The sequence below is a fragment of the Paraburkholderia rhynchosiae genome (assembly GCF_002879865.1).
In the GTDB taxonomy this organism is placed as follows: domain Bacteria; phylum Pseudomonadota; class Gammaproteobacteria; order Burkholderiales; family Burkholderiaceae; genus Paraburkholderia; species Paraburkholderia rhynchosiae.
Map to the genome: position 1 here is coordinate 1 of NZ_PNXY01000033.1, position 57,671 is coordinate 57,671.

Consider the following 57,671-nt stretch of genomic DNA (forward strand, 5'->3'; position numbering starts at 1 on the left):
CGGCTCGTCAGACGGGCATCGCCCAGATTTGCCGCGCCGAATTCGATGTCGGCCCAGTCGTCCTGGTCATCCTGATTGTCGGTCGAAGGCAATTACGTGTAGTTCCTGTGGCGGTGCCTCAAGTTAACACCGCCTCAAGCTGTTTACAAGCGCTATCCCCGCGCAGATGTGGGTAATCCTGAGACTTAAGACAGGGGTGAGCGTGGCGCGGCGTACGGCTGTGGCGCGCCTATTCGATGTAGCCGTGTTCGCGGGCCCACACCATCGCGTCGTAACGCGTCGAAACGCCGAGCTTGTTCAGGATATTGCGCACGTTCCATTTTGTTGTGCCGACAGAGATGTTCAACGTCAGCGCGATGCGCTTGTTCGACATGGCCTGCGAGATCAACAGGAGAATCTCGCGCTCGCGCGGCGTAAGGTTCACGCTTTCGTTCTGCAACGATTGCACGGTGGATGATTTACCGAACCGCACGGGCGACGCGTGCCGGTCATTCGACACGTCGAGTTTCTCGAGCACCGTTTCAAGCAGCGACGCTGCGGACGAAGTCAGCGACGGGTCACCGCGCAGTGTGGCGAGATGCACGGCGACGGGCTCGCCGTCGTCGATGAACGTGCGCACGAGTCCCAGATCGGCGCTTGCATTGAGCGCTTCGATCAGGCTCTGACGAGCAGCGTCCGTTTGCTCCAGCGAATCCCACGCCGCGGCGGCGAGCAGGTTCACCTGCACGAGGATTCTTGCGCGGCCGGCCGCGCGCGCGAATGCCCGTACCTCGTCGAGCGCCGCCAGCGCTTCTTTTGCGTTGCAGTCCACGAGCGCCAACCGCGCGCACGTCAGCATGGCGACCGCGCGGATTTCGGCGCCCGTGTCAGCGGCGCCTCGCGGTGTATTGGCGAGCATCTTCAACCTGGCCACGACGCCCTGCGCTCGCACGTGATCGCCGTCGCCGAGCAGAATGCGTGTCTGCTCCGCCAGCATGACGGCGGCTGGCCGCGGCAGGTTCATGTCGTGGAAATGCTCGGCCTGCTTCTGCAGGAAAGCAAGGGCCGCCTCCGATCCCTGGTCGAGGCGATCGAGCCGCGCATGGCACAGCGACGCCTCGATCATCACCTCCGGCCACGATGCGCCGAGCAGGCCGGTGCGGTTGGCGAGCACGTCGCGTGCGTCGCCAATGAGGTCGAGCTCGTAATATGCGTCGCTTAGCATCGCCGCGCACAGGCCGGCGGGCACCGAGTGCCGTCCGTGCGCCGCCTCGGCCTGTTCGAGCAGCGCCGACGCGAGGCGCGCCGTCTCGCGGACATGACCGTGTACGAGATGCGCGGCAGGCAGTGTGGCTTCGAACATCAGCGCGATTTCGCTACCCTGGTCGGCGCTCGGGACGGCATGCTCATCATGCAGGCTCAACGCTTCCCGCAGGCGGCCGACGTGCGCATACGCAGTGACGAGCGCGGCGATGTGGACATACCGGAGCGTGCGGTTCACAGGCCACGTCGCGGGCTCACGCGCGAGCAGTTCGATGACTCGCTCGCTCTGGTCGCGCTGTGTGGCGATAGTCGCCTCGGCGAGCGCAAGCTGCGCATGCATGCCCGGATGCAACGTCGACTCGCTGCGCCTTAACTGCTCCAGCCAGCGTTGCGCGTCTCCGGGGCGTGCGCTCAACGCGCAACTCAGGCAGGCAAGAAACGAGAGTTGCGGATGGGCGACGAGTGAATCCTGCGGCAGGTGGTCGAGTAGCTGAACCATCGCGCAGACCGCGCTGAAGCGCCAGTCGGGCGGCATGGACTGCTCGATGGTCTGCACCGCGAGTCCGAGATCGCCGCCGAGATTCGCATGGCGGACCGCATCGACCAGCATCTGATGGCTGGCGAACCATACGCTCGCGCGACGGTGCAGCGCCTGCACGACGTCGTCGCCGCGTTGCGCGAGCCGCTTGCAGAGAAATTCGCCAAGCAGAGGATGAAAGCGATACCACGGCGTGCGATCGTCGGTTTCGACGCGCTGGATCAGCAGGAATTCTTCTTCGGCGCGCCGCAGCAGATCGTCGGATCGAGCGTTCTGCGTCGCCTGCGCTGCCAGTGCGGCGTTGAAGCGCCGCAGCGGCGCGAGCGTTTCCAGGAACGCGATCATCTCGGGCGGCGCCGGCGCAATCACGTCTTCGGCAAGGTAACTCTGCAGAGCGCCTGAGCGGCGCAGCAGCACCGTCAACTGGCTGCGCGTGGCCGGACGGTTACGCAGCATGATTGCGACCAGTTGCAAGCTCGCGGGCCAGCCGCGCGTGACGTCCTGGATCAGTTGCAGTTCGTTGGCCGTGAGCTTCATCGTCGTGAGATTCTGCTCGAAGAACGCCTGCGTCTCGTCGAGGCTGAAGAGCAGGTCTTCGAAGCCCACCTCCGCGAGCTGCCCGGACACGCGCAAACGGCTCAGGCCGAGCGGCGGCGTGATGCGCGAGGCAATCACGATGTGCAGATTCGCGGGACTGTGGCTCACGAGCTTCTGCATCAGTTCGTGCACCCAGGCATCGTCGACATGCTGAAAGTCGTCGATGAACAGATAGAGGTCCTTCGCAACGCGCTGCACGCCGGCGATGATCGTCGCCGCCACGGGCTCGATGGGCCACGGGCTCTCGTTGCGGCCCACCGCAAGCGGGCCGTCCGCCTCGACGCCAAGACGTGCGAGCGCACCGAGCAGGTCGCGGCAGAACACCTCCCGGTAGCGATCGTCCGCCGTGAGCGCGAGCCAGGCGACTTCGGCGCCTGCCTTCATCAGTTCCTGACGCCATTGCACCAGCAGAATGGTTTTGCCGAAGCCCGCGCTGCCTGTCACGAGCGTGAGGGCGCAATGCTGAGCGTCTCGCAGACGCTCGAGCTGTTTCTTGCGGACGATATGGCGCGGGCTGATGCGAGGCGGCGCGAATTTCGCCGGTACGTTGGGTTCGTCGAGTGGCGGTGTCTGGAACGTCATGGTTTTGCTTCGTCGGTGACGGGATGCTAGCACGTCTGTCACGCGCGCAAACCCCGTCTTCTCCCTGGTCTCGTCCGTGCGTTTCCACTAACGCCCCCCCGCAAATGAAGGGGAATCCGCGCGGCTCGCGGCCTATCGTTGGAAGGCACAAACGGCGCTGCCGCGCCGCGCGAGATCACTCACAGAAAGCGAATTTTCATCAGGACTGGCACGGATCGATTGGGGAGCAAATTGATGAGCGTCACATTTGAACTGAAGGGCCCTGTGGCCTGGATCACCCTCGCGCGTCCCGACGCGATGAACGCGCTGTCGCGCGACATGGTGGAAGGCATCACGGCAAAGCTGGTGGAATGGCGGAACGACCCACGCGTGCGGGTCGTCGCCGTGACGGGCACGGGCCGCGCGTTCAGCGCCGGCGCCGACCTGAAGACGGCCGGAGCACCCGCGCAGCCGGGCGAAAAGGACTTTCTCGACAAGATCATCGATCTGTTCGACACGATGCGCGCGTTTCCACGTCCCGTGATTGCAGCAGTCAACGGCCTGGCGCTCGCGGGCGGCCTCGAAGCCGTCATGACGTGTGACTTTGTGATCGCCGCCCAGAGCGCGCGCTTCGGCGACGCCCATTCGAACTTCGGCGTGTTTCCGGGCGGTGGCGGCGCGGCCGTGCTGCCGCGCAAGATTCCAGTGAACATCGCGAAGTATCTGCTGTTCACGGGCGACTCCATCTCCGCACAGGAGATGAAGCAATACGGGCTCGTCGCCGAAGTTGTCGCGGATGCGGAACTGCTCGACCGGGTGCAGGCGATCGGCGAGAAGCTGGCGGCGAAAAGCCCGCTGGTGCTCGCAAAGATGAAGCGCGTCGCGGACGAATCGGCAGACAAGCCGGTCGCGGACGCGCTGCGTCACGAAGTGCTGGAACTGCGCAATCACCAGCGCTCGTACGACATTCAGGAAGGGCTGCGCGCGTTCGTCGAGAAGCGCAAGCCGGAATTCAAGGGCTACTGATCGTTGCACGGTAGCGCATGAGCGGGTGACCGACACGCATCTCAGTAGCGCGCGTGGGACCGCTTATGAGACGAACAGAATCATTCGAACTGGAGAAGACATGGAAGACATCTATATCGTCGGCGTGAGCATGACGCCGTTTGGCCGCCACATGGACAAAAGCGTCAAGCAGCTCACCGCGTGGGCGGTCGAGGACGCCCTGACGGACGCGGCCTGCGACCGCAAATGGATCAGGGCTGCGTTCTTCGGCAACACGGCGCAAGGCCATTTCGACGGCCAGCACATGATTCGCGGCCAGGTGGCGCTGCTGCCGCTCGGGCTGGGCGGCATTCCGATTTACAACGTGGAGGGCGCGTGCGCGTCGTCGAGCGCGGCGTTCAATCTGGCCGTGACGCAGTTGCGCGCGGGTGCGGCGGACGTTGTGCTGGCAGTCGGCGCCGAGAAGATGTACTCGGACGACAAGGCGAAGATGTTCTCGTGCTTTGAATCGGCATGGGATATCGAGACCTTCGAGGAAAACAAAAGTTACCTCGCGGGCATGGGCAAGGAAATCGTGCCGCCACCCGGTTCGCAGTCCGACAAACCGTACAGCCCGTTCATGGACGTCTATGCCGCGCTCGGACGTGCGTTCATGTCGCGCTTTGACATCACGCAACGGCAGATCGCGGCTGTCGCGGCGAAGAATCACAACCATTCGGTGCACAACGAGCGCTCGCAATATCGCAAGCCGATGACGATCGACGAAGTGCTGGCCGCGCCGCCCATCACCTATCCGATGACGCTGCCGATGTGCTCGCCGATTTCCGATGGCGCGGCCGCCGCGATTCTTTGTACCGAAAGCGCGTTGAAAAAGTATGGTTTCGATCGCAAGCGCGCGATCAAGGTGATGGCGAGCGTGTTGCGCTCGGGTTCCGCACGCGCGGCGGACGACTACGCCAATGCCTGCACCCCGCAAGCCGCAAAGGATGCGTTCGAACAGGCAGGCATCAGCCCGTCGCAAATCAACGTCGCCGAGTTACACGACGCAACCGCGATCGGCGAGCTGATCACGTTCGAAGGTCTGGGTCTGCGCGAGCCGGGCGCGAGCGGTGTTCTCGCGGAACGCGGCGAGACATCGCTCGGCGGCTCGATCGTGGTCAATCCGTCGGGCGGCCTTGAGTCGAAGGGACATCCGATCGGCGCCACGGGTCTCGGTCAGATTTTCGAACTGGTCGAGCAGCTGCGCGGCAACTGCGGACCGCGTCAGGTCGAAGGCGCCCGCTTTGCGATCCAGGGCAACGGCGGTGGCCTTTGGCGCGTGGAAGAGGCACTGGAGCACATCGCCATTCTCGGTAAGGCGTAACGGCGGGAGGCGCGGCGCGCCGACGCGCTTGCGTGCATGCGCGATAAAGGACGCCAGCAGGTGCTGCGGCGTCCTGTTGTCGTTCGTTAGCTGGCCACGCGCTGCGTCGTTTGTCCACATCATTTGCTAGTCGGTAGTCCAGCGGGGGAGTCGTTCAATGGTTGAAATCAGTTGGGAACGGAGCGTAGCGATCCTCACGATGAGCGGGGCAACGCCTTGGAACGTGATGGATCGCGCAATGCTCGAGCAATTGGGCGCGGCGCTTCCTGAAGTCGTCGCGCGAGGGGCGCGGGCCATCGTATTGACCGGGGCGGGGCGTGTGTTCTCGGCGGGTGGGGACGTCAATGCATTCAACGCGCTTGCACAGGAAGGCGCCGACGCGCTGTCGAGCGGCATCGGCGTGCTCATGGAGGACCTCGGCAACCCGATCGCGCGCTTCATCGCCGAGTCGCCGGTGCCCGTGGTCAGCGCGGTCAACGGACCATGCGCAGGTGGCGCAATGGGCTATGCGCTTGCCGCCGACATCGTGCTCTGCGCGCGCTCCGCTTATTTTCTCGTTGCTCAGGTTGCGCAGCTCGGCGTGGTGCCGGATCTCGGCATCAATTGGGTGATTGCGCGCGCGCTCGGACGTCCGCGCGCGCTCGGCATGGCGTTGCTCGGCGATCGCATCAGCGGCGAGCAGGCGGAGCAGTGGGGCCTCGTATGGCGCTGCATCGACGACGCGGAACTGATGCCGCAAGCACTCGCGTTCGCGCAGAAACTTGCGGGGCTGCCGAAAGACGCGGTAGTCGAGTGCCGGCGTCTTGTCGACGGCGCGGGCCACGTCTCGATCGGGCAGTCGCTCGCCGCCGAGCGTGAAGTGCAGCGCGGCCTCGTTCGCTCGTCTTTCTTCCGCGACGCCTGTGCGATGTTCGCGGCGAAGTAACGCTGACGAGAAAAGAGGGAGAGGGCGCGTCTCGCGTTCGCGCCGGGCGTCGAGCGACAGCACGAAAAAGCCCCGGTATCTATGAACGGATACCTGGGCTTTGCTCTTGCACGTGCGCGAATAGCGACTAAAGCAGTGCTCAGAGATTGCGCGAGATGATGAGCTTCTGGATGTGGCTCGTGCCTTCGTAGATCTTCGTAACACGCACGTCGCGGTAAAAGCGCTCGACTGGGAAGTCGTTCAGATAGCCATAACCGCCATGAATCTGCAGCGCATCTGAACAGACCTTCTCCGCCATCTCGGTGGCAAACAGCTTCGCCATCGACGCTTCTTTCGTGCACGGCAAGTCCGCCGCACACAGCCGCGCCGCATGAATCACGAACTGATGCGCGATCTCGACCTGGGTCGCCATGTCGGCAAGGTCGAAGGCGACGCCTTGCAAGTTGATGATCGGAGCACCATAAGCTTCGCGCTCCTTGGCGTAGCGCACAGCGGCGTCGAGCGCGGCGCGCGCGGTCCCGACTGCGATAGCGGCGATCGCAATGCGCCCTTCGGACATGCCGCGCAGCATCTTCTTATACGCACCGCCTTCCTCGCCGATGATGTTGCCGGTGGGCACGCGGCAGTCGATCAACTGGATTTGCGCGAGATGCGCCGAACGCTGACCCAGCTTGTTCTCGACGCGCGCAACCTGATAGCCCGGCTCGGATGTGTCGATGATGAACATGCTCGTGCCTTTCTTGCCCGAGCCCTGATCGGTGACTGCAAGCGCCACGGCCACGCCGGCCTTGTTGCCGTTCGAGATGAACTGCTTCGTGCCGTTGAGCACGTAATGGTCGCCATCGCGCCGAGCGGACGTGCGGAACGCAGCGGTGTCGGAGCCTGCTTGCGGCTCCGAAAAGAGCCCCGCGGCATAGGTCTCGCCCATTACCAGGCGAGGTAGAAAGCGCCGCTTCTGTTCTTCCGTGCCCTGTGCCGCGATCAGGCCGGTGATCGTGTTGTGCACGTGGACGACCGTGGCAAAACCCGCGTCGGCGAACGCCAGTTCCTCAATGGCGAGGCAGTACTCGACGAAGGTGGCGCCCGAGCCGCCGTGTTCCTCCGGCGCGAGCATACCCAGGAAGCCGAGCTTCGCGACAGCGTCGAGTTCGTCTGCCGGCCACGCGTGGGTGCGGTCGCGTTCGGCGGCCGTCGAGGCGACGATTTCCGTTGCGACGGTGCGCGCCGAGTCGCGGATCATCACTTCCTGTTCGCTCAGGAATGCTGCTGATACGTCGGTCATTTTCTCTCTCTCGTGGTGTGCCTTGCGTTCAACTATGAACGCCGCGCCGGGCGCGCGCCCCTGTCCTCCTGGGGGGAGAGAGGCCGCGGAATGCGTGCCCCCCAAATCTGGACGGGGGCCGGGCTGCACCACGTCCTCTTATGCTGGCTCCGTAGCATGCAAAGAAAAACACGGCGTGACGCCTGTCGCGATGCGATCTCGCGCCGCGCCAGACGGGTTCATTCATCTATTCGAGACTTTGGAGAGACGTCCATGAGTATCCGCTTCGACGGAAAGGTTGCGCTGATCACAGGCGCGGGCGCAGGCCTCGGCCGCGCACATGCGCTCGCATTTGCCGCACGCGGCGCGAAGGTGGTGATCAACGATTTCGGCGGCAGCCGTGATGGCACGGGCAGTTCGACAACCGCGGCGCAGGCCGTGGTCGACGAGATCCGCAAGGCTGGCGGCACCGCGATCGCAAATGGCGCGAACGTCGCGGACCCGGCACAGGTTCAGGCGATGATCGAGCAGACGATGGCCGAGTTCGGCCGCATTGACATCCTCGTGAATAACGCCGGCATTCTGCGCGACAAGAGCTTTGCGAAGCTGCAGGCCGAGGACTTCAAGCTGGTGCTGGACGTGCACCTGAACGGCTCGATCAACTGCTCGAAAGCGGTGTGGGACATCATGCGCGCCCAGCAATATGGCCGCATTCTGATGACGACTTCGGCGGCGGGCATGTACGGCAACTTTGGCCAGGCGAACTATGGCGCTGCAAAGATGGCGCTGATCGGCCTGATGAACGTGTTGAGCGTGGAAGGCCGCAAGAACGACATCAAGGTGAATACGATTGCGCCTGTCGCGGCCACCCGTATGACGGAAGACGTGATGTCCCCCGAGGCGCTGCAACGCATACAGCCGGAGCGCGTGACGCCGGGCGTGCTGTATCTGTGCAGCGAGCAGGCGCCTACGAAGGTGATTCTCGGCGCTGGCGGCGGCACGTTCTCGACGGCAACGATCATGGAGACCGCACCCGTTCATCTGACCGACGCCGAACTGACGCCGGAAGGCGTGGCGGCGCGCTTTCCGCAGATCGCCGACTGGAGTACGGCGCGCGCCTATGCGGAAGTGCTGGAGCAGGTGCAGGTGTTTCTCGCGCCTGCCGCGTGATTGACTAATGAGTGCCGTCGCAAGTCGATGAAGTTTGAGCACCGCGTTCTGTCAGGACGCGGTGGAGCGCGCACATAGCGCGAAATTCATTGAGTACAAGGGTATCGCCGGACACGTATCGTAGATGACTCTCATGCGATACGTTTGCCGCCTCGACGGTCAAACCGTGAGGCGGCGTTTTTACGCGCGGCTTCTTTTATGCACGGCCGGACTCAGACGACTGTTTTGCGGCGCGATGCGCGGCGCAGCCGATAACACAGCGCCGCGCATCGTGAGACGAGATCGCTAATTGCACGCGCTTACCCCACGCGGCGCGACTCGCCTTTCCAGTACTTTTCGCGCACTTGACGTCGCAGTACCTTGCCGACCGCGCTCAACGGTAGCGTCTCGACGAAGCTGACACTCTTTGGCGCCTTGAAGCGCCCAACCGAGCGCTTGACGTGCTCGATCAGTTCCTCGGCGCTCACCTGCATGCCTTCCTTCAGCACGACTTCGGCATGCACGGTTTCGCCCCACTCGGCGTGCGGAATGCCGACCGCCGTCGACATGCTCACAGCCGGATGCGAATTCAGCGCGGCCTCGACCTCGATCGCGTAGACGTTGAAGCCACCGCTGATGATCACATCTTTCTTGCGATCGACGATGAACAGATAGCCCGCGTCGTCGAGATAGCCGAGGTCGCCGGACTTCCAGAAGCCGTCGACGAACTCAGCCGCGGTGCCTTGGGGATTGTTGAAGTATCCGCAGATCGTGCCCCGGCAGCGCACGCAGATTTCGCCGGTCTCGCCCAGGGGGACGTCGTTGCCTGCGTCGTCCATGATCCTGAGTTCAATGCCCGTGCCCACGCGGCCCGCGGACGCGAGGCGCCCCGTCTCGACAGCGGTCAGGTGATCGGCTTTCGACAGTATGCCGACGATCTGAAGGCACTCGGTCGCACCATAGATCTGCTGGAAGATATTGCCGAAACGTTCCTGCGCGAGGTTGAGCTTCGCCGGGCTCATCGGCGCGCCGCCATAGTAGATCGTGCTGAGCGACGAGAGGTCGTAGGCGGTCGTCTCCTTCACTTCGAGCAGCCGGTAGATCAGCGTCGGCACGAGCAGCGCGTTCGTGATCCGCTCTGTCTGCACGTTGATGCACCACTGCCGCAGGTCCGGGACATTCTGCGTGACATTGCAGCCGCCGCGAAAGTAGGTGGGCAGCACGCTGAAGCCGGAAGCATGGCTGATGGGCGCCATATGCAGATTGCGCGTCGTGTCGTGGAAGGTTTGCTCGTTCTCGAAGTATGAGGCGTCGCGCATGGCCATCCAGTTGTCGATGGTGTACTGCGCGCACTTGCTCTTGCCGGTCGTGCCGCCCGTGAAGCGATAGATGAGAATATCGTTCAGCGTGTCGCTTTCGACATTGGGATTGGCGTCGCTGCTACCTTCAACGAGATCCCAGAAATAGTGGAGCCCCTCGCGCGGCGTCTCGGGCGGGTCCATGCAGACCACCACGATGCCGCGCTCCGCCACGATGTCGAAGTAGCTCGCGAGCAGCGTATTTTCGATGAACACGACCTTCGGCTTGATGAAGTCCGCTTGCCAGCAGTGCTCCTCGAGGGAATCGCGGAAGTTCGTGTAGACCGCGCCGGCTTCCCCCTTGAGTGCCGTCCATGCGTGCAGCAGCGACATGTTGTCGTTGTCGAGCAGACACATGTATGCGTCGCCACGGCGCAGGTGCAGGCGATCGCGCATCATGTTGACGATCCTGTTGGTCACCAGATGCAACTCTTTGAACGTGTACCGTCGTTGCCGCTCGATATTGACGAGTGCCTCGTTGTCAGGGTACCGCATTGCGGTATAGCCGAACGTCCGTGCAAAGTTCATTTTCATCTTACGTCTCCAGATTTTTCTCGTCGGCTCAACCGGTTCGCGCCGCGCCTGCGCGGTCCAGCACTGCGCGGATTTTAGGCGCCTGCAATTCGTGTGGCCCCTTTCTTTTTGTGGGGTCCAGACGCGGCCGCCCGGCGCGGCCAGTGTACGCGCCAGGCGTCCTCGCGTGCCGCCTCGCCGGTCCCAAACCACGTAAACCCGCCCCCCCTCCTTTTTACAGGGGATGAAGCGGCTCGGGTGCTGGCAACTTATGTCATAGCTATCCGGCATTGGGCATGGACCGCGCGAGTCACTTGACTGCTGAAGCGGCGTGAAGTGGAGGGTGCCCGAGTACGGATCACGCAAGCATCACCGGGGAGGCTTGACTACACGGAATCCTTAGCAATGAAAACAAAAGGAGACAAACAGATGTTTTGCAGAAACGAGAAAGACCGCGGGGCCACGACCCTGCCGCGCCTCACCGTGCTGGCCGGCCTGATCGCCGCCGCCATCCCATTGCATGCGTACGCGTTCAGGATCGATGCGGGTTCATCGGACTGGGAGGTGAACTGGGACAACACCTTCAGCTACAACCTCGGCATGCGTGCGCGCGGCATCGACCCGATGATCGGCAACAATCCGAATTACGACGACGGCGACTATAAGTTTCGTCACACGGGCGACATCGTTACGAACCGCGTCTCTATCCTCTCCGAGTTTACCGCCGCCTACCAGGGATACGTGGGTATCCGTCTTTCGGGTTCGGCGTGGAAGGACTTTGCGTACGGCAGCGGCAATGTGACGAATCCTGGCGCCTACGCGCCCGGCGTCTCGTACCAGTCGTTGCGCGCATATCCGAATGGCACCTATGGTTCCTACACGAACCGCTACTACGTCCAAGGCGCGCAACTGCTCGACGGCTTTGCGTTCTACAACACGCAGATTGCAGGCCGTGCGGTCTATCTGAAGGCCGGCCAGTTCACCGAGTACTGGGGCAATTCGATGTTGTCCCCGACTCAGGGCATCTCGTACGCTCAAGGCGCGACGGACGGCATCAAGGCCTATAACTCGCCGGGCACGCAGACGAAAGAACTACTGCTGCCGCGTCCGCAGATCAGCCTGACGGCCCAGGTCACGCCCGAAGTGTCCGTCTCCGGCCAATATGAACTGGGGTGGACCTCCAACCGGCTACCCACGGGCGGTACGTATATCGAGGCGAACGACTCCGTGGCCCAAGGGCCGTCGGGGCTTTTCATCACGACATTGCCCGGAGCGGTGCGCCCCATCCTCGGGTTGCCGCCGGGCGGGCCGTTCGGCTACGTGATCCCGCAAGGTCCTTCGATCAAGCCGCCGCAAGTGGATAACAATTTCGGCATCAAGGTCGGCTGGACCCCGGAGTTCCTGCACGGCGGCATGGGCTTCTATTTCCGGCGCCTGGACGAAACGCAGCCGTGGGTGCTGGCAAACTGGAAGACCGTCCCCGCGCTGAACCGCGCGTTGCCGACCGACTACCACCTCGCCTATAACCGCGGCGTGCAGCTGTTCGGCTTCAGCCTGGATACGACGGTTGGCAGTACGGCCGTGGGCTTCGAAGCATCGTACCGTCACAACACCGCGCTCAATACCGCGCTCAGCCCGGCCATCGCGAACCAGACGACAGGCGCGAAGGGCGACATTCTCAACATCGTCACGAATGCGATCGTTCCGTTGCCGCGCACGCCGCTCTGGCAAACGGGCACCCTTACGGCGGAGCTGAACTATACGCGCCTGCTGTCCGTCACGCAGAACGCGGCGCTGTTCAACGGCGTGGGCTATGCGGGTTGCCCGAGCAACAACAAGTGGAACGGCTGCTCGACGAAAGACTATGTAGGCGCGGGCTTCGTATTCGCGCCGCAGTGGCTGCAGGTGTTTCCTGGCATCGACCTGAGCATGCCGACATCGTTCTCGGGCGGACTCTACGGCACCACGCCGATCAACCCTGGCTCTTCGGCGGGCGGCCAGGGCTTCTTCACCTATTCGATCGGCGTGCAGGCGCTGATTCGCCAGCGGGCCACGCTGACGCTTTCCTACATCGGCTACCACGCTCACGTGAACACCACCGCGGTCACGCCGAGCGGTCTGCCATACAACAGCACCGGCAACGGTCTGATCGACCTCAACGACCGTCCGTGGGTCTCGCTGACCTTCCAGTCGTCGTTCTAGGATTCATCGCAAACAGGAGAAAGACGTATGAAAACTCTGCTTCATGTGGCCGCGGCCGGCCTCGTGACATTGCACGCCGCCGGCGCATTGGCCGCCGTCTCGGCGGACGAAGCCCGCCAGCTCGGCACCACGCTCACGGCATTCGGCGCGGAGAAGGCGGCCAGCGCGGATGGCGTCATTCCCGAGTACAAAGGCGGGTTGACCTCGCCGCCCGCCGGTTATTCGGCCTCGAGCGGCAAATGGCCGGACCCGTTCAAGAGTGAGAAGCCGGTCGCGAGCATCACGGCCGCGAACATGGCGCAGCACGCCGACCGCCTCACGCCGGGCGTGCAGGCGCTGCTCAAACGCTTCCCGGAATATCGCGTGGACGTCTATCCGACGCATCGCTCGATGTCGTATCCGCAATGGGTGCTCGATAACACGCTGAAGAACGCGACCACTGCGAAGCTCGTCGGCAAGGTGGAAGGCGACGGCGTGGAAGGGGCGTTCGGCGGCGTGCCGTTCCCGATTCCGAAGAACGGCTATGAGGTGATGTGGAACGCGCTCCTGAGCTATCAGCGCACGCAGTTCTCGGTGACGAACTTCGGCGGCTGGCTCGTCGACACGTCGGGTGGCCGCACGCAATTGCCCGTGCTGAACTTCGTCGAATACCGCCCGTATTACGACCCGAAGAACGCGGACAGCAAACAGGGTTATCCGTACGACCGTCTGTGGGCGCAGATCCAGACGCCGCCGACTCTGGCGGGCCAGACCGCTCTGGTCAACTACTCGATGAACTATTCCGAGCGCGACCAGGAAAGTTGGGCGTACTTTCCGGCGCAGCGCCGCGTGCGCATGGCGCCCGACTACAAGTACGACACGCCGGCGGCGAGCTACGGCGGCGTCGAGTTCTGGGACGAAGCCGGTCTGTTCCGCGGCCGTATGGACCGCTTCGACTTCAAGCTGATTGGCAAGAAGGAGATGATCGTCCCCTACAACAACTACCGTCTCTCGCAGCTTTCCCCTGACGACGTGCTCGGCCAGAAGAACGTCAAGCCCGATGCGATGCGCTGGGAGCGTCATCGCGTGTGGGTGGTGGAAGCGACGCTGAAGGCGGGCGCACGCCACGCCTATGCCAAACGCGTGCTCTACATCGACGAGGACGGCTGGACCTTCCTCGAAACGGACGGCTATGGCCACGACGGCAAGCTGTGGCGCGTCGGCCTCACGCATACGTTCCCGTTCTATGAAGGCGGCGGCATGTATACCTTCCAGAACAACTTCTACGATCTCCAGAAGGGCAATTACTTCATCACCGGCACAACGGCCGAAAACGGTCAACCGCTCGTGCGCCCGTCGGACAAGTTCGACAAGGGCAATCTCTTCACGCCTGCGGGCATGGCGGGAACCGGCTTGCGCTAGAGCGTGAACCGTCGTTAATGAAGCGTTGGTGAGCCTCATTCGCCCTTTGCCGGCATGCGTCGGCGAAGGGCGGCTCCAGAGCGCAAGATCGAGGAAGACGATGCGGCAAATGAATCATCGAAGAACTCCGCGCGCGGCTTCGCTGCTGCTCGTGCTCGCCGCGTGCGTCCTTGACGCGCAAGCCGCTCCCCCTGCGGCCCCGGCACAGAAAGGTTCGTTCGTCGATCCGCTGGACGCCCCCGCGCTGATGCACGGCGACGTAGCGGCGCGGCCCGTCATGGCCGTGGCGCGAGCCGGCACGCGTCTCGTTGCGGCCGGCATGCGCGGCCTGATCATCGTGTCAGACGACGCAGGAAAGAGTTGGCGGCAGGCTGCTGTGCCGGTTCGCAGCGACCTCTTAGCGCTGAGTTTCCCGACTGCGCACGACGGCTGGGCGGTGGGCCACGACGGCGTGGTGCTGCACACTGCGGATGCGGGTAGCACGTGGACGCGCCAGTTCGACGGGCGCGTGGCCGCCGCTTCGCTGGCGGCCTCGTACAAGCTGGGAATCGCAGCGGGCGACACCGCGTTACAGCCTTACCTCGACCAGATCGTGCTGAACTACAGGCAGGGCCCCTCGCTGCCCCTGCTCAGCGTGTGGTTCGACGATGCACAGCATGGCATGGCGGTCGGGCCGTTTGGCTCGGCCATCGCGACGAGCGACGGCGGCAAGACCTGGCTGCCCATGCTCGAACGCATCGACAATCCGCAGTTTCTGCATCTGAACGCGATTCGCGGAATAGCGGGCGAGGTTTTCATCGCGGGCGAGAAGGGCACGGTGTTTCGCCTCGACAGATCGACCGGAAAGTTCGCGTCGCTCGAGACGGGCTACGCGGGGAGCTTCTTCGGCATTGCGGGCGACGAGCGCGCGCTGTTCGCCTACGGACTGCGCGGCACCATCTACCGCAGCACGGACCTCGGCACGAGCTGGGCCGCGTTGAAGAGTCCGCTGCATGGCGCCGTCACGAGCGCGGCGCCGATCGAATCGCGTCACGCGGTGGTGTTCGTCACGTCGAGCGGCGAAGCCACGCTCTACGACGAAGCCACCGATTCGTTCAGCCCATTGAAGACGCGTCATGCGGCGGCGTTGACAGGCGTCGTGCCGCTTGCCGCCGACACGCTCGCGCTCACGTCGCTGGCCGGCACGAGCGTCGCATCGGCACGCTAACGAGCCGCTGAACCAGCAAAGAGAATATCGCTATGAATCCCCAAACTCAACGTGGCGACGCCACGCCGGTCGTGCGCTCCCGAGCGGAATTCGAAGCGAAGTCGGGATCGCGGCTGGAATGCCTGATCTTCAATAACCGGCTGTGGATCGTGTCGGTATGTGTCGTGCTGACCGCGCTGCTGGGCTTCCAGGCCGCCCGGTCCAACGTGAGCGCGAGCTATGAACGGATGATGCCGCAATCGAGCCCGTTCATCCGCAACTACCTGGCGAACCTCGATTCGCTGCGCTCGCTCGGCAACTCCGTGCGCGTGGTCGTCGAGAATCGCAACGGCAGCATCTACGACCCCAAGTACCTCAAGGCGCTGCGTGACATCAACGACCGCGCGTATCTGTTGCCGGGCGTCGACCGGGCCTTCGTGAAGTCGCTTTGGATGCCGGTGGTGCGCTGGGCCGAAGTGACGGAGACGGGCTTCCGGGGCGGCCCTGTCATGCCAGACGACTACGACGGTTCGGCCCCGAGCATCGCGAAGCTGCGCCAGAACGTGGCGCGTGCGGGCATCGTGGGATCGCTCGTCGGCGACGATCTGCAATCGAGCACCATCTTCCTGCCGCTGCTCGACCACTACGCGGACACCGGCAAGCCACTCGATGCGCGCGCGCTGCACGACGCGCTCGAACAGATTCGCCACGACCACGCGCGCGACGGCATCGAGATTCATGTGACCGGCTTCGCGCAACTCGTGGGCGACCTCATAGAAGGGCTGCTGCAGGTGGCACTCTATTTCGCCGCAGCCGCTGCGCTCGCCACCGCTGTGATTTACGCGTACACGCGCTGCGCGCGCAGCACCGCCCTCGTGATCGGCTGCTCGCTTGCGGCCGTCGTGTGGCAGCTCGGCATTGTGCATCTGCTCGGCGTCGATCTGGATCCGTACTCGATCCTCGTGCCGTTCCTCATCTTTGCGATCGGCGTGTCGCACGGCGCACAGAAGATGAACGGCATCATGCAGGACATCGGCCGCGGCACCGACCGCTACGTTGCCGCGCGCTATACCTTTCCGGCGTCTCTTTCTCGCCGGCCTGACCGCGCTGCTGGCGGACGCGGTCGGCTTCGCCGTGCTCATGCTTATCGACATCCCCGTAATACGCGGGCTCGCAGTGGCCGCCAGCGCCGGCGTGGCGGTGCTGATCTTCACGAATCTGGTTTTCCTGCCCGTCATGCTTTCGTACACGGGCGTGAGCACCGCCGCTGCGTCGCGCAGTCTGCGGGCCGGCAAGCGGCATCCGCTGGCGACGCTGCTCGTGCCGTTCACGCGGCGCACGCCGGCTTGTATCGCCGTCTCGCTGGCTGCGGTGTTGCTCGCGGGCGGCCTGCTCGTGGCGCAACATCTGAAGATCGGCGACCTGGACCCGGGCGCGCCGGAATTGCGTGCGGATTCGCGCTACAACCGGGACAACGCGTATATCGCGAGCCATTACGGACTGTCGACCGACCAGTTCGCCGTGATCGTCAAGACGCGGCCTGGCGGCGTCAATGAGTATCGGACGCTGATGGAGATGGACAACCTCGAACAGGTGCTGCGCGACGTCGACGGAGTGCAGACCACGCAGTCGATCAGCGGTGTAAGCCGCCGCAATACGGCTGCGGGCTTCGAGGGCGATCCGCGCTGGATGACGATCAGCCGCGATCCGTTCATCTCCACCGACGCGGTCAACAACGCGTACGTGGCGAATCCCGAACTCGTGAACGGGGCTCGCTCCGTCGCGCCGGTGATTGCCTATCTGGCCGATCACAAGGCGAAAACGCTTCAGCAGGTCGTGAAAGCGGTCGAAGGATTTGCCGCGCAGCACGGCACGGCGACGCTCCAATTCCTGCCGGCCGCCGGCAACGCGGGCATCGAGGCGGCAACCAACATCGCCGTCGAGAAGGCGAACAGGATGATGCTCGTGCTCGTCTATGCAGCCGTGATCGCGCTGTGCTTCGTCACGTTCAGAAACTGGCGCGCCGTGGCGGTGGCGGTCGTGCCGCTCCTGATCACGTCGATTCTCTGCGAGGCGCTCATGGTCGCGCTCGGCATAGGCGTGAAGGTCGCGACGCTGCCCGTGACGGCGCTCGGCGTGGGCATCGGCGTGGACTACGCACTTTATCTGGTCAGCATCCAGTTGGCGCTGCAACGACAGGGCGCGACGCTGGAAGAGGCTTATCGCGAGGCACTGGGATTCACCGGCAAGGTAATCGCGCTGATCGGCGTGACGCTCGCGGTGTCCGTCGTAACGTGGGCCTGGTCGCCGATCAAATTCCAGGCCGACATGGGCGTGCTGCTGACTTTCATGTTCGTCTGGAACATGGTGGGAGCCCTCGTGCTGATTCCCGCGCTGTCGCACTTTCTGCTGCAACGTGCTCCGGCGGGGCGCGCGAATTGTGCACACGCGATGGCCGATTAACTGGCAGACGGCTAACGGTGCCGCGCACAGCAGCGAGCGCTCAGGCCCGCGCCAGGCGCGCAATAACATCAAGCAAAGGAGAAGGCGGTGAAAGTACTGGTGGCAGTCAAGCGCGTCGTGGATGCGAACGTGAAGGTCGGTGTGAAATCGGATGGTACGGGCGTCGACATTGCCAACCTGAAGATGTCGATGAATCCGTTCGACGAGATCGCAGTCGAGGAAGCCGTACGGTTGAGGGAAGCCGGTGTGGCAAGCGAAGTGATCGCTGTGTCGTGCGGCGTTGCGCAGGCTCAGGAGACGCTGCGCACGGCGCTGGCGATCGGCGCGGATCGCGCGGTGCTGGTTGAATCCGCAGCGGAGCTTCAGCCGCTGGCGGTTGCAAAGCTGTTGAAGGCGCTAGTCGACAAGGAGCGGCCTTCACTGGTGATTCTCGGCAAGCAGGCCATCGACGACGATTCGAACCAGACGGGCCAGATGCTCGCTGCGTTGGCCGGACTCCCGCAGGCCACGTTCGCTGCGAAGATTGTCGTCGCGCGCGGACGGGCCACGGTTGCACGTGAGGTGGATGGCGGCACGCAAACGCTGTCGTTGCAGCTGCCGGCAGTCGTGACGACCGACCTGCGCTTGAACGAACCGCGCTACGTGACGCTGCCTAACATCATGAAGGCAAAGAAGAAGCCGCTCGAAACGCTGAAGCCGGAAGAACTGGGCGTCGATGTCACGTCGCGCCTGAAAACCCTTAAGGTCAGCGAACCGCCGAAGCGGAGCGCCGGCGTGAAGGTGGCGGACGTGAAGGCGCTAGTCGAGAAACTGAAGACCGAGGCCAAGGTGCTTTGATACGGGCACGCGGAGACGAAAGACATGACGATTCTGGTAATTGCTGAACACGACGCGCCGAAGAACCTCCCCTCGGAGGGTAGCGCGTCTTTAAAAACTGCCACGCTGAATGCCGTGGCTGCTGCACAGAAAATCGGCGGCGATGTGCATGTGCTGATCGCGGGGCACCACGTTCGGTGCGTGGCGGAACAGGCCGCGAAGATCGCGGGCGTTTCGAAGGTGTTGCTGGTGGATGCGCCGCAACTCGAAGCGGGTCTCGCTGAAAATCTGGAGGCGACCGTCCTGTCGATTGCGAAGAATTACTCGCACATCCTCGCTCCAGCCACTGCGGCGGGCAAGAACATCGCGCCGCGTATTGCCGCGAAGCTCGACGTGGCGCAGATCAGCGACATCATCGCCGTAATCGCTCCGGATACGTTCGAACGTCCGATCTATGCGGGCAACGTGATCGCGACGGTACATTCTGCGGACCCCGTCAAGGTCATCACCGTGCGCACGACGGCGTTCGACGCCGTGGGAAGCGTCGGCGGCATCGCTACGGTCGAGCAGATCGAAGCGCCGGCGGATAGCGGCCTGTCGCAATTCGTGAGCCGCGAAGTGACGAAACTGGACCGGCCGGAGTTGACGAGCGCATCGGCGATCGTCTCGGGCGGCCGGGGTCTCGGCAGCGGCGAGAACTACACGAAGGTGCTCGAGCCGCTGGCCGACAAGCTTAATGCGGCCCTCGGCGCTTCCCGTGCGGCCGTCGACGCGGGCTACGTGCCGAACGACTACCAGGTGGGCCAAACAGGCAAGATCGTCGCGCCGCAGTTGTATATCGCGGTGGGCATCTCGGGCGCGATCCAGCATCTGGCCGGCATGAAGGACTCGAAGGTGATCGTCGCGATCAACAAGGACGAAGAGGCACCGATCTTCAGCGTGGCCGATTACGGCCTTGTCGGCGATCTGTTCTCCGTTGTCCCGGAACTCGTGAACGCTGTTTGAGAATCAGCGGCTCAGTCGATCAGCTTCTGGTTGCGCGCCCAGACCATTGCGTCATAGCGGCGCGAGACGCCGAGCTTGGAGAAGATGTTGCGCAGATTCCACTTCACCGTTTCAACAGTGATGTCGAGCGCAAGCGCGATGCGCTTGTTCGACATTGCTTGCGCCACGAGGGCAAGGACCTGTACCTCGCGTTGCGTGAGCGTGGCGTGGCCATTACGGGCGCTACTGCCGCTGCTGCTGTTGTTTTTTGCCGGCGACGGAGCGAGACGTCCCGTTGGCGTCCCAGCCGGGTAGGTAGCCAGTAGCTCTTGCGCAAACTGTAGCGCGGAACCCTGAAGCACCTGCGCCTGCACGACTAGCGCCAGTTCGTCGCGCGCGAGTGCGCCTTCGTCGAGGAACGTGCGCATGAGGCCGTAGCGGCAACCGGATTGCACGGCGCGGCTGCGTGATGCCATTGCCTCGTCGGCGCGGCCGAGGCTCGCTAGCACACGCGCGGAAAGCAGGTCGATCAGCGTAAGGAGACGGCCCCGTCCAATCGATAGCGCGTGCTGTCGCGCGGTCTCAAGTGCTTTCCGTGCGCGCAGCGGGTTGCTCGAAAGATCCACGCGGGCATGGGACAGCGCGGCGGCGATGCGGATCTCCACGAGGAACCCGTGGCTGTGCTCGTACTGGGCGGCGAGCGTGTCGAGCGTTTGCAAAAGCGCATCGGTCTCGGCACGATTGCCCCGGTTCACGTGGATGCGGACCTGCTCGGCCAGCATCAGCGCGAACGGCCGATCATATCCGAGGCCGCGAAAGCGCGTGGCCTGTTGGCGCAGGAACGTGAGCGCCGTACCCGCGCCCTCCTGCAGGAGATCGAGGCGCGCGCGGCACAGCGATGCGAGGAGAGTTACCTCGACGCCGGATGACTCCAGCAGGCCATGCCGATTGGCGAGCGTCTCCCGTGCGTCGTCGATCCTGTTCAACTCATAGTGCGCATCGGCGAGAAAGGCCGAGCAGACATTGGCGCAAACCGACCGCTCGCCGAACCGCTTGAGCGCCCGCGCGTGGAGCGTTGCCGCGAAGCGGGCCGCCTCGCGCGCGTCGCCTTCGAGCAGCAATGCCAGCGCATGTGTGCTCTCCGCGATGATCGTCATGTCGTTGTTGCGATCGGCGGCGGGGATGGGCTGGCTTTCGAGCAACGCCCGCACATCCGCGTACCGTCCCACTCCGGCGTAGGCCACCGACAACACCGACAGCATCAGATAGCGCAGGAACGGATCGCCGGCAGTGTCGAAACGATGCGATTCCAGCAGATCGATCGTCTGCTGCGTGTCGTCACGCTGCAGCGCGATAACTGCGCGCACGAGCGGCAGACTGCGCGCCGCACCCGGCCAACACGCGGCGTCGTTGACGCCTAGTCGCTCAAGCTGCGCCTCCGCGTGCGCCGGCAGTGCCGTCAGCGAAATAGCCAGACAGGTGAGTTCCGCGAGATGTGGGTGCGCAAGCAGCGTTTCCCGCGGCAGCCGTTCGAGCAGCATGAGCACGGGGCCGAAGTAGCCGAGCGTCCAGGTAGCTGGACCCGCCTGTTCGATGACCTGTGCAGCCAGTTCGACATCGCCGGCCAGATTCGCGTGACGCACGGCCTCGGTAACCAGCTTGTGCTCGGCGAACCAATGGCTGGCGCGCCGGTGCAGATGCGCGAGTGTCGCGGTGCCGCGCCGTTGGACGCGCGTGTCAAGGAACTCGCCGAACAGCCGATGGAAGCGGAACCACGGCAGTTCGTCATCCAGATCGACGCGCTGAAGCGGCAGGTTCTCGAGTTCCATTCGCGCGAGCAGATCGGCGGCGTGCGAATGACCCGTGACGAAGGCCGCGAGCGGTGCGTTAAAGCGCCGGAAAAGCGACATGTCCTCGCAAAACGCGACGAGATCTGCCGGTAGCGTGGCCATTACTTCTTCGCTGAGCCATATTTGCAGATCGTTCGAGCGCCAGACGAGATTGCTCAGCCGGTTGCGCGCGGCCGGCCGGTTGCGCAGCATGATGACGATCAGTTGCAGGCACGACGGCCAGCCGCCCGTCAGATCGTGAATCATGCCGGTGTCGTCGGTGCTGATCTTGCCGGGGCCGAGGTTGCCTTCGATAAAGCTGCGCGTTTCCGTGGACGAGAAGGGCAGCCTTGCGCTGTCGAGTTCGACCACCTGATCCATCACTCGAAGACGGCTCAGGCCGAGCGGAGGAACCGCACGCGACGCAATCAGCAGATGCAGATTCGCGGGGCACCGTTCGAGCAGCCGCTGTATTAACCGGTGAGCGCCGGCATCTTCGACGTGATGGTAATCGTCGAGGATCAGGTACAGCTCGCCCGTCAACGGTTGGATCGCGCTCAGTATGAACGACACCGTTTCATCGATCGAGACCGCACTCGCGCGATCGACAGGCAACGCCAGTTCCGCCGCGACGCCGAGTTTTTGCAACGCCGCGAAGAAGGCGAAGCAGAATTCGGCGAAGCCTTTGTCGTCGCTAGTCAGCGAGAGCCACGCGACGCGCGCGTTGTCTTGCATGCAGCGCTGGCGCCATTGCGCAAGCAACGTGGTCTTGCCGTAGCCTGCGCTTCCCGTGATCAGCGCTAACGTGCGTTGCTGGATCTGCGCGAGCTGGACCAGCAGATCGGCGCGCGCGACGTGTTGCGCGCCGATGCGCGGCGGTGCAAACCGTGTCTCAATCAGCAGTCTGTTCAATGGCATTGTCGAAACGTCGCCTGCGATGACTGGCGGTGTATGGCGGTGTATGGTGGTGAATGGCGGCGAATGGCGGCGAATGGCGGTGAATGGCGGTGAATGGCGATCAGGCGTGGGGTAGGCGGGATCGCGGGCCGTCCGGCTGGGCCGGCTACGTTCTGTGCGCCGCGCGTTATCACGGCAGCGCCCCGTCGGGATGCCGCGAGTGTACGACCGTGGGCAGTGTTGCCCGTCCCCCTCGTTTGGAGAGGGGATTCGCTATGTCGCGCATCGCGCCGGCGGGGGTATTCCCACACAAAAAGGAGGGGGCGGGGTGGACGCCGACGGATCTAGACTCCTGATCCTGCTGGCCCGATCAGGCAACCAGTGTCACGAGAGGAAAAGCCATGAACCCGCGTCTTAACCTGCTCTGTGCTGTCGCGCTGTGGACGATCGCGGGCGCCATTGTGCCTTCTGCGGTGCAGGCCAGCCCCGCCGTGCCGCGTACAGTCGCCGTCACCGTCGATAACTTCGAGCGCGCCGAGTCCGACATGTACTTCGGATCGCTCGCGAAGCGCGGCGCCTTTGGCAAGCTCTTCCACTATCGCGAACCGATGCCGGTGGAGCGGCAGGCGGTTGTGCGCGCGAACCGCGACACCCTTTATTCGGTAGGCGTTTTCGATCTCGATGCCGGCCCCGTGACGATCACGCTGCCGGACGCAGGGGAGCGCTTTCGCTCGGTTGCGGCCGTCAGCGAGGACAACTATGTGCCCATGGTGGCTTACGGCAACGGCCCCTACACATTCACGCGTGCGCAGATCGGCACGCGTTACCTGCTGATCGGCGTGCGCACACTAGCCGATGTGCGCCATCCCGGGGATATGCAGGCGGTACATGTTTTGCAGGACGACATCAAGGTGCAACAGGCCACGCCTGGCAAATTCGAGGTGCCGAACTGGGACGAAGCCAGCCAGAAGCGCGTCCGCGATGCGCTGGTCACGCTGGGGGAAACGCTGCCTGACCTCAACGGCGCGTTCGGCGTGCGAGGCGAGGTCTCGCCGGTGCGTCACCTGATCGGAACGGCTATCGCGATGGGCGGCAATCCGGACAAGGACGCGACCTACCTCAACGTCACGCCGTCACATAACGACGGGAATACGGTCTATCGGCTGAGAGTGACGGACGTTCCAGTCGACGGCTTCTGGTCGATCAGCGTTTACAACGACAAAGGCTTCTTCGAGCCGAACGGACAGAGCGCTTACACGGTCAATAACGTCGTGGCAAACAAGGAGGCTGACGGCGCGATATCCGTGCAGTTCGGCGGCTGTGACGGCAACGTGCCGAACTGCCTGCCCATTACGCGCAACTGGAATTACATGGTCCGCATGTACCGTCCGCGTGCCGAGGTGCTGGATGGCCGTTGGAAGTTTCCGGCGGCGCAAGCGCGCTGACAGGTAGTTCAGATAGCACACACGCGTCGACGGTTTGATGGCACTCCAGGTGTTCGAGACTGCATAGCGAGGAAATCGATGAATCAAACATTGCGGGCATGGCATCTATGCTGTGCGCTCGTCCTTGGCGGTTTGCCGCTTCAACCCGTCGTTGCGCAGACCGCAGATTCAACGGCTTCCACCGCGACGATCGCCCATGCGCCCGTCGGCGACTCCCATAATCGCGCGGCCTTCGAGGCCGCCGTCTGGGCCATGCCAATAGTGAGCGTCGACGCCATGCGCGACGCGTACTTCCGCGATGCCGGGGCGCGCTACAACGATATCGTCTACTGGTCGCGGCCGGCAGACTGGAAAAACCAGACAACCACGCCCAATTCGTCGTCGCTTTACGTCTACTTCAACTACAACCTGAAGGACGGCCCGGTGGTTCTGGACATTCCGGCTGCGGATGGCATCGGCGTGTTCGGGAGCGTGCTGAACAGCTGGCAAATACCGCTGGCCGATGTGGGACCGGAAGGAGAAGATCGGGGCAATGGCGCACGCTACCTTTTGCTGCCACCCGGCTTCAAGGGCGAGCTGCCGGCCGGTTATGTTCCTTTGCAGTCAGACACTTACAACGGCTACGCGCTGATTCGCGTGACACCGGGAACGTTGTTACAGGACGATCTCGGCAACGCCAACGCCTTTATCCGGAAAATGCATGTGTCGAGTCTCGCTAACGCATCCGGCGACGCGCCTCAGCGTTTCATCGAAATGGACGGGAAGCTGTTCGACGGCATTGTCCAGTTCGACGACACGTACTTTGCTCGTCTGGCGCGCATGGTAAGCGAGGAGCCGGCGTTGCCGCGCGACGCCGGCGCATATGTCAGGCTGCGTGCGCTCGGCATCGAGCCGGGCAAACCCTTCGCGCCGGACCCCGCCATGCGCGCACGTATGAACGTCGCCGCGCAAGAGGCGCGGGCCAGCTTTCGCCAAACTCTTCTATCCGGCGCACGTCCCTGGTGGCCGGGTTTGCAGTGGGGCACCGTCTCGCCGGTCCCATTGGCCGTCAAAACCCATTTCACTTTCGACGATGGCCAAGGCGTCGACACCGCACTGCGCGGCGCGCTCTATTTCCTTGCCTACGCACCGCCGCAAAAACTCGGCAAGGCGACTTTTTATCTGACGAGTTGGCGGGACCAGCAGGGCCAACTGCTCGACGGATCAGCTCACTATCGTCTGCGCGTGCCGCCGAATGTGCCGGCGCGGCAGTTCTGGGCTGTGAATGTCTACGATTGCGAGACAAGCGGATTCATACGTCAGGCGCCACGCATCGGCGTCGATTCCTACGACAAGGGTCTGCAACGCAACGCAGACGGATCGATCGACGTCTATTTCGGACCGGCGCCGCCAGCGGGCAAAACGGGCAACTGGATTTATACCGCGCCGGGCAAGCCGTGGTTTGCCGCCTTCCGGCTGTATGGACCCGAACCGGCGATTTTCGACAGGTCGTGGACGATGGCCGATATCGCGCGACAGTAGGCTCGATTCAAAGCAACGGGATCATGAGTGCTGCAGTAGCCGTCTTCACAGTGCGAACCGGGTCTGCCCAAACCCGGTAGAGCGCTTCTAACATGGGTCGCTTCTCGAAGTGCAATGACCGGACACCGCTATGTCGCTGATTCTTTCCCGCCGTGATCTGAATTTCCTTTTGTACGAATGGCTCGACGTCGAGCGGCTGACATCGATCGCTCGCTATGCGGATCATTCCCGCGAGACATTCGACGCAACACTTGCCACGTGCGAGAAGATCGCGACCGATCTGTTCGCCACGCACAACAAGAAAAACGATGCGCACGAGCCTCATTTCGACGGGGAGACGGTGCACATCATTCCCGAGGTCAAGACCGCGCTATCGGCCTTCGGCGCGGCTGGCCTGATGGCGGCAGGACAGGACTACGAGCTTGGCGGCATGCAACTGCCAATGGTGGTCGAGAAGGCGGGCTTTGCCTACTTCATCGGCGCGAACGTCGGCACCGCAGCGTATCCGTTTCTCACCATCGGCAACGCCAATCTGCTCCTGACTTACGGCACGCGCAAACAGATCGACGCGTTCGTGCGACCTGAAATGGAAGGACGCTTCTTCGGCACGATGTGCCTGTCGGAGCCGCAGGCGGGATCGTCGCTGTCGGACATCACGACGCGCGCGGAGTATGAAGAGGAGTCTGCCTTCGGCGCGCAGTACCGCTTGCGCGGCAACAAAATGTGGATATCAGGCGGCGAGCATGAACTGTCGGAGAACATCGTGCACCTCGTGCTCGCGAAGATTCCCGGGCCGGATGGCAAGTTGGTTCCCGGTGTAAAAGGCATTTCGCTTTTTGTCGTGCCGAAATACCTCGTCAACGAGGATGGCTCGATAGGTGAACACAACGACGTGGTGCTCGCCGGTCTGAATCACAAGATGGGTTATCGCGGCACTGCCAACTGCCTGTTGAACTTCGGGGAAGGTGTCAAGTACCGCCCCGACGGCAAGGCAGGCGCGCTCGGCTATCTCGTGGGCGAGCCGGGCCAAGGTCTCGCGTGCATGTTCCACATGATGAACGAGGCGCGTATCGGCGTCGGGCTCGGCGCATCGGCGCTCGGCTACACCGGCTACCTGCATGCGCTCGACTATGCGCGCAACCGTTCGCAGGGACGCTCAACGGGACCTGCCGGCAAAGACCCGGCGAGCCCGCAGGCCAAGCTCGTCGAGCATGCGGATATCCGGCGCATGCTGCTCGCGCAGAAAAGTTATGCGGAGGGCGGGCTTGCGTTGAATCTTTATTGCGCGAAGCTCGTCGACGAACACCACGCTGCGCATGCAGCGAGCGACACGCAGTGCGAGCAACGCCTGTCGCTGCTACTCGACATCCTGACGCCCATCGCCAAAAGCTGGCCATCGCAATGGTGCCTGGAAGCGAACAACCTCGCGATCCAGGTGCATGGGGGCTACGGCTACACGCGCGAATACAACGTGGAACAGTTTTACCGCGACAATCGCCTCAATCCGATTCATGAAGGTACGCATGGCATTCAGGGGCTGGACCTGCTCGGCCGCAAAGTCACGATGAAGGAAGGCGCGGCGTTGCGCATACTCGTCGACAGGATGCACGCTAGTACGGCGAGCGCCTCGGCCACGGGCGAACGCTCGCTTGCCGACCACGGCGCAATGCTGGACGACATGGTGACGCGGCTCCAGCATGTGACGCGGGTACTGTGGACCACGGGTGACTCTGCGCTGACGCTCGCCAACGCCTCGGTTTATCTGGAGGCGTTCGGCCACGTGGTGCTGGCGTGGATATGGCTTGAACAGGCGCTCGCTGCACAGGCCGCGCTCCCCACTGCAGGCGATGAGGAAGAGAACGCGTTTTATCGCGGCAAGCTCGCCGCCGCCGCATACTTCTACCGATGGGAACTGCCTCGTGTCGGACCGCAACTGGACCTGCTCGCGTCGCTCGATCGGACGACGCTCGACATGCAGGACGCGTGGTTTTAATCCAGCGAACGAGCACTTCAACGGAAGGTCGACATGCGCACCGTACAGCAACTTTTCGATCTCAAGGGCAAGACGGCTCTCGTCACGGGTGGTTCGCGCGGCCTCGGCTTGCAGATCGCCGAAGCGCTCGGCGAGCAGGGGGCGCGCGTCATGTTGTCGGCTCGCAAAGCCGATGAACTGGAACAGGCAGTGCGGCAACTGCGATCGGGCGGCATCGAAGCCGGATGGATTGCCGCGGACGGCGCACGTGAAGAACACATCGCGCGGCTCGCTGACGAGACGCTTGCCGCTTTCGGCCACGTCGACATCCTCGTGAACAATGCAGGCGCGACGTGGGGCGCGCCCGCCGAGGACTATCCGCTCGACGCCTGGGACAAGGTGATGAACCTGAATGTCCGGGGCCTGTTCCTGCTCACGCAGCGCATCGGCAAGGTGTCGATGATCCCGCGCCGCTATGGCCGCGTGATCAATGTCGCATCCATTGCGGGGCTATCCGGCAACGCGCCCGGCACGATCGAGACGATTGCATATAACACGTCCAAGGGCGCGGTCGTCAATTTCACGCGCACGTTAGCGGGCGAATGGGGCAAGCACGGCATCACGGTGAACGCGCTCGCGCCCGGCTTCTTCCCCTCGAAGATGACCCAAGGCTCGCTCGACCGGATCGGCGTCGAGAACCTGTGCGCCGGCGTGCCGCTCAATCGCCTTGGCGACGACGAAGACTTGAAGGGCGCCGCCATGCTCTTCGCAAGCGACGCGGGCAAGCACATCACCGGACAGATACTCGCTGTCGATGGCGGCGTGAGCGCGGTATGAGCGTTCATTGAATGCCATCTACGCGCAAGTCGGCGGCGTCCTCGACCCCCAGAAAAGGAAGGGGCGTTGACCGGCGCACGGCCCCTATCATCAATCGTCATCAGTTCGCCAATGTGGCGCAAACAATGCGAAAAGAAACAGGAGCAGATATGACGCGCAAAGTGGTTGTGGCCGGAGTGGGGATGGTTCCTTTCACCAAACCTGGCGCCAGCGAGACTTACGATCTGATGGGCGCCCGCGCAACACGGCTCGCGCTCGACGACGCAGGGGTCCAGTATGAGGCGATCCAGCAGGCGTATGCCGGTTTCGTCTATGGCGATTCGACCGCGGGCCAGCGGGCGCTGTATCACGTCGGCATGACGGGCCTGCCGATCATCAACGTCAACAACAACTGCTCGACGGGTTCCACCGGTCTCTATCTCGCTCGCCAGGCGATCGAGTCGGGCGCGCTCGACATTGCGCTCGTCGTCGGCTTCGAGCAAATGAATGCCGGCGCGCTCAATAGCTGCTTCAACGACCGGCCGTTGCCGCTCGACCTGTTTTTCGATCAGTGCGACCGTCTCGGAGTGCCGTCCGAAGTGCCGCCGGCGCTGCGCATTTTCGGCGGCGCGGGCATGGAGCATATGAAGCGCTTCGGCACGCCGCTCGAATCGTTCGCAAAGATCCGTGCGAAGGCGAGCCGCCATGCGTCCAACAATCCGCTGGCGGTGTTTCGTCAGGTTCTCAGTCCCGAGGATGTGCTTGCCGACAAGGTGATGTGGCCAGGCGTGATGACGCGCCTGATGGCATGTCCGCCGACCTGCGGCGCGGCTGCGGCCGTGCTATGCAGCGAAGAATATGCAAAGAAGCACAAGCTCGACTCGCGCGTGTGGATCGCGGCCCAGGCATTAACGACGGACCGCCCGATCGCACTCGAAGGCGACGATCTGCGCTACGTGGCAGGTTACGGTCTTGCGAAGGAGGCCGCAGCCAAGGTCTATGAAGCGGCGGGCGTCGGCGCGGAAGACGTCGACGTGGTCGAACTGCACGACTGTTTCGCGCACAACGAACTGATCATGTACGAAGCGCTGGGTCTGTGCCCCGAGGGGGAAGCCGCGAAATTCATCGACGACGGCGACAACACCTATGGTGGCCGTTATGTCGTCAATCCGTCGGGCGGTCTGTTGTCGAAAGGGCACCCGATCGGCGCGACAGGCCTCGCGCAATGTACGGAACTCGTCAAGCAACTGCGCGGCGACGCGGACAAGCGCCAAGTGGAAGGCGCGCGCGTCGCGTTGCAACATAACGTCGGACTCGGCGGCGCGTGCGTCGTAACGATGTACCGCATCTGATCCGGAGAGGCCGATGGACTTCCAACCGGATCCGGGGCAGGACGCGTTTCGCGAGGAAGTGCGGGCGTTCCTGCGTGAGCATCTGCCCGCCGAGCTTCGCGGCAACGCGATAGGCGAGGTGCGTTCCGCACGCGAACACATCAAGCGCTGGCAAGGCATCCTGAACGCGCGCGGATGGGGCGGCCCATATTGGGCGCGCGAACATGGCGGCACCGATTGGACGGTGTTGCAGCGCCTCGCATTCGACGAAGAATGCGCAGCTGCCGGCGCGCCGACGCAGGACTTCCTCGCGCAAAAACTGCTCGGCCCCGCACTCAACGCGTTCGCGTCGCAGGAGCAGAGGGACGAACACGTGACACGCATCCTGAGTGGCGAGCGTCTCTGGTGCTAGGGCTTCTCGGAGCCGGGAGCGGGTTCGGACCTCGCGTCGCTGCGTACGCGCGCGGAGCAAGGTAACGGTCACTACGTCGTGAACGGTCAGAAGATCTGGACGAGCTACGCGCACGAAGCGGACTGGATCTTTCTGCTCGTGCGCACCGACAGCACGGTCAAGAAGCAGGCGGGCATCAGCTTTCTGCTCGCCGACATGAAGACGCCAGGCATCACGGTGCGGCCGATTCGCAGCATCGACGGCTGTCATCATCTGAACGAGGTCTTTTTCGACAACGTGCATGTACCGCTGGGCAATCTCGTGGGCGCCGAGGGCGACGGCTGGAAGATCACCAAGTTCCTGCTGAACAATGAACATGCGGGAGCAGCGGACTTGCCGCTTTTACGGAAGTGCGTGGGCCGACTCAGAGCGCTTGCGTTGAGCCAGCGCGTCGAAGGGCGGCTTCTGATCAAGGATCGCGGCTTTGCGTTGAAGCTCGCGCGCCTCGAGGCGAAGCTGGACGCCATCGTCATGATGGTCCAGCGCGTTGCGGCAATGGAGCAGGACCACAGCCCCGCTGCGCACGCGCTGGGTTCGATGCTCAAGGTGCGCGGAACCGAATTGCAGCAGAAGATCACTGAGCACCTCGTGGAAGCGCTCGGCGACGACGGCGCGGTGGCTTACCCCGAGCCGCACGACGCCGCCGGCAGCGATCCGTTGCCGCGCGAAGACATCGGCCGCGGCATTGCCACGGAGATGTTCTTCCGCCGTGCGTCAACCATCTATGGTGGCGCGAGCGAGGTTCAGCGCGGCATCATCGCCAAAACGCTGTTTCAACTCTGAGAGCAGAACCGGTCATGAATTTTAATCTCGACTCAGAGCAGCAGATGCTGCAGGACAGCGTGCGCCGCTTCGTCGTGCGGGACTACAGCTTCGAGGCACGCAACGCCGCGCTTGCGGCCGGATGGACATGCAGCGAGCTGCACTGGCGTACGTTTGCCGACAACGGCTGGCTCGCAGCCGCGGTGCCGGAGGCCCTTGGCGGTCTTGGCGGAACGCTGATCGAGACGGTATTGATAGCCCAGGAGTTCGGCCGTGCACTGGTCGTCGAGCCATATATGGGCTGTGCGGTGCTGGGCGTGCAGACCATCGTCGCGGCCGGCACGCCCACGCAGTGCGAGAATCTGTTGCCGCCCGCCGCCGACGGCACGCGAAGAATTGCGCTCGCCCATGGGGAGGCGCAAGCACGCGGCATGGCGGCGCCGGTCCACACGCGTGCGGAGCGCTCGGGCGAGGGCTACCGGTTGTTCGGCAACAAGACACTGGTGCCGGGGGGCGCGGACGCGCACACGCTCATCGTGTCGGCAGTGACACCCGACGCCGACGGCCTCACGCTGTTTGTGGTCGACGCCAACACGCCAGAACTGACGCGCCATGTGCTGCCGCTTCACGACGGCAGCCGGGCCGCCGAGCTGACATTCGACGGTGTAGCCGCAACTCGCGCGGCGGTTCTGGGCGAGCCCGGCCGAGGCCTGCCCGCCGTACAGCATGCGCTCGCACACGGCACCGCTACGCTATGTGCCGAACTGGTTGGCGGCATGGAGCAGGCCATCGCGATGACCGCTGATTATCTGAAAGTCCGCACGCAGTTCGGCGTGCCGCTTGGCAGCTTCCAGGCGTTGCAGCATCGCCTCGCCGACATGGCTGCCGAACTCGAGGTAGCGCGCTCGATGTTGTACGCACTCCTCGCGTCGATCGCGAACGACCCCGCGGAGCAACGCGACTACGTCGTTTCGCAGGCGGCGTCGCTCACGAGCGCGGCGGCGAAACACGTCTGCGGCGAGGCGATCCAGTTGCATGGCGGCATCGGCATGACCGAGGAATATCAGGTTGGCCACTATTACAAACGCGCGATCGTTGCTGATGCGCTGCTCGGCGGCGGTGACCGGCACGACGCACGATGCGCGCAATACTTGCAGCGCACCCTGGTTCACGGAGACACACGGAAATGAGAGAGTTTAAAAAGATTGCGGATCTTCACGCGATATTGGGCGAGTCGATCGGCACGAGCGACTGGCTGCTGATCGACCAGGCGCGCGTGAACCAGTTCGCTGATGCGACCGGCGACCATCAATGGATCCACGTCGACGTTGAGCGCGCGAAAGAAGGCCCATTCGGCGGAACGATCGCGCATGGCTTTCTGACGCTCAGCCTGCTGCCTGCGTTCCTCTCGACGGCGTTCAGCATCGCGGATGTCCGCAGCGGGCTGAACTACGGTCTCGACAAAGTGCGTTTCATCGCGCCGGTGCCGGTGGGCAGCCGGCTGCGCGCGAATTTCCGTCTGGTCGGCTTCGAGCCGATCAGCAACGAGGGCGCTCAGGTCAAGTTCGAGATGACAGTCGAGTGCGAGGGCGCGGGCAAGCCCGCATGTATCGCTGAGTCGATCATGCGCCTCTTTCCGCAATAGCCGTTTGAATTGCGTTCAAGTCGTCGGCTTTACTCGATGAAGCCGTTCTTGCGCGCCCACAGCATCGCGTCGTAGCGGCTTGAAACGCCCAGCTTGGCGAATACGTTGCGCAGATTCCACTTGACCGTTTCGAGCGTGATGTTGAGCGCGAGTGCAATCCGCTTATTCGACATAGCGTGCGCGACCAGCGCGAGTATTTCCAGTTCGCGCTGGGTCAACGCTGGCTGCATGCTGTCGCTGCCGCCACGACGCTTCACCGCCGGCTGATTGTCTACGGTGCGGGTGTCCGTCAATCGCTCCAGCAAAGCGGCCGCGTAGCTGGCCGCTGCGTCATCGAGCCATTTTTCCGCGAGCACGCGTTCGAACAGCGCGGCAGCCGCGATTCCCTCATCAATGAATGTGCGCACGAGCCCTAACCGTGCGCCCGCTTCGACGGCTTCAGCGAGAACCGGCTTCGCCTCTTCGACACGCCCGAGTTCAACGAGCACTGTCGCCGATAAAAACTTGGCCAGCGCGTGCACCCGGCCGCGCCCTAAAGCCTTCGCACGCTCCTGTGCGAAACGCAACGCCCCCAGTGCCGATTCGGGTTCTGTCGCGCGCAGCACGCGGGCTCGCGCGAGCGCGGCGACGGCCGGAATTTCGGCCTTGATGCCGTGATCCGTGCGGTGAGTTCGCGCAAGCTCGTCGAGCAACGCGCCGAGTTCAGTGGCGCGAGCGCTGTTGTTCTTCAGCAGCAATATCCTGATCTGTTCGGCCAGCATGTACGCGACGGCGCGGGACTGCTGGACGTTGCGCAGATGGGCCGTCTGTTGTTCGAGAAACGCCAGCGCGACATCGGCGCTTACCTGCAGCAGGTCGAGCCGCGCGCGGCAAAGCGATGCACGTATCGTGAGGTCGGGGCCTGACGCGCGCAGTAGGCCGGGGCGATTCGCGATCGTCTCGCGTGCGTCGTCGATGCGATCAAGTTCGTAATAAGCATCGACGAGCACGCTCGCGCAAATGTTCGCGCTGATCGAATGACGCCCGGCCGCATTGACCGAGCGCGCAAGCAGCGGCGTGCCGAGACGCTCTGCCGCGCGTACGTCCCCCTCGCCAAGCAACGCGGCCACGCGTGCCGACTCGATGACGAGCGCCATGTCGTTATCGCGGTCCGCAGGCGGCACCGGGCGCAGATCGAGCTGGCGTCGCGCGTCCGCATATCGCCCGCAGGCCGCGTAGGCGACGCACAATTCCGCCACGAACAGATACCGCAGGAACGGGTTTTCGATAGCCGTATCGCGGAGTGGCTCGATCAGTTCCAACATGCGCGGCGTGTCGTCGTTCTGGAATGCGATGGCCGCATGGATCAATGGGATGCACGCTGTAAGCGTGGCGTCCTCCGACATGCCGCCGGACTCCAGGGGCGCGAGCCACGCCGTCGCCTTGCCGGGGCGGGTGGTTAGCGCCATCGTGAGGCAGGCAATAAAGAGCAGACGTTGATGCCGCACAAGCGTTGCTTCTGGCAGCCGCTCGAGCAGATGTAGCATCGGGCTCAGATATTCGAGGCTCCACGTTGCAGGCTCGGCGCGCTCGATGACCGTGGCCGCAAACTCATGATCGCCCCCCGCACTGGCATGCCGCACAGCCTCGGCGAGGTAGCCGTGATCGGCGAACCAGTGGCTTGCGCGCAGATGCAGCGCCTGCGCGCCGGCTGGATCGGCAGCGGCGAGCCGTGCAGCAAGAAATTCGCCGAACAGAGGGTGAAAGCGATACCAGGCAAGGCGTTCATCCGAGTCGATGCGGTTGATCAGCAGATTTTCGTCCTCCATGCGCTTTAGGAGATCACCGGCATTCGCGTTGCGCGTGACGTGCTGTGCAAGTGGGGCGCTGAAGCGGCGAAACAGTGACAGCGCCTCGGCGAACGCCACCAGTTCGCGAGGCAGATCCGCCATGACCTCTTCGCTCAGGTAGGTCTGCAGATCGCTATAGCGCCAGGCGAGATCGCGCAGCGTGGTCAGCGATTCGGGCCGGTTCTTCAGCATGATGACGATAAGCTGGACACAAGACGGCCAGCCGCTCGTCACATCGTGAATCAGACGCAGATCGTCGGCGTGCAGCTTGCCCTTGCCCATGTTCTCTTCGACGAAGCTCCGCGTTTCGGCCATGACGAATGGCAAAGACGCACTGTCCAGTTCCGCGAGCTGATTCATCATTCGCAGCCGGCTTAGGGCGAGCGGCGGCGCGCTGCGCGATGCGATCACCAGATGAAGCGTGCCCGGCGCCTGATCGAGCAGCTTCTGCATGAACCGGTGCACGAGTGGCGCATCGACGAAATGGTAGTCGTCAATGAAGACGTAGATCTCTTTGGACAGGCCGAGCACGCCGTCCACGAGCAGCGCGACCAGAGCGTCCACGCCGGCAGGGCTTGCATCCTCGAACAGCAGATCCGGCTCGGCGCGCAGCCCGACGCGTTGCATGGCCATGAACAACGTGGAGCAGAACCCGGCGTAGCTGTCCTCGTCGGCACTGAGCGATAACCATGCGACCTCCGCGCCCGCCTTCACGCACGTCTCGCGCCATTGGACGAGGACGGTGGTCTTCCCATAGCCCGCGCTTCCCGTGACCAGCGCGAGCGTGGCGTGCTGCATGCGCTGGAGATGCGCCAGCAGATCGGCGCGCCGTATGGTCTTGGAGCCGATGCGCGGCGGCGAAAACCTCGTGGATGCCACTTGTTTGGTGAATGGAGCGGTCAAGTCGTTACCCGGATCAGTGCCATGCCGAACAGCCGTAGTTGCCCGGAAATCACGCCAGCGGCAACCGCTGGGGGGCTCGACTGTGTCCCCTCCGTGGGAGGGGGGCAAAAGAAATCAAGGGAACTAACTTAACACAACGTTCGACGTGCTGATCTGCGGCGTGCGCACCGAACCCGGCAACTTGCACGGCACGCACTGGCTGCCTGCTTCAGCCGTCTTTCTCCAGGTCGGGCAACGTCCACGTCTTTTTGAACAGCGGTTCCGTCGGGGCATAAAGCCTGAAAAGCAGTTCGAACGGTTCACCGCGTCGGGTAGGCACCCAGTTCGATTCATGTCCGGCAGGCGCTTCAGGACCGAAGAAGATATCGACGGAACCGTTGGCGTTCTTCTGCATGTCTGCTATCTGCGAAGAACGGCTGGCGCGTGGGACGTCCTTTATCAGCGCATGAGTGTCGCGGTCATACGCCGTTACGGACCAATACTGTTTTACGGGAGCGTTGGGTGGCACTTGCAGTCGATAGTGCTTGCCACCGTCAAGGCTGTCGCCATTCTTGTCGCGCCACGACATGAGATAGAACTGGCCGGCGCCGAGCCGCTTGATACCAACGTATCCCATCGAGTAGACGATCGCCCGTGCGTCCACCGGGTAGATATTCGGCTCCGTATATCCTTTTGACGCATCCTCAAGGAGTTCGTGAGCGGCAGGCACCACCCAGCGAGTACCCTCGTAATAAGGCGGGTAGGCGCTTTCAGATCGCGCGGCAATCCAGTCGTGCGCTGCGCGAGCTCCGTTTTCCAATAGTGCCCGCGTTGTCTCGTCAGGTCGAAAAGCCTTGCCTTTCTCAATGCCGAGCGATTTCAGCGGGTCGATCATGGCTTTATCGCGCTCGATCCATGGCTCATTCTGAACAATCCGATCGAGCGACTGAAAGTATCGAATGTCGTAAGGGATGGTGGAGTCGAACAGCTTGCCGGCTGCATCCGTGAACCGCGTCGGAGGCGGTTTCGCCGCATCGGCGAGTGCATACATCTTCAGGCGCTTGCCGTACGCGACCGCTCTCGATATGTCGGCATCCTCGTGACTGCGTAAGGTGGAACGGATCAACGCATAGCCGCTGTAGGTAGGCGGCCTGAGAACGATATAGCCCTTGGGAACCTGCCCATGATAGTCAGGAGGAAGAAACAGATATTTACCGCCCCTGCCTTGGTCCGCACCCGATGGCCCTGCGTCCTCAAGCGGCATCTGCCAGATGTCGTCGATGTTGCCGGTCACAGAACCCTCTTCGCCGGCGGGTGGGATTTCGAGCACCACGGGGCCTTGCTTCGTATCGAAGAAAGGCATGAGATAGATGGCGTCCGGGTTGGGCGTGAGTGTCTGGTTGCGCCAGTCGGGCGGACGTGACCAAAAAACTATTTCATTAGGCTTTGCACCGGCGTTCAGGGCTGCCTGAAGCATGAGTTCTGTATTAACGGCAGGTAGACTCCACACTACCGCTTGCATAGTACGACCCAACGCCATCTGATCCTGGTGCAAATCGTTTTTGGTATCTGCAAGCGCCACCGCGCTTGCCAGGCCGATCAATGCGACAACCACACTTTTCATGCAACGCCCCTAACCATAGCTTCGTTCGAGAAGAACGCGACGCAAGCCTGCCGCCTTGGAAGGACAAGCTGTCGCGTTACTTTTATCAAGTTTCCTTGCCCGCTGTAATTTGGACGCTGCATACGAAGAAGTCAAGGAAGGTCTATGCGCTGCGCTCTGGTGGACGAGCTTGACTTGATCGCGATCGTGCGTGTCGTCGAAGAAGAAGTGGTCGCCATAAACCGAAGGCTTAACACGTTGCTTTGTCAAGCTCCCTGGAACCGTCGAATTTCCATACTCGAACGGCGCCCCCGTTCCATCCGGACGACGTATTTCTTCTATATGGACGATTTATGTCGGCGTCTACTGAAAACGCTGATCGGAACGTCAATCGCGGCCGCGGGCCGCATCATTCAGGGGATGCCATGTCTACCGCTTCTCAGCCTCGTGCGAGCGCCGCCGCGCGACTCGAACGGCTGCCGTTTTCCGGTTATCACCGGACCATCTTCATCATCATCGCGATTGCGTTCTTCTTCGATTCAGTCGATCTAGGCACGATGACCTTCGTGCTTGGTTCGATCAAGACCGAGTTCGGTCTATCGACGGCAACCGCGGGACTCGTTGCGAGCGCAAGTTTCTTCGGGATGGTAGGCGGTGCCGCGGTTGCCGGTCTGCTCGCCGATCGCTTCGGACGACGGCCGGTTTTTCAGTGGAGCATGGTGCTGTGGGGCCTGGCTTCCTATCTGTGCTCGACGGCACAGAGTGTCGAAGCGCTGATGTTTTATCGCGTGCTGCTGGGTTTCGGCATGGGCATGGAGTTTCCGATTGCGCAAACGCTGCTGTCGGAGTTCGTTCCGGCTTCTTCACGCGGACGCCTGATCGCGCTGATGGATGGCTTCTGGCCGCTCGGCTTCATCACGGCGGGCGTGGTGTCGTACTTTGTGCTGCCGGCCTTCGGCTGGCGCACGGAGTTTGCGTTGCTGGCGATTCCCGCGGTGTTCGTGCTGATCGTGCGCCGCGTCGTGCCCGAATCGCCGCGCTGGCTTGAACATCGCGGACGTCTTGACGAAGCCGACAAGATTCTCGCTGAAGTCGAAGTAAAGGTGATGAAGGCTGCGGGGCTGAGCCGTCTGCGCGCACCGGTCATGCTCGCCGAACCGGTGGCGGCGAAAGGCGCCGGTGCGTTTCGCGAGATATGGAGCGCGGCTTACCGGCGTCGCACGATTATGGTGTGGACGCTGTGGTTCTTCGCGTTGCTCGGTTTTTATGGGCTGACATCGTGGCTCGGCGCGTTGATGCAACAGGCCGGCTTTGCGGTGACGAAGTCGGTGTTGTACACGGTGCTCATTTCGCTCGGCGGCATTCCGGGCTTTATCTGCGCGGCCTGGCTGGTCGAACGTTGGGGACGCAAGCCGACCTGTATCGCGTCGCTCATGGGCAGCGCGGCGATGGCCTATGTGTACGGGCAAACCGCGCTGCACGCGCAGACGCCTACGTTGCTGATCTGCGCGGGCCTGGCGATGCAGTTCTTCATGTTCGCGATGTGGGCGGTGTTGTACACCTATACGCCGGAACTCTATGGCACCGGCGCTCGCGCGACAGGTTCTGGCTTCGCCTCGGCAATTGGCCGCGTAGGCTCGTTGATTGGGCCTTATGTGGTGGGCGTCGTGCTGCCGATGTTCGGCCAGGGCGGCGTGTTTTCGCTCGGCGCGATGTGCTTTGTCATTGCGGCTGCGGCTGTGTGGGTACTCGGCATCGAGACGCGCGGGCTCGCCCTGGAGACGCTCGTCTCCGAAGCGGTCGAAAGCGATGCGCATGGCGTATTGAGTCCGGCGCGCGAATGAACGGTCATCTGGGTGTAGTCGCTGCCGGCTGCACCCTTCGCCGATCACTTCAACGGGAAATATTGTCCGCTCGCAGCGAGCGCCGACACGATCCGATACGCCGCACTTAGGCGGTCTTCGATCGGGACATTCCCGTTGCCGAGTATCACAATGCCCAGTTGTTTCTGCGGAATAAAGGCGACGTATGCGCCGAATCCATTCGTCGAGCCGGTCTTGTTGATCCACATATCCTGCCGCGGCGGTTGCGGGCTTTCGCGGACCGCTGGCAATCGAAAGCAACTTGCGCGAGGGTCAAGAAAACTTAATGAGCGGGGAGAGCTCCCCGCCCAAATGCAACCGAAAGCCTAAACCGTCGCTCGCTCACGCTTTCTCGAAGGCGCGCCATTCGCGACGAAGTAGGGCGTATCCACGCGCGCCAACGCCTCGCGTCCGCGAATCCGATCCGCGATCTTTTCGGCGAGCATGATGGTCGGTGCGTTCAGATTGCCCGTGGTGATCAGCGGCATGATCGACGCATCGACAACCCGCAGTCCCTGCATACCGTGCACGCGTCCTTCGTTGTCGACCACGGCCATGTCGTCGTAGCCCATCTTGCACGAACACGACGGATGAAACGCCGTCTCCGCGCGCGCGCGCACGAAGGTGTCGAGCTGATCGTCGGTGGTGAGTTCGGCGCCCGGATTGAGCTCACGTCCACGGTAACGATCCAGCGCGGGTTGCCGCATGATCTCGCGCGTGATGCGGATGCCGTCGCGGAACTCGCGCCAGTCGAGCGGATCCGCCATGTAGTTGAACAGGATGCTCGGATGCGCCGCAGGATCGCGCGACGTGAGCTTCACGCGGCCACGGCTCGGCGAACGCATCGAGCCGACGTGTGCCTGGAAGCCATGCATCTTGATCGCGTTCGAGCCGTTGTAATTGATCGCGACGGGCAGGAAGTGATACTGGATGTTGGGCCACAGGTCGTCGTCGCGTGTACGAATGAAGCCGCCCGCTTCGAACTGATTGCTTGCGCCAATGCCCGTGCCCTTCAGCATCCATTCGAGTCCGATGGCCGGCTGATTCCACCACTGCAACGCGGGGTAGAGCGAGACCGGCTCCTTGCACTCGTACTGGATGTACATCTCCAGGTGATCCTGCAAGTTTTCGCCGACGCCCGGCAGATCGTGAACGAGCGGAATGTCGAGTTCCCGCAGCCACGTCGAGCGGCCCACGCCTGAGCGCTGCAGCAATTGCGGCGATGCGATTGCGCCGCTGCACACCAGCACTTCGCGGCGCGCATGCGCGTTCACCGCAGCGCCGTTATGCAGATACGCGACGCCGACCGCCCGCTTGCCGGAGAACAGCACGCGATCCGTCAGCGCATGCGTAACGATGGTCAGATTAGGACGCGCCTTTGCGCGATCCAGATAGCCGCGCGCGGTGCTCGCGCGCCGGCCGTTCGGCGTGACGGTGCGATCCATCGGACCGAAGCCTTCCTGCTGATAGCCGTTCAGATCTTCCGTGCGCGGAAAACCGGCCTGCACACCTGCCTCGACCATTGCGGCGAAAAGCGGGTTATTGCCGGGCTTGCTCGTGGTCACATGCACGGGACCGTCGCCGCCGTGATAGGCGTTCGGACCCGCGTCGCGTGTCTCGGCTTTGCGGAAATATGGCAGGCAATCCAGATACGCCCAGTTTTCCAGACCGGAGCGTGTAGCCCAGCCGTCGTAATCGAGCGCGTTGCCGCGGATATAGCACATGCCGTTGATCAGCGACGACCCGCCGAGCCCCTTGCCACGTCCGCATTCCATACGGCGGTTGTTCATATACGGCTCGGGGTCCGTCTCGTACGCCCAGTTATAGCGGCGCCCTTGCAACGGATAGGCGAGCGCGGCCGGCATCTGCGTGCGGAAATCGAGGCGGTAATCGGGGCCGCCTGCTTCGAGCAGCAGCACCGTGACGCCGGCGTCCTCGGTGAGACGCGACGCGAGCACGTTGCCCGCCGAGCCCGCGCCGACGACGATGTAGTCGTATTCGTTCGAAGTCATGGCTGCGCTCCTCAGAACACCGGTTGATACGGGCCGAGCTCGACCTGCACCGACTTGATGCGTGTGTAGTGCTCCAGCGTGGTAATGCCGTTTTCGCGTCCCACGCCCGATTGTTTGTAGCCGCCCACGGGCATCTCAGCCGGCGATTCGCCCCACGTGTTGATCCAGCAAATACCCGCTTCCAGACGATGAATCACGCGATGCGCGCCCGCCAGGTTCTCGGTGACGACGCCGGCGGCAAGCCCATAAGCGGTGCGATTCGCGCGCTCGATGGCTTCGTCTTCATCGTCGAATACGAGAATGCTCATCACAGGGCCGAAGATTTCCTCGCGCACGATGCGCATGTCGTCATTGCAACCGGCGAACACGGTCGGTTCGACGTAGTGGCCCTGGCCGAAGTGGCCTTCGGTGAGGCGCTTGCCGCCCGCTATCAGCCGCGCGCCATCCTGCACGCCGCTTTCGATGTAGCCGAGCACCTTCTGCAATTGCGCGGGGCTCACGAGCGGGCCGAAGTTGGTGGCGGCATCAGTCGGCGCGCCCACGCGGATGCGTTTGACACGCTCGAGCACCAGCGCTTCGAATCGTTCGAGCACACTGCGTTGCACGAACACGCGCGTGCCGTTCGTGCAGACCTGGCCCGAGCTGAAGAAGTTGGCGCTCATCGCGATATCGGCGGCTCGTTCCAGATTGGCGTCGTCGAAAACGAGCAGCGGGGACTTGCCACCGAGCTCCATCGTCACTTCTTTCAACGACGACGCGCCCGCCATCGACATCACTTTCTTGCCCGTTTCCACGCCGCCCGTGAACGAAATTTTTTCGATGTCCGGATGCGCGGCCAGCATGGCGCCCACACGGCCGTCGCCTTGCACGACGTTGAACACGCCGGGTGGCACGCCGGCCTCGGTGTAGATTTCGGCGAGCTTCAACGCTGAGAGGGGCGTGACTTCGCTCGGCTTGAAGATCATCGCATTGCCTGCCGCGAGCGCGGGTGCCGACTTCCAGCACGCGATCTGAATCGGATAATTCCATGCGCCGATGCCCGCGCATACGCCGAGCGGTTCGCGCCGCGTATACACGAACGACGAAGGCCGCAATGGAATCTGCTGCCCTTCGATAGCCGTGGCAAGGCCCGCGTAATACTCGATCACGTCCGCGCCGGTGACGATGTCCACCGCCTGCGTCTCGGCAATTGGCTTGCCGGTGTCGCGCGTTTCCAGCGCGGCGAGTTCGTCGTTGCGCTCGCGCAGAATATCGACCGCGCGGCGCAAGATGCGCGAGCGCTGCATGGCCGTGAGCGCCGCCCACTGGCGCTGACCGTCACGGGCGGATTGCACAGCGCGATCGACGTCCGCGGCGCTCGCCTGCTGAACCGTGGCGAGCGTCTCGCCGGTGGCGGGATCGAACGTGTCGAAAGTTTCTGCGCCGGTCCCGTCGACATAAGCGCCGCCGATATAGAGACGTTGCGTTGCGAATAGCGCCATGACTTGCTCCTTGATAAAGATATCGTCGGCTCTTGCGTGCCTGTTATGCGCTTATTCGCGCGCCGCCAGAACGAGATCGATGTATTCATTGGCCACACGTAGCGCGGCTTTGGTATCGAACGGTTCGCCCGACAGTGCGCCGCGCAGCCACAATCCATCGATCAATGCCGCCAGGCCGCTCGCCGCGCGCCGCGCCGCGGCACGCGGCATCGCTTTCGAAAAATCCGCGCACAGGTTCGAGTTCAGGCGGCGTGTATTCACGTATTGCAGCCGCCGCAGATGCGGCTTGTGCATGCTCTCCGACCAGAACGCAAGCCACGTTTTCATGACCGGCGCGCTGGTTTGCTCGACGTCGAAATTCGCGGCGACCACCGCGCGTAGTTTCGAGCGCGGGTCCGTCTTTGCCGCCCGGCGCCGGCGCGAAGTGGCTTGCCACAAATCGCGCAGCACGTGACGCATGGTGGCTTCGAGCAAGCCGTCCTTGTCGCCGAAATAGTGGCTGACGATGCCAGTCGAAATGCTCGCGCGCTGCGCGACCGACGCCAGCGTGGCGCCCGCGAGACCGGTCTGGTCGATGGTGAGCAGCGTCGCGTCGATGAGTTGCGCGCGACGGATTTCGCGCATTCCGAGTTTTGGCATGATGACGGTGTGAAGAATGAACCATGCGCAGCGGCGATTGGCCTGTGCGCTCGCCTGCCTATTCAATCGGTGCATGGTAGATTTTTTATATTGAACGGTCAATCAATAAAAAATTGGGATTTTCGGCGATGTCGGTTCCAGCCAAACCCATGTCGCGTTCGATGCAGGTGGTTGCTTGCAGCGGGCGCTACGCTCTTTGGACGGCGTGCCGCGCGCAAGCAGCGCGCCGCTCACAAGACATGGAGACATTCAATGAGCAGCAATCGCGGCGTCGTATATCTCGGCCAGGGCAAGGTGGAAGTGCAATCGATCGACTATCCGAAGATGGTCGATCCACGTGGCCGCGCAATCGGCCATGGTGTGATTCTGAAGGTTGTCAGCACGAATATTTGCGGCTCGGACCAGCACATGGTGCGCGGCCGCACGACTGCCCAGGTCGGCCTCGTGCTCGGCCATGAGATTACCGGCGAGGTAATCGAAGTGGGCCGCGACGTCGAGACGCTGAACATCGGCGATCTGGTGTCGGTGCCGTTCAACGTGGCTTGTGGACGGTGCCCGACCTGCAAATCGCAGAACACGGGCGTCTGCCTGAACGTGAATCCGTCACGCGCGGGCGGCGCTTATGGTTACGTGGACATGGGTGGCTGGATTGGCGGTCAGGCCGAGTACGTGCTGGTGCCGTACGCCGATTTCAACTTGCTGAAATTCCCCGACCCCGCACAGGCGATGTCGAAAATTCGTGACCTCACTTGTCTGTCCGACATTCTGCCAACCGGCTATCACGGCGCAGTGATGGCGGGCGTGAAGCCGGGCGCGACGGTTTATGTCGCGGGCGCGGGCCCGGTCGGCATGGCGGCGGCCGCGTCGGCGCGCCTCCTGGGCGCGGCTTGCACGATTGTCGGCGACATGAACGAGGCGCGTCTCGCGCACGCGCGCAAGATGGGCTTCGAGACCGTCGATCTGTCGAAAGATGCGACGCTCGGTGAACAGATCGAGCAGATTCTCGGCAAGCCCGAAGTGGATTGCGCGGTGGATTGCGTGGGTTTCGAGGCGCACGGCCATGGCGCCAGCGGTTCGCATGAAGAAGCGCCGGCCACCGTACTCAATTCGCTGATGGAAATCACGCGGGCGGCCGGCGCGATCGGCATTCCGGGCCTCTACGTCACCGACGATCCGGGCGCCGCCGACGCCGCCGCGCGCAAAGGCAGCCTGAGCATCCGCTTCGGACTCGGCTGGGCCAAGTCGCATTCGTTCCATACAGGCCAAACGCCGGTGATGAAGTACAACCACAATCTGATGCAGGCGATCTTGTGGGACCGCTTGCCGATTGCGGACATCGTGAACGTGACCGTGGTGTCGCTCGATCAGGCGCCGGATGGTTACCGCCAGTTCGACGGCGGAGCGCCGAAGAAGTTTGTTATCGATCCGCACGGCTTGCTGAAGGCGGCGTGATGCCCGCGTGAAATAGCAGCTCGCAATAGAAAACGCGTTGAACGGATTGCCGTTCAACGCGTTTTTGCCTGGTGACGATGGTAACGAATATTGGCGCCGCTCACGCCGCCATTACGGGCGCCGAGGCGAGAGAAGGCGCTTGCTTGCGCCGTTCACGTGTGGGCGCAGTGCCGAATGCATCGCGATAGCTCTTCGAAAAATGGCAAGCCGACTGGAAGCCGCAAGCCATCGTGATATGCATGATCGACATGTCCGTTTGCAGCAGCAACTCGCGCGCGCGCCGCAAACGCAGCGTCAGGTAGTAATGCGTCGGCGTCATCCCGAGATGCTCGCGGAAGAGGCGCTGCAACTGCCGTTGCGACATGCCCGCGAGCCGCGCGAGTTCTTCGCGTGACAGCGGTTCTTCGATGTTGTTCTCCATCAGCGAGATCACTTCGAAGAGCGACTTGTTGGCTGAACCGAGCCGCGCGACCAGTGGCATTTTCTGTTGCGCACTCGTATCGCGCACATGTTCGACGATGAACTGCTCGGCGATCTGCGTCACACGAGCGGTGCCGACGCGCGGCGCGATCAGGTTGAGCATCATGTCGAGCGGCGCGACGCCGCCGGTGCACGTGACGCGGTCTCGATCGATCACGAACAGTTCTTTCAGGAAGCGCGTGTCCGGGAATTCTTCTTTCAGCGCCGACATGTTCTCCCAGTGAATCGCGCATGCGTAGCCCGCGAGCAAACCGGCGCGCGCGAGCGCATAGGTGCCCGTGCACAGGCTGCCGAGCACACAGCCCATGCGGGCGAAACGGCGCAACGCGGAGAGATGGGCTTGCGTGGTCGCGCGCTGCACGTCGATGCCGCCGATCACGAACACGATATCCGGCTGGCCGACGCATTCGACCGGACCCGTATCGACCGACAGGCCATTGCTTGCCGTGACCGGGCCGCCTTCTGGACTCACGATGGACCAGCGATAAAGCGTCTGTCCCGCCAGGTAGTTCGCCATGCGCAACACTTCGATCGCGTTGGTGAAGGCGATCATTGTGAAGTTCGGAACGGGCATGAAGGCGAAATGCGACAGAGACGCCGTGCGGTCGGTGGACATGTGAGGGGTGATTCCTTCGAATCTATAGTGTCGCGTCGCCGTGGGGTGCGGCAACTAACGCAATTTTGAGGACTAGCGCAACTACCATGCCATCAGGCTAAACCCTCGGTTGTGGATGCCGACACATCAAACGCCCGAGAAACGGCACCAGGACAGCGCTGCGGCCCGATTGGTTCGCACCGTAAAAGCGCACTACGTCCAACCGCAGTGCAGCATTGCGCCCGCAAAGAACGGTCGTTCGGCACAGCGCGACCGGATTTGAGCGCCATGACTCAGGGTCATTACTGAGGCATCGTCCAGGACATGGGCGGGACGCGCGGGGCGACTTGTCGAAAATGGTCGCTTATGGCGGAAAAGGCAAAGAACACGTCTGAATTCATAAATTGACGCACGAGGCAAGCGTCAAGAATAGACGCAATGCAACCCGGTATCAGCAGGGCAAGAGCGACGCTCAAGCGAAGCTCCAGCAGCGCTTCCGGGCCTTCCGTCAACGACCCCACGGACCTTCCATGTCGAATCCGAATCCTTTCTTCGAAGAATCGCTCGCAGCGCGCGATCAGGCGGTGCGCGGCGCAATTTTGAAAGAGCTCGAGCGCCAGCAGTCGCAAGTCGAACTGATCGCGTCGGAAAACATCGTGTCGCGCGCCGTGCTCGAAGCGCAAGGCTCGGTGCTGACCAACAAGTATGCGGAAGGCTATCCGGGCAAGCGTTACTACGGCGGTTGCGAATACGCCGACGAGATCGAGACGCTCGCGCTCGAACGCATCAAGCAACTGTTCAACGCGAAGTTCGCCAACGTGCAGCCGCATTCCGGCGCGCAAGCAAACGGCGCGGTGATGCTCGCGCTGGTGAAGCCGGGCGACACGGTGCTCGGCATGTCGCTCGATGCGGGCGGCCACCTGACGCACGGCGCGAAGCCCGCTATGTCGGGCAAGTGGTTCAACGCAGTGCAGTACGGCGTCAATCGCGACACGCTGCTGATCGACTACGAGCAGATCGAGGAACTCGCGCAGCAGCATAAACCGGCGCTGCTGATCGCCGGCTTCTCCGCTTATCCGCGCGCGCTGGATTTCAAGCGGCTGCGCGCGATTGCCGACAGCGCCGGCGCCAAGCTGATGGTGGATATGGCGCACATCGCCGGCGTGATCGCGGCGGGACGTCACGCCAACCCCGTCGAGCATGCGCATGTGGTGACGTCGACCACGCACAAGACGTTGCGCGGTCCGCGCGGCGGCTTTGTGCTGACGAATGACGAAGACATCGCGAAGAAGATCAACTCTGCCGTGTTCCCCGGCCTGCAAGGCGGCCCGCTGATGCATGTGATCGCCGGCAAGGCAGTCGCGTTCGGCGAGGCGCTGCAACCGGGCTTCAAGACCTACATCGACAATGTGCTGGCCAACGCGCAGGCACTCGGCGAAGTGTTGAAAGCCGGCGGCGTCGATCTGGTGACGGGCGGCACCGACAACCATCTGCTGCTAGTCGACTTGCGGCCTAAGGGCCTGAAGGGCAATCAGGTCGAGCAGGCGCTGGAACGCGCGGGCATTACGTGCAACAAGAACGGCATTCCGTTCGACACCGAAAAGCCGACGATCACCTCGGGCGTGCGCCTCGGCACACCGGCGGGTACGACGCGCGGCTTCGGCGTGAGCGAATTCCGCGACGTAGGCAGGTTGATCGTCGAGGTGCTCGATTCGCTGCGCGACCATCCCGAAGGCCATGCAGCCACCGAACAGCGCGTGCGCCGAGAGATTTTCGCGCTGTGCGAGCGCTTCCCCATCTACTAAGAACACCTGGAGCACACGATGAGCAATCTGCACGAAAACAGCATCATCATCGACGGTTTGAACATTTCGAAGTTCGAGCGCTCGGTGTTCGAGGACATGCGCAAAGGTGGCGTGACCGCGGTGAACTGCACGGTGTCGGTCTGGGAGAGCTTCCAGAAGACTGTCGATAACATCGCCGAAATGAAGCAGCAAATCCGCGAGTACGGCGAGATCCTCACGCTCGTGCGCACCACCGACGACATTTTCCGCGCGAAGAAAGAGAACAAGACGGGCATCATTTTCGGCTTCCAGAATGCGCATGCATTCGAGGACAACCTTGGCTATATCGAGGCATTCAAGGACCTCGGCGTGAACGTGGTGCAGCTTTGCTACAACACGCAGAATCTCGTCGGCACGGGTTGCTATGAGCGCGACGGCGGCCTGTCGGGCTATGGCCGCGAAGTGATTCAGGAGATGAACCGCGTCGGCATCATGGTCGATCTTTCGCATGTCGGCGGCAAGACTTCATCTGAAGCGATCGCGGCGTCGAATAAGCCCGTGTGCTATTCGCATTGCTGCCCGTCTGGACTCAAAGAGCATCCGCGCAACAAGAGCGACGAACAACTGAAAGAGATCGCGGACGCAGGCGGTTTTGTCGGCGTGACGATGTTCGCGCCGTTTTTGAAGCGCGGTGCCGATGCGACCGTCGAAGACTATATCGAAGCGATCGAGTATGTGGTGAACCTGATCGGCGAAGACCAGGTCGGCATCGGCACGGACTTCACGCAAGGCTATAGCACGGAGTTCTTCGACTGGATCACGCACGACAAGGGCCGTTATCGCCAGTTGACGAACTTCGGCAAGGTCGTGAATCCGGAAGGCATCCGCACGATCGGCGAGTTTCCGAACCTGACCGCCGCGATGGAACGCGCGGGCTGGAGCGAAACGCGCATCAAGAAGATCATGGGTGAAAACTGGGTGCGGGTATTCGGCGAAGTGTGGACGGTCTGACCTCCACGCACATATAGCCTGCGAATTCACCTCATAAAAAGCGGAGTCTCCACATGCAACCCCAACTGCCTATCGACGTCGATCCGAACACCGGCGTCTGGACCACCGACGCGCTGCCGATGCTGTACGTGCCGCGTCATTTCTTCACGAACAACCACACCGCCGTTGAAGAAGCGCTCGGCATCGACACGTATGCCGAGATTCTCTACAAGGCCGGCTACAAGTCCGCGTATTTCTGGTGCGACAAGGAAGCCAAACAGCACGGCATTGCCGGCATGGCCGTATTCGAGCACTACCTGAAGCGGCTTTCGCAACGCGGCTGGGGCATCTTCACGATCACCGAAAGCGATCCGTCCACGTCGCATGCGCGCATTGAACTGCATCACTCGTCGTTCGTACTCGCGCAGCCGGGCAAGGTCGGCAAGCTCTGCTACATGTTCGCCGGCTGGTTCGCGGGCGCGATGGACTGGGTCAACGACACGGCGCCGGATGCCGCACGCAAAGGTCCGCCTTCAAAGTCGCAGGAAGCGCGATGCGCGGCGGAAGGCCACGAGCATTGCGTGTTCGAAGTGTCGCCGCTCACGGCATAGCACCACAAGTCATATCATTCCGAGGTCGATCGCGATGCGTTACCCGAACCTTTTCAAACCTCTCACGCTGAACAAGCTGACTTTGCGCAACCGTATTGTCAGCACCGCGCATGCGGAGGTGTATGCGGAGCCGGGCGGACTGCCTGGTGACCGCTATATTCGCTATTACGAAGAAAAGGCTAAGGGCGGTGTCGGCCTCGCCGTCTGCGGCGGTTCGAGCCCGGTGTCGATCGACAGCCCGCAAGGCTGGTGGAAGTCGGTGAATCTATCGACTGACAAGATCATCGATCCGCTCTCGCGGCTCGCCGAAGCCATGCACGCGCACGGCGCCAAGATCATGATTCAGGCCACGCACATGGGCCGCCGCTCGGCGTTTCATGGAGAGCACTGGCCGCATCTGATGTCGCCTTCCGGCGTGCGTGAGCCGGTGCATCGTGGCAACGCGAAGATCATTGAAGTGGAAGAGATTCGCCGCATTATCACTGACTTCGCGGCTGCCGCGAAACGCGTGAAGGATGCGGGCATGGACGGCGTCGAAATCTCGGCGGCTCACCAGCATCTGATCGACCAGTTCTGGAGCCCGCGCACCAACTTTCGTACCGACGAATGGGGCGGCTCGCTCGAAAACCGCCTGCGTTTCGGCGTCGAAGTGTTGCAGGCGGTGCGCGAAGCGGTGGGCCCGGACTTCTGCGTGGGCTTGCGCATGTGCGGCGACGAGTTCCATGAAGACGGGCTCGACCACGAGCAACTGAAAGAGATTGCGCAGGCCATGAGCGAAAGCGGCCTGATCGATTACCTCGGCGTGATCGGCTCCGGTGCGGATACGCACAACACGCTCGCCAACTGCATGCCGCCGATGGCGCTCCCGCCCGAGCCTTTCGTGCATCTCGCGGCCGGCATCAAGTCGGTCGTGAAAATCCCGGTCATGCATGCACAAAGTATTCGCGATGCGGGCCAGGCTGAGCGTCTGCTGGCAAGCGGCATGGTCGATCTGGTCGGCATGACGCGCGCGCAGATCGCCGACCCGCATATGGTCATCAAGATCCGCGATGGCCGCGAGGATGAAATCAAGCAATGCGTCGGTGCGAATTATTGCATCGATCGCCAGTACAACGGGCTCGATGTTCTGTGCGTGCAGAATGCGGCGACCTCGCGCGAGGCGACCATGCCGCATGTGATCGCGCGCACGAACGGGCCGAAGCGCAAGGTCGTCGTGGTCGGCGCGGGTCCGGCCGGACTCGAAGCAGCGCGTGTCGCGAAGTCGCGTGGTCATGACGTGGTGCTGTTCGAAAAGAACGACTACGTCGGCGGCCAGATCATGCTCGCGGCAAAAGCGCCGCAGCGCGAGCAGATGGCGGGCATCGTCCGCTGGTTCGACATGGAGACGAAGCGCCTCGGCGTGGACCGGCGCCTCGGTGTCGCTGCCGACGAAAAGACCATCATGGCCGAGAAGCCGGACATCATCGTGCTGGCAACGGGCGGCTCGGCGTTCACGTCGCAAGTCGCCGCGTGGGGCGTTGACGAAGGTCTCGCGGTGAGTTCGTGGGACGTGCTCTCGGGCAAGGTCGAACCCGGCAAGAACGTGCTCGTGTATGACGGCGTCAGCACGCATGCGGGCGCGGGTGTTGCCGATTTCATCTCGAGCCGCGGTTCGAATGTCGAGATCGTCACGCCGGACGTGAAAGTGGCCGACGACGTGGGCGGCACCACCTTCCCGATTTTCTATCGGCGCCTGTATGCGCAGGGCGTCGTTCACACGCCGAATTACTGGCTCGATAAAGTCTACGAGGAAGATGGCAAGAAGATCGCCGTGCTTCGCAACGAGTACACCGAGGAGCAGGAAGAGCGTGCGGTCGATCAGGTCGTGATCGAGAACGGCAGCACGCCGAACGACGAGTTGTACTGGAAGCTCAAGCCCGAGTCGCTAAATCGCGGACAGGTCGATGTGCATAAGCTCTTTGCATCCGAGCCGCAGCCGTCGCTTTCGGAAGAACTCGGCAATGGCCGCTTCCTGCTGTTCCGCGTCGGCGACTGCATCTCCATGCACAACATTCACGGCGCGATTTACGACGCGCTGCGCCTTTGCAAGGATTTCTGACGATGAGCCCCGTGTCTGTCATCACCGTGCTGTTGTGGTTGTCGATGGCGGGTCTGGCGTTCGCACTCGCGAAGCGTGCCGCATATTGGCGCGTGGGTCGCGCGACGGCGGCGGGCGCGTACGGCTGGGCCAATCTGCTGTCGATTCCGAAACGCTACTTCGTCGATCTGCATCATGTGGTCGCGCGCGATCCGTACATTGCGAAAACGCACATGGCAACCGCCGGCGGTGCGATCCTCGCTATGGCGCTCGTGTTCGTCAACTACGGTCTCGCGATCTACTCGCCGTGGCTAGACAAGCTGATCTTTCTGGCCGCGCTCGTGATGCTGGTCGGCGCCGCGTTCGTATGGCGTCGGCGGCATGGCGCGAAGGCGATGCCCGCGCGGCTTTCGCGTGGACCTTGGGATCATCTGCCGCTGCTGCTCGGGTCGTTCGCGCTTGGTCTCGTGTTGTTCATCGCACTGCCGGCCGCGGCGATGTCGGGCGCGCTCGCAATCATCGTCGCGCTGCTGGTTGCAGTGGGCGCCTTCACGATGACGTTTGGCGCGGCGCGTGGCGGTCCGATGAAACATGCGCTCGCGGGTCTGCTGCATCTCGCGTTTCATCCGCGTCAGGAGCGCTTTGCCGAGCGTAACGATCGCGACATGGTGCCGCCGACTGCATTGAAGGCGCCGCAGCTCGACGCGAAAGAATATGGCGTGGGCAAGCCTGTGGAGTTTCGCTGGAATCAGTTGCTCAGTTTCGATGCATGCGTGCAGTGCGGCAAATGCGAGGCAGCATGTCCCGCGTTCGCCGCCGGCCAGCCGCTCAATCCGAAGAAGCTGATTCAGGATCTGGTGACTGGCATGGTGGGCGGCACGGACGCCGAATACGCAGGCAGTCCCACGCCCGGCATTCCGGTCGGCAAGCATGGCGGTGCGCCTGGCAAGCCGCTGATTTCCAGCCTGATCGAAGCGGAAACGCTGTGGTCGTGCACGACGTGCCGCGCTTGCGTGCAGGAGTGTCCGATGCTGATCGAGCATGTCGACGCCATCGTGGATATGCGCCGCAATCAAACGCTCGTGGAAGGCATCGTGCCGGGCAAGGGGCCGATCACGCTCGCGAATCTGCGCGAAACAGGCAGCTCGAACGGTTACGACATCGGCGCGCGTTATGACTGGGCCGTCGATTTGCAGGTGCAGGTCGCGCAGCCTGGGCGTCGCGTTGATGTGCTGCTGATTGCCGGCGAAGGCGCGTTCGACATGCGCTATCAGCGCACGCTGCGCGCGCTCGTCAAGGTGCTGAATCGCGCGGGCATCGACTATGCGGTGCTCGGCGGTGTCGAAACCGATACGGGCGACACGGCGCGGCGTCTCGGCGACGAAGCCACGTTCCAGCAACTCGCCAGGAAGTTGATCGGCACGCTCTCGCAGTACTCGTTCGGCAAGATCGTCACTTCCGACCCGCACGTGCTGCACAGCTTGCGCAACGAGTATCGCGCGTTGGGCGGCTTCTACGACGTGCAGCATCACACTGCGTTGATCGATGAACTCGTCGCGAGCGGCAAGCTGTCGCCACGCGCGGTCGCCGCCTACGCGGATCGCAACATCACGTATCACGATCCGTGCTACCTGGGCCGCTATAACGGCGAGACCGAGGCACCGCGCCGTGTTTTAAAGAGCATCGGCATCAAGGTTGTCGAGATGGAGCGCAACGGCATGCGTGGACGTTGCTGCGGAGGCGGCGGCGGTGCCCCGTTGACCGACATTCCGGGCAAGCGGCGCATTCCGGACATTCGCATCGACGACGCGCGCGACATCGGTGCCGAGATTGTCGCCGTGGGCTGCCCGAATTGCACGGCGATGCTCGAAGGCGTGGTCGGGCCGCGTCCTGAGGTGCTGGACGTCGTCGAACTGGTTGCAGCGGCGCTGGAGTAACGCGATGAACACAATCAAACGAATCGATCCGCGCCGCCCGTTCACGATCACGGCAGACGGACTCAGGCGCATTACGTTGGGCGTGACCGGTGTGGCGGGCACAATGGATTTCGCCGCGACGGGCGCGGCGCACCGTGAGCACGCAAAGCCGCGCCGCACGACGGCCACGCCGCAGCATGTGATGCTAGTGGCGGCGCACGCGGACCGCGGCGCGCTTGACGATCACGCGCGCCAGACGCTGGCCGCCGCTGCGTTGATCGCCGATGCGGCCACTGACGTGGTGCTGCTCGTATTCGGCGAATTCACCGGCGATGCTGCTGCGCTCGGCGCAGATAAGCTGATCGAACTGCCTATGTTCGATCGACGCAAGTTCGCGCCGGTCGACGAATTGAATGCGCTCGCCGCATGCGTCGCTGCTTATGCGCCGGTCCATGTTTTTCTGCCCGACAACGCGACAGGCGACGGCGACCTTGGCCGCCGCTATGCGGCCGCCGCGAATGCGAGCGTCGCGACGCATGTCGTTGAGATCGACGCCTCGCATGTGGCCTCTTATGTGCAGGCCAACACCGCGTTCGCCTCGTGCGCGCTGCCCGAAGTGATCCTGGTCGCGCCTAATGCCGTCGACCCGAAGCTGCCGTTCGTCGGCGCCGGAGAGCGAGTCGTATGGCGTTTCGATGGCGAACCCGCCGCAACGAAAGGCATGGGGCGTGACCTCGGCATCGAAGAAATGGACGCGGCGCAACTCGCGCTCGAAGAAGCGGACTTCATCGTCTCCGCCGGCAACGGCGTGAGCGACGTGCCCGCGTTCGAGCGTCTCGCGGCCACACTCGGTGCGGCAATCGGCGCGAGCCGCGTTGCCGTCGACGACGGCAAGTTCACGCGCGACAAGCAGATCGGCGCGACAGGCAAGACGGTTGAAGCGAGCGTGTATATCGCGTTCGGCATCTCCGGCGCGGTGCAGCATTTGCAGGGCATCAAGGATTGCCGTCACGTGATCGCGGTGAACCTCGATGCGAGCGCGCCGATAGCCAAGCGCGCGAACCTGACGGTCATCGCGGACGCGCAGGAAACGATCGCGGCGCTGAACGACGCGGCTGCCGCGGCTCGCACGTCACGCGGCACGAGTGCTGCCTTACTGAATTCGAAGGCCGTCGCCGAAGGAGCGCTCGCATGAAAATCGCCGTACTGGTTTCCGTGGGCCGACATCCGGTGAGCGGCGTCGCGCGCTACAGCCGCAACGACGCGGCCGCGCTGACGATGGCGCTGTCGCTCGCAAAGCAGCACAACGCAGCGCTTGACGTGCTGCATGCGGGCGATCCTTCAAATCCCGCGTTGCAGGAATATCTCGCGCTCGGCGCGCGCTCGGTCGAAGTGCTTGCGATTCCCGCAGCAAATGAATCGCAAGCGGATGCAGCGGTGCCGCTCGCCGCGCGTTTGCAGGGCTACGATCTGGTAGTGACCGGTACGCGTGCCGAAGGCGCATTCGACAGCGGCATGCTGCCGTATCGCGTAGCCAATGCGCTGGACATTCCACTCGTGGGCGCGGCTGTCGACGTGACCCTCAATGACAGCTGCGCGCAAGTCCGGCAATTCATGCCGAAGGGTTTGCGTCGCCGTGTCGAGGTGCAATTGCCCGCGCTGATCGTCGTGCATCCGATGGCGAACGCCACGCCGACCTATGCCTATGCACGGCTGCGCGAAGGCACCATTCGCCCGGTCGCCTGCAGGACGAGCGGCAACGCCGCGGACCTCGCCTGGACCATCCGTCCGGCGAGCGCCAAACCCGTGCGTCTCGCCGCCGTCGAAAAGCGTTCGGGCCATGCTCGCATGCTCTCGGCGACAACGACGGAAAGCCGCGGCGGCAGCGTCGTAATTGAAGGGAGTTCCGTCGAAAAAGCACAAGTGATTCTCGCGTATTTGCGCGAGCATCAACTCGTGGATTACTGATTTCAGGTTCAGGCGAGCATGCGGCCAGGAGGGCCTGGCGCGGCGCCAGACGTGACACGCAACGGAGCACACAATGCAAGTTCCCGCAGACGTTCGCGCAATGATCGAGCGCCGCAAGAAGAATCACACGCTGGAAGCACCGTTCTATACGAGCGAGGATATTTTCGCGCTCGACATGGACGCAATCTTCCGGCAACACTGGATCCAGGTCGCGGTGGAACCGGACGTGCCCGAACCGGGCGATTACATCACGGTGGAAGTCGGCCACGATTCCATTCTGATCGTGCGCGACGACGACATGCAGGTGAGGGCGTTTCACAACGTGTGCCGTCATCGCGGCGCACGCCTGTGCAATACCGACAAGGGTTCACTCGGCAATATCGTGTGCCCGTATCACAGCTGGACGTATAACCTGAATGGCGACCTGATGTTCGCGGAGCACATGGGCGACCAGTTCGACCGGTGCAAGCACAGCCTGAAGAAAGTGCACGTCGAGAACCTGGCGGGCCTTATTTTCATTTGCCTCGCCGACAACCCGCCCGCAGACTTTCCCGTGATGCGCGCGGCGATGGAGCCTTACCTGTTGCCGCACGAACTGGCCGGCTGCAAGATCGCGGCGTCGATCGACATTATCGAGGAAGGCAACTGGAAGCTCACGATGGAGAACAATCGCGAGTGCTATCACTGCGTCGCGAACCATCCCGAACTGACCATTTCGCTGTACGAATACGGCTTTGGCTATCAACGCAGTCCGGCTAACGAAGAAGGCATGGCCGCTTTCGAAGAGACGGTTGCGCGCCGCACCGCGCAATGGGAAGCGATGAAGCTGCCGTCGGCGGAAATCGAACGGCTTGCGGATCTCGTGACCGGTTTTCGCACGCAACGTCTGCCGCTCGATCGCGACGGCGAATCGCAGACGCTCGACGCGAAAGTGGCGTCGAAGAAACTGCTCGGCGGATTCGAGCAGGCCGATCTTGGCGGCCTTTCTTTCTGGACGCAGCCGAATTCGTGGCATCACTTCATGAGCGATCACATTGTGAGCTTTTCCGTGATTCCGCTTTCCGCGGGCAAGACGCTAGTGCGCACGAAATGGCTCGTGCACAAGGACGCGCGTGAAGGCATCGACTACGACGTGAACAATCTCACGGCCGTATGGCGCGCGACCAACGACCAGGACCGCGCGCTCGTCGAGTACTCGCAACGTGGCGCATCGAGCAGCGCCTACGAGCCGGGTCCCTATTCGCCGTTCACGGAAGGCCTCGTGGAAAAGTTCTGCGAGTGGTACATCGGCCGTATTGCGGATTACAGCAATGCGCCGGAAACGCACGATGCCACGCCGGCCACGCACGGCGAAAAAGTCGTGTCCTTCATGCGCTGAGCGCACGAGCGCAACCAGGAGCGGGAGAAAACAATGATGCGCGATCAGGCGACGTTTCAACTCGGCGCCGAGCCGGTCTCGGAGTATGCAACAAGCCGTGTTACGCAGCCGCGCTTCTGGGACACGTTGCCCGCGCGGTGGAACAGCGATGTCGACGACACGCTGGTGTGTTGCCACGTCCGTCAGGAAACGCATGACGTGAAGAGCTTTTTCTTCCGCGCGCCGTCCGAACGGGTCTTCGTGTTCGAGCCTGGGCAGTTCATCACGCTCGAACTCGAGATTGACGGCGAATCGATCAACCGCTGCTATACGATTTCGTCGCCGCCTACGCGTCCGCACACCATCTCCATTACGGTGAAGCGTGTGCCGGGCGGCAAGGTGTCGAACTGGCTACACGACAATCTGCAAGCAGGCGGGGAAGTTCGCGTACTCGGACCCGCGGGCGAGTTTACGTGCGCCCGTCATCCGGCCCGGAAGTTTCTGTTTCTATCGGCGGGTTCGGGCGTTACACCGTTGATGTCGATGAGCCGCGCACATCACGAGCTCGGCGAGGACAGCGACATTGTTTTCGTGCACAGCGCCCGCACGCCGGACGACATTATCTTCGCGCGAGAGCTGGATCTGATCGCGTCGAATCAAACGCAGTTCCGTACCGCATTTGTTTGCGAGCGGCTCGGCGCACGCCGGAATTGGCCAGGCGTGACAGGCTTTCTGACTTTGCCGCTGCTGAAGCTGATCGCGCCGGACTTTCTGGAGCGTGAGATTTTCACCTGCGGGCCGGCGCCGTATATGCAGGCGGTGCGCAAGCTGCTGGACGAGGGCGGTTTCGATCGCAGCCATTATCACGAGGAAAGCTTCTCGTTCGAAACGGTCAGCGAGGTCGCGGCACAATTGACGACGACGCATGTGGCGAACGTGATGCAGGCTTCGCCAGAACCCGTGACGGTGGAAAGCTTTGGGCAGGCGCGGGAAGAAGCGCCGGGCTTCGAGCCCGCTTCTATTCCGGATTCCATTCTTTCCGCCGCTCCTGCTACGACCGAAACGGAAACGCGCTACAAGGTCAGCTTCACGAAAAGCAATCGCGAGATCGAATGCGGCAGCGGCCAGCATGTGCTGGACGCCGCGAAGAAAGCGGGCGTACGTCTGCCTGCATCGTGCACGCAAGGCATGTGCGGAACGTGCAAGGTGAAGCTCGTATCCGGTGAAGTCGCGATGAAACACGCGGGCGGCATTCGTCAGCGCGAGATCGACCAAGGCATGGTGCTGCTCTGTTGCAGCAAGCCGCTGACCGATCTCGTGGTCGAGAAGTGAGCATCGCGAAAGTTTCGATTGATGGGCGTCGATAAGTCGTACGAGAAGTACGCCCGCCAGGTTGCCGATGGTCGCATGTGGACAACTGCATGTCGCAAAACAACGTTACCTGGCAATTCTGGCTGGCGATTCTAAATGCTCATTGGGTTGTATGTGGAAGGCGAACGGGAGAAGGCGATGAGACTGATCAGAAAGATACTGGTGTTGAGCACCCTGAGCGCGGCGCTGGCGGCAAGCAGCGTGAGCGTTTCGGCGGATACGAAGCCGACCATCAAGATCGGCTACGTGGAAGGCTGGGACGATAGCGTCGCAACGTCCAACGTGGCCGCGCGCGTGATCGAAAAGCGCCTCGGCTATCAGGTGCAACTCGTGCCGGTCGCGGCCGGCGTGATGTGGCAAGGCGTGGCGCGCGGCGATCTCGACGCGACGCTGTCAGCGTGGCTGCCGGTCACGCACGGTGCGTACTGGAATAACTTCAAGGACAAGGTGGTCGACCTCGGCCCGAACTTTAACGACGCGAAGATCGGCCTGATTGTCCCCGACAATCTCGACGTGAAAACGGTGGGCG

General features: G+C 62.8%; 38 protein-coding genes and 3 pseudogenes (1 of these 41 running past the window's edge). 30 read left to right on the plus strand and 11 right to left on the minus strand.

What is annotated here, in order from left to right; genetic code table 11:
- Positions 1–229 precede the first annotated feature (229 nt).
- Positions 230–2,959, minus strand: a complete 2,730-nt coding sequence (locus tag C0Z16_RS30430; RefSeq protein WP_102635760.1) for a LuxR C-terminal-related transcriptional regulator — start codon at positions 2,957–2,959, stop codon at positions 230–232.
- Positions 2,960–3,193: 234 nt separating this feature from the next.
- Between C0Z16_RS30430 and C0Z16_RS30435 the strand changes: the two genes are divergently transcribed.
- The 3 genes from C0Z16_RS30435 (at position 3,194) to C0Z16_RS30445 (ending at position 6,231) form a co-directional block, all read left to right on the plus strand.
- Positions 3,194–3,964: an enoyl-CoA hydratase/isomerase family protein gene (locus tag C0Z16_RS30435; protein ID WP_102635761.1), complete on the plus strand. Its 771-nt coding sequence runs from the start codon at positions 3,194–3,196 to the stop codon at positions 3,962–3,964.
- A gap of 100 nt (positions 3,965–4,064) precedes the next feature.
- Positions 4,065–5,306, plus strand: a complete 1,242-nt coding sequence (locus tag C0Z16_RS30440) for a thiolase family protein (RefSeq protein ID WP_102635762.1) — start codon at positions 4,065–4,067, stop codon at positions 5,304–5,306.
- 157 nt (positions 5,307–5,463) lie between these two features.
- A complete protein-coding gene (locus C0Z16_RS30445; RefSeq protein WP_102635763.1) occupies positions 5,464–6,231 on the plus strand; it encodes an enoyl-CoA hydratase-related protein in 768 nt (255 codons plus the stop codon).
- Between the two features lie 139 nt (positions 6,232–6,370).
- Here C0Z16_RS30445 and C0Z16_RS30450 read toward each other — a convergent pair whose 3' ends face one another.
- Entirely contained in the window at positions 6,371–7,513 is a 1,143-nt protein-coding gene (locus C0Z16_RS30450; protein ID WP_102635764.1) for an acyl-CoA dehydrogenase family protein, read from the minus strand.
- Positions 7,514–7,765: 252 nt separating this feature from the next.
- On the opposite strand from C0Z16_RS30450, the gene C0Z16_RS30455 reads away from it, so the two are divergent.
- Positions 7,766–8,662 carry an SDR family oxidoreductase gene (locus C0Z16_RS30455; RefSeq protein WP_102635765.1) on the plus strand — a complete coding sequence of 299 codons (897 nt, stop codon included), beginning with the start codon at positions 7,766–7,768 and terminating at the stop codon, positions 8,660–8,662.
- 299 nt (positions 8,663–8,961) lie between these two features.
- Here the strand turns inward: C0Z16_RS30455 and C0Z16_RS30460 are convergent, their stop codons facing one another.
- Positions 8,962–10,533 carry an AMP-binding protein gene (locus tag C0Z16_RS30460; protein ID WP_102635766.1) on the minus strand — a complete coding sequence of 524 codons (1,572 nt, stop codon included), beginning with the start codon at positions 10,531–10,533 and terminating at the stop codon, positions 8,962–8,964.
- Positions 10,534–10,941: 408 nt separating this feature from the next.
- Here C0Z16_RS30460 and C0Z16_RS30465 point away from each other — a divergent pair, with 408 nt between their 5' ends.
- The 6 genes and pseudogenes from C0Z16_RS30465 to C0Z16_RS30490 all read left to right on the plus strand — a co-directional run bounded on the left by C0Z16_RS30465 (position 10,942) and on the right by C0Z16_RS30490 (position 19,585).
- Positions 10,942–12,714: a DUF1302 domain-containing protein gene (locus tag C0Z16_RS30465; protein ID WP_158244540.1), complete on the plus strand. Its 1,773-nt coding sequence runs from the start codon at positions 10,942–10,944 to the stop codon at positions 12,712–12,714.
- Positions 12,715–12,741: 27 nt separating this feature from the next.
- Entirely contained in the window at positions 12,742–14,115 is a 1,374-nt protein-coding gene (locus tag C0Z16_RS30470) for a DUF1329 domain-containing protein (protein ID WP_102635768.1), read from the plus strand.
- A gap of 109 nt (positions 14,116–14,224) precedes the next feature.
- Positions 14,225–15,322: a WD40/YVTN/BNR-like repeat-containing protein gene (locus C0Z16_RS30475; RefSeq protein WP_158244541.1), complete on the plus strand. Its 1,098-nt coding sequence runs from the start codon at positions 14,225–14,227 to the stop codon at positions 15,320–15,322.
- 32 nt (positions 15,323–15,354) lie between these two features.
- Positions 15,355–17,764, plus strand: a pseudogene (locus C0Z16_RS30480) (efflux RND transporter permease subunit).
- 87 nt (positions 17,765–17,851) lie between these two features.
- Positions 17,852–18,601, plus strand: coding sequence for an electron transfer flavoprotein subunit beta/FixA family protein (locus C0Z16_RS30485; RefSeq protein ID WP_102635770.1), 750 nt, complete (start codon positions 17,852–17,854; stop codon positions 18,599–18,601).
- A gap of 24 nt (positions 18,602–18,625) precedes the next feature.
- Complete coding sequence (locus C0Z16_RS30490) at positions 18,626–19,585, plus strand: electron transfer flavoprotein subunit alpha/FixB family protein (protein ID WP_102635771.1); 960 nt, start codon at positions 18,626–18,628, stop codon at positions 19,583–19,585.
- An 11-nt stretch (positions 19,586–19,596) separates the two neighbouring features.
- Here the strand turns inward: C0Z16_RS30490 and C0Z16_RS30495 are convergent, their stop codons facing one another.
- The gene (locus C0Z16_RS30495; protein WP_102635772.1) at positions 19,597–22,311 is read right to left on the minus strand and encodes a LuxR C-terminal-related transcriptional regulator; all 2,715 of its coding nucleotides are present in this window, start codon (positions 22,309–22,311) and stop codon (positions 19,597–19,599) included.
- A 380-nt stretch (positions 22,312–22,691) separates the two neighbouring features.
- Between C0Z16_RS30495 and C0Z16_RS30500 the strand changes: the two genes are divergently transcribed.
- The 8 genes and pseudogenes from C0Z16_RS30500 to C0Z16_RS30535 all read left to right on the plus strand — a co-directional run bounded on the left by C0Z16_RS30500 (position 22,692) and on the right by C0Z16_RS30535 (position 32,233).
- Positions 22,692–23,735: a DUF1254 domain-containing protein gene (locus C0Z16_RS30500; protein WP_102635773.1), complete on the plus strand. Its 1,044-nt coding sequence runs from the start codon at positions 22,692–22,694 to the stop codon at positions 23,733–23,735.
- 78 nt (positions 23,736–23,813) lie between these two features.
- The gene (locus C0Z16_RS30505) at positions 23,814–25,256 is read left to right on the plus strand and encodes a DUF1214 domain-containing protein (RefSeq protein WP_102635774.1); all 1,443 of its coding nucleotides are present in this window, start codon (positions 23,814–23,816) and stop codon (positions 25,254–25,256) included.
- 130 nt (positions 25,257–25,386) lie between these two features.
- Positions 25,387–27,249, plus strand: coding sequence for an acyl-CoA dehydrogenase (locus C0Z16_RS30510; protein WP_102635775.1), 1,863 nt, complete (start codon positions 25,387–25,389; stop codon positions 27,247–27,249).
- Positions 27,250–27,282: 33 nt separating this feature from the next.
- Entirely contained in the window at positions 27,283–28,065 is a 783-nt protein-coding gene (locus C0Z16_RS30515) for an SDR family oxidoreductase (protein WP_102635776.1), read from the plus strand.
- A 149-nt stretch (positions 28,066–28,214) separates the two neighbouring features.
- On the plus strand, positions 28,215–29,396 hold the full coding sequence (locus tag C0Z16_RS30520; RefSeq protein WP_102635777.1) for a lipid-transfer protein: 1,182 nt from the start codon (positions 28,215–28,217) through the stop codon (positions 29,394–29,396).
- Between the two features lie 13 nt (positions 29,397–29,409).
- Positions 29,410–30,609: pseudogene (locus C0Z16_RS30525) on the plus strand (acyl-CoA dehydrogenase family protein).
- Positions 30,610–30,623: 14 nt separating this feature from the next.
- Complete coding sequence (locus C0Z16_RS30530; protein ID WP_102635778.1) at positions 30,624–31,778, plus strand: acyl-CoA dehydrogenase family protein; 1,155 nt, start codon at positions 30,624–30,626, stop codon at positions 31,776–31,778.
- Positions 31,775–32,233, plus strand: coding sequence for a MaoC family dehydratase (locus tag C0Z16_RS30535; protein ID WP_102635779.1), 459 nt, complete (start codon positions 31,775–31,777; stop codon positions 32,231–32,233). Before C0Z16_RS30530 ends, C0Z16_RS30535 begins: the two co-directional genes overlap by 4 nt.
- A 29-nt stretch (positions 32,234–32,262) precedes the next feature.
- On the opposite strand, the gene C0Z16_RS30540 is transcribed toward C0Z16_RS30535, so the two are convergent.
- Together C0Z16_RS30540 and C0Z16_RS30545 are read right to left on the minus strand one after the other, a co-directional pair.
- Positions 32,263–34,965 (minus strand): LuxR C-terminal-related transcriptional regulator, encoded by a 2,703-nt coding sequence (locus C0Z16_RS30540; RefSeq protein WP_102635780.1) that lies wholly within the window; start codon positions 34,963–34,965, stop codon positions 32,263–32,265.
- A gap of 208 nt (positions 34,966–35,173) precedes the next feature.
- Positions 35,174–36,568 (minus strand): DUF1254 domain-containing protein, encoded by a 1,395-nt coding sequence (locus C0Z16_RS30545; RefSeq protein ID WP_102635781.1) that lies wholly within the window; start codon positions 36,566–36,568, stop codon positions 35,174–35,176.
- Positions 36,569–36,972: 404 nt separating this feature from the next.
- Between C0Z16_RS30545 and C0Z16_RS30550 the strand changes: the two genes are divergently transcribed.
- Entirely contained in the window at positions 36,973–38,391 is a 1,419-nt protein-coding gene (locus C0Z16_RS30550; RefSeq protein ID WP_102635801.1) for an MFS transporter, read from the plus strand.
- A 44-nt stretch (positions 38,392–38,435) separates the two neighbouring features.
- On the opposite strand, the pseudogene C0Z16_RS30555 reads toward C0Z16_RS30550, so the two are convergent.
- The 4 genes and pseudogenes from C0Z16_RS30555 to betI form a co-directional block, all read right to left on the minus strand.
- A pseudogene (locus C0Z16_RS30555) lies at positions 38,436–38,621 on the minus strand (serine hydrolase); the annotation flags it as partial.
- A gap of 114 nt (positions 38,622–38,735) precedes the next feature.
- On the minus strand, positions 38,736–40,421 hold the full coding sequence (gene betA / locus C0Z16_RS30560) for a choline dehydrogenase (protein ID WP_102635782.1): 1,686 nt from the start codon (positions 40,419–40,421) through the stop codon (positions 38,736–38,738).
- An 11-nt stretch (positions 40,422–40,432) separates the two neighbouring features.
- Complete coding sequence (betB, locus tag C0Z16_RS30565; protein WP_102635783.1) at positions 40,433–41,902, minus strand: betaine-aldehyde dehydrogenase; 1,470 nt, start codon at positions 41,900–41,902, stop codon at positions 40,433–40,435.
- 51 nt (positions 41,903–41,953) lie between these two features.
- Positions 41,954–42,541: a transcriptional regulator BetI gene (betI, locus tag C0Z16_RS30570; protein ID WP_102635802.1), complete on the minus strand. Its 588-nt coding sequence runs from the start codon at positions 42,539–42,541 to the stop codon at positions 41,954–41,956.
- A gap of 252 nt (positions 42,542–42,793) precedes the next feature.
- Here betI and fdhA point away from each other — a divergent pair, with 252 nt between their 5' ends.
- Positions 42,794–43,993 carry a formaldehyde dehydrogenase, glutathione-independent gene (fdhA, locus tag C0Z16_RS30575; protein ID WP_102635784.1) on the plus strand — a complete coding sequence of 400 codons (1,200 nt, stop codon included), beginning with the start codon at positions 42,794–42,796 and terminating at the stop codon, positions 43,991–43,993.
- Between the two features lie 100 nt (positions 43,994–44,093).
- On the opposite strand, the gene C0Z16_RS30580 is transcribed toward fdhA, so the two are convergent.
- Positions 44,094–45,089 carry a GlxA family transcriptional regulator gene (locus tag C0Z16_RS30580; protein ID WP_102635785.1) on the minus strand — a complete coding sequence of 332 codons (996 nt, stop codon included), beginning with the start codon at positions 45,087–45,089 and terminating at the stop codon, positions 44,094–44,096.
- Positions 45,090–45,598: 509 nt separating this feature from the next.
- On the opposite strand from C0Z16_RS30580, the gene C0Z16_RS30590 reads away from it, so the two are divergent.
- The 10 genes from C0Z16_RS30590 to C0Z16_RS30635 form a co-directional block, all read left to right on the plus strand.
- Positions 45,599–46,873, plus strand: a complete 1,275-nt coding sequence (locus tag C0Z16_RS30590; RefSeq protein ID WP_102635787.1) for a serine hydroxymethyltransferase — start codon at positions 45,599–45,601, stop codon at positions 46,871–46,873.
- A gap of 18 nt (positions 46,874–46,891) precedes the next feature.
- Positions 46,892–47,863 carry a dipeptidase gene (locus C0Z16_RS30595; protein ID WP_102635788.1) on the plus strand — a complete coding sequence of 324 codons (972 nt, stop codon included), beginning with the start codon at positions 46,892–46,894 and terminating at the stop codon, positions 47,861–47,863.
- Between the two features lie 53 nt (positions 47,864–47,916).
- Positions 47,917–48,453, plus strand: a complete 537-nt coding sequence (locus C0Z16_RS30600; protein ID WP_102635789.1) for a DUF5943 domain-containing protein — start codon at positions 47,917–47,919, stop codon at positions 48,451–48,453.
- Between the two features lie 34 nt (positions 48,454–48,487).
- On the plus strand, positions 48,488–50,551 hold the full coding sequence (locus tag C0Z16_RS30605) for an NADH:flavin oxidoreductase (protein WP_102635790.1): 2,064 nt from the start codon (positions 48,488–48,490) through the stop codon (positions 50,549–50,551).
- A 2-nt stretch (positions 50,552–50,553) separates the two neighbouring features.
- Complete coding sequence (locus C0Z16_RS30610) at positions 50,554–52,467, plus strand: (Fe-S)-binding protein (protein WP_102635791.1); 1,914 nt, start codon at positions 50,554–50,556, stop codon at positions 52,465–52,467.
- A 4-nt stretch (positions 52,468–52,471) separates the two neighbouring features.
- Complete coding sequence (locus C0Z16_RS30615) at positions 52,472–53,641, plus strand: electron transfer flavoprotein subunit alpha/FixB family protein (RefSeq protein ID WP_102635792.1); 1,170 nt, start codon at positions 52,472–52,474, stop codon at positions 53,639–53,641.
- Positions 53,638–54,414 (plus strand): drug:proton antiporter, encoded by a 777-nt coding sequence (locus tag C0Z16_RS30620; RefSeq protein ID WP_102635793.1) that lies wholly within the window; start codon positions 53,638–53,640, stop codon positions 54,412–54,414. The genes C0Z16_RS30615 and C0Z16_RS30620 overlap by 4 nt, the downstream gene beginning before the upstream one ends.
- A 73-nt stretch (positions 54,415–54,487) precedes the next feature.
- Complete coding sequence (locus C0Z16_RS30625) at positions 54,488–55,792, plus strand: aromatic ring-hydroxylating oxygenase subunit alpha (RefSeq protein ID WP_102635794.1); 1,305 nt, start codon at positions 54,488–54,490, stop codon at positions 55,790–55,792.
- Between the two features lie 33 nt (positions 55,793–55,825).
- Positions 55,826–57,103 carry a hybrid-cluster NAD(P)-dependent oxidoreductase gene (locus C0Z16_RS30630; protein WP_102635795.1) on the plus strand — a complete coding sequence of 426 codons (1,278 nt, stop codon included), beginning with the start codon at positions 55,826–55,828 and terminating at the stop codon, positions 57,101–57,103.
- A 177-nt stretch (positions 57,104–57,280) separates the two neighbouring features.
- Positions 57,281–57,671: the 5' end (the start) of a glycine betaine ABC transporter substrate-binding protein gene (locus C0Z16_RS30635; protein ID WP_102635803.1), read on the plus strand. Its footprint extends 467 nt past the window's final position; only the first 391 of its 858 coding nucleotides appear in the window; it begins with the start codon at positions 57,281–57,283; the stop codon falls past the right edge of the window.

What these genes read in the sequence shown, in the direction of transcription:
- C0Z16_RS30430 (WP_102635760.1), bottom strand. Translation starts at nt 2,959, where the DNA reads ATGACGTTCCAGACACCGCCACTCGACGAACCCAACGTACCGGCGAAA.
- C0Z16_RS30435 (WP_102635761.1), top strand. Translation starts at nt 3,194, where the DNA reads ATGAGCGTCACATTTGAACTGAAGGGCCCTGTGGCCTGGATCACCCTC.
- C0Z16_RS30440 (WP_102635762.1), top strand. Translation starts at nt 4,065, where the DNA reads ATGGAAGACATCTATATCGTCGGCGTGAGCATGACGCCGTTTGGCCGC.
- C0Z16_RS30445 (WP_102635763.1), top strand. Translation starts at nt 5,464, where the DNA reads ATGGTTGAAATCAGTTGGGAACGGAGCGTAGCGATCCTCACGATGAGC.
- C0Z16_RS30450 (WP_102635764.1), bottom strand. Translation starts at nt 7,513, where the DNA reads ATGACCGACGTATCAGCAGCATTCCTGAGCGAACAGGAAGTGATGATC.
- C0Z16_RS30455 (WP_102635765.1), top strand. Translation starts at nt 7,766, where the DNA reads ATGAGTATCCGCTTCGACGGAAAGGTTGCGCTGATCACAGGCGCGGGC.
- C0Z16_RS30460 (WP_102635766.1), bottom strand. Translation starts at nt 10,533, where the DNA reads ATGAAAATGAACTTTGCACGGACGTTCGGCTATACCGCAATGCGGTAC.
- C0Z16_RS30465 (WP_158244540.1), top strand. Translation starts at nt 10,942, where the DNA reads ATGTTTTGCAGAAACGAGAAAGACCGCGGGGCCACGACCCTGCCGCGC.
- C0Z16_RS30470 (WP_102635768.1), top strand. Translation starts at nt 12,742, where the DNA reads ATGAAAACTCTGCTTCATGTGGCCGCGGCCGGCCTCGTGACATTGCAC.
- C0Z16_RS30475 (WP_158244541.1), top strand. Translation starts at nt 14,225, where the DNA reads ATGAATCATCGAAGAACTCCGCGCGCGGCTTCGCTGCTGCTCGTGCTC.
- C0Z16_RS30490 (WP_102635771.1), top strand. Translation starts at nt 18,626, where the DNA reads ATGACGATTCTGGTAATTGCTGAACACGACGCGCCGAAGAACCTCCCC.
- C0Z16_RS30495 (WP_102635772.1), bottom strand. Translation starts at nt 22,311, where the DNA reads ATGCCATTGAACAGACTGCTGATTGAGACACGGTTTGCACCGCCGCGC.
- C0Z16_RS30500 (WP_102635773.1), top strand. Translation starts at nt 22,692, where the DNA reads ATGAACCCGCGTCTTAACCTGCTCTGTGCTGTCGCGCTGTGGACGATC.
- C0Z16_RS30505 (WP_102635774.1), top strand. Translation starts at nt 23,814, where the DNA reads ATGAATCAAACATTGCGGGCATGGCATCTATGCTGTGCGCTCGTCCTT.
- C0Z16_RS30510 (WP_102635775.1), top strand. Translation starts at nt 25,387, where the DNA reads ATGTCGCTGATTCTTTCCCGCCGTGATCTGAATTTCCTTTTGTACGAA.
- C0Z16_RS30515 (WP_102635776.1), top strand. Translation starts at nt 27,283, where the DNA reads ATGCGCACCGTACAGCAACTTTTCGATCTCAAGGGCAAGACGGCTCTC.
- C0Z16_RS30520 (WP_102635777.1), top strand. Translation starts at nt 28,215, where the DNA reads ATGACGCGCAAAGTGGTTGTGGCCGGAGTGGGGATGGTTCCTTTCACC.
- C0Z16_RS30530 (WP_102635778.1), top strand. Translation starts at nt 30,624, where the DNA reads ATGAATTTTAATCTCGACTCAGAGCAGCAGATGCTGCAGGACAGCGTG.
- C0Z16_RS30535 (WP_102635779.1), top strand. Translation starts at nt 31,775, where the DNA reads ATGAGAGAGTTTAAAAAGATTGCGGATCTTCACGCGATATTGGGCGAG.
- C0Z16_RS30545 (WP_102635781.1), bottom strand. Translation starts at nt 36,568, where the DNA reads ATGAAAAGTGTGGTTGTCGCATTGATCGGCCTGGCAAGCGCGGTGGCG.
- C0Z16_RS30550 (WP_102635801.1), top strand. Translation starts at nt 36,973, where the DNA reads ATGTCTACCGCTTCTCAGCCTCGTGCGAGCGCCGCCGCGCGACTCGAA.
- betA (WP_102635782.1), bottom strand. Translation starts at nt 40,421, where the DNA reads ATGACTTCGAACGAATACGACTACATCGTCGTCGGCGCGGGCTCGGCG.
- betB (WP_102635783.1), bottom strand. Translation starts at nt 41,902, where the DNA reads ATGGCGCTATTCGCAACGCAACGTCTCTATATCGGCGGCGCTTATGTC.
- betI (WP_102635802.1), bottom strand. Translation starts at nt 42,541, where the DNA reads ATGCCAAAACTCGGAATGCGCGAAATCCGTCGCGCGCAACTCATCGAC.
- fdhA (WP_102635784.1), top strand. Translation starts at nt 42,794, where the DNA reads ATGAGCAGCAATCGCGGCGTCGTATATCTCGGCCAGGGCAAGGTGGAA.
- C0Z16_RS30580 (WP_102635785.1), bottom strand. Translation starts at nt 45,089, where the DNA reads ATGTCCACCGACCGCACGGCGTCTCTGTCGCATTTCGCCTTCATGCCC.
- C0Z16_RS30590 (WP_102635787.1), top strand. Translation starts at nt 45,599, where the DNA reads ATGTCGAATCCGAATCCTTTCTTCGAAGAATCGCTCGCAGCGCGCGAT.
- C0Z16_RS30595 (WP_102635788.1), top strand. Translation starts at nt 46,892, where the DNA reads ATGAGCAATCTGCACGAAAACAGCATCATCATCGACGGTTTGAACATT.
- C0Z16_RS30600 (WP_102635789.1), top strand. Translation starts at nt 47,917, where the DNA reads ATGCAACCCCAACTGCCTATCGACGTCGATCCGAACACCGGCGTCTGG.
- C0Z16_RS30605 (WP_102635790.1), top strand. Translation starts at nt 48,488, where the DNA reads ATGCGTTACCCGAACCTTTTCAAACCTCTCACGCTGAACAAGCTGACT.
- C0Z16_RS30610 (WP_102635791.1), top strand. Translation starts at nt 50,554, where the DNA reads ATGAGCCCCGTGTCTGTCATCACCGTGCTGTTGTGGTTGTCGATGGCG.
- C0Z16_RS30615 (WP_102635792.1), top strand. Translation starts at nt 52,472, where the DNA reads ATGAACACAATCAAACGAATCGATCCGCGCCGCCCGTTCACGATCACG.
- C0Z16_RS30620 (WP_102635793.1), top strand. Translation starts at nt 53,638, where the DNA reads ATGAAAATCGCCGTACTGGTTTCCGTGGGCCGACATCCGGTGAGCGGC.
- C0Z16_RS30625 (WP_102635794.1), top strand. Translation starts at nt 54,488, where the DNA reads ATGCAAGTTCCCGCAGACGTTCGCGCAATGATCGAGCGCCGCAAGAAG.
- C0Z16_RS30630 (WP_102635795.1), top strand. Translation starts at nt 55,826, where the DNA reads ATGATGCGCGATCAGGCGACGTTTCAACTCGGCGCCGAGCCGGTCTCG.